55 protein-coding genes and 1 riboswitch (1 of these 56 running past the window's edge) are annotated in these 57671 nt (G+C 47.6%); of the genes, 36 read left to right on the forward strand and 19 right to left on the reverse strand.

The genetic code is table 11. The annotated features are described in order from the left end of the window. Window positions 1-583: 583 nt before the first annotated feature. Complete coding sequence (locus tag L6I86_RS13580) at window positions 584-1765, reverse strand: GGDEF domain-containing protein (RefSeq protein ID WP_236287825.1); 1182 nt, start codon at window positions 1763-1765, stop codon at window positions 584-586. A gap of 219 nt (window positions 1766-1984) precedes the next feature. Between L6I86_RS13580 and L6I86_RS13585 the strand changes: the two genes are divergently transcribed. Beyond that, window positions 1985-2650 carry a GGDEF domain-containing protein gene (locus L6I86_RS13585; protein WP_236287827.1) on the forward strand — a complete coding sequence of 222 codons (666 nt, stop codon included), beginning with the start codon at window positions 1985-1987 and terminating at the stop codon, window positions 2648-2650. A 76-nt stretch (window positions 2651-2726) separates the two neighbouring features. On the opposite strand, the gene L6I86_RS13590 is transcribed toward L6I86_RS13585, so the two are convergent. Then, window positions 2727-3134 carry a DUF6855 family protein gene (locus L6I86_RS13590; RefSeq protein ID WP_236287829.1) on the reverse strand — a complete coding sequence of 136 codons (408 nt, stop codon included), beginning with the start codon at window positions 3132-3134 and terminating at the stop codon, window positions 2727-2729. Between the two features lie 115 nt (window positions 3135-3249). On the opposite strand from L6I86_RS13590, the gene L6I86_RS13595 reads away from it, so the two are divergent. Genes L6I86_RS13595 through L6I86_RS13610 form a run of 4 tightly spaced genes read left to right on the forward strand, consistent with a single transcriptional unit; the run spans window position 3250 to window position 4967 of the window. Then, window positions 3250-3573, forward strand: a complete 324-nt coding sequence (locus L6I86_RS13595; RefSeq protein ID WP_236287831.1) for an ArsR/SmtB family transcription factor — start codon at window positions 3250-3252, stop codon at window positions 3571-3573. Further along, window positions 3557-4015, forward strand: coding sequence for an SRPBCC family protein (locus tag L6I86_RS13600; protein WP_236287833.1), 459 nt, complete (start codon window positions 3557-3559; stop codon window positions 4013-4015). The genes L6I86_RS13595 and L6I86_RS13600 overlap by 17 nt, the downstream gene beginning before the upstream one ends. 57 nt (window positions 4016-4072) lie before the next feature. Next, window positions 4073-4462 (forward strand): SRPBCC family protein, encoded by a 390-nt coding sequence (locus L6I86_RS13605; protein ID WP_236287835.1) that lies wholly within the window; start codon window positions 4073-4075, stop codon window positions 4460-4462. A 4-nt stretch (window positions 4463-4466) separates the two neighbouring features. Beyond that, window positions 4467-4967: an SRPBCC family protein gene (locus L6I86_RS13610; protein ID WP_236287837.1), complete on the forward strand. Its 501-nt coding sequence runs from the start codon at window positions 4467-4469 to the stop codon at window positions 4965-4967. A gap of 76 nt (window positions 4968-5043) precedes the next feature. Here the strand turns inward: L6I86_RS13610 and L6I86_RS13615 are convergent, their stop codons facing one another. Together L6I86_RS13615 and L6I86_RS13620 are read right to left on the reverse strand one after the other, a co-directional pair. Further along, the gene (locus tag L6I86_RS13615) at window positions 5044-5754 is read right to left on the reverse strand and encodes a DsbA family oxidoreductase (RefSeq protein ID WP_276574856.1); all 711 of its coding nucleotides are present in this window, start codon (window positions 5752-5754) and stop codon (window positions 5044-5046) included. Between the two features lie 33 nt (window positions 5755-5787). Further along, window positions 5788-6660: an SDR family oxidoreductase gene (locus tag L6I86_RS13620; RefSeq protein ID WP_236287839.1), complete on the reverse strand. Its 873-nt coding sequence runs from the start codon at window positions 6658-6660 to the stop codon at window positions 5788-5790. 146 nt (window positions 6661-6806) lie between these two features. Between L6I86_RS13620 and L6I86_RS13625 the strand changes: the two genes are divergently transcribed. Next, window positions 6807-7166, forward strand: a complete 360-nt coding sequence (locus L6I86_RS13625; RefSeq protein WP_056611105.1) for a winged helix-turn-helix transcriptional regulator — start codon at window positions 6807-6809, stop codon at window positions 7164-7166. A gap of 286 nt (window positions 7167-7452) precedes the next feature. Here the strand turns inward: L6I86_RS13625 and L6I86_RS13630 are convergent, their stop codons facing one another. After that, window positions 7453-7665 carry a hypothetical protein gene (locus L6I86_RS13630; RefSeq protein WP_236287841.1) on the reverse strand — a complete coding sequence of 71 codons (213 nt, stop codon included), beginning with the start codon at window positions 7663-7665 and terminating at the stop codon, window positions 7453-7455. Between the two features lie 328 nt (window positions 7666-7993). Between L6I86_RS13630 and L6I86_RS13635 the strand changes: the two genes are divergently transcribed. Together L6I86_RS13635 and L6I86_RS13640 are read left to right on the forward strand one after the other, a co-directional pair. Then, the gene (locus tag L6I86_RS13635; protein ID WP_236287843.1) at window positions 7994-9913 is read left to right on the forward strand and encodes a DUF2334 domain-containing protein; all 1920 of its coding nucleotides are present in this window, start codon (window positions 7994-7996) and stop codon (window positions 9911-9913) included. 140 nt (window positions 9914-10053) lie between these two features. Beyond that, a complete protein-coding gene (locus L6I86_RS13640; RefSeq protein ID WP_236287845.1) occupies window positions 10054-10887 on the forward strand; it encodes a thermonuclease family protein in 834 nt (277 codons plus the stop codon). A 237-nt stretch (window positions 10888-11124) separates the two neighbouring features. On the opposite strand, the gene L6I86_RS13645 is transcribed toward L6I86_RS13640, so the two are convergent. Both L6I86_RS13645 and L6I86_RS13650 read right to left on the reverse strand, forming a co-directional pair. Continuing rightward, window positions 11125-12396 carry an MDR family MFS transporter gene (locus L6I86_RS13645; RefSeq protein WP_236287847.1) on the reverse strand — a complete coding sequence of 424 codons (1272 nt, stop codon included), beginning with the start codon at window positions 12394-12396 and terminating at the stop codon, window positions 11125-11127. Between the two features lie 159 nt (window positions 12397-12555). Next, window positions 12556-13383, reverse strand: coding sequence for a hypothetical protein (locus tag L6I86_RS13650; RefSeq protein ID WP_236287849.1), 828 nt, complete (start codon window positions 13381-13383; stop codon window positions 12556-12558). A gap of 140 nt (window positions 13384-13523) precedes the next feature. Between L6I86_RS13650 and L6I86_RS13655 the strand changes: the two genes are divergently transcribed. From L6I86_RS13655 to L6I86_RS13685, 7 genes are all read left to right on the forward strand, one after another. Beyond that, complete coding sequence (locus L6I86_RS13655) at window positions 13524-14198, forward strand: response regulator transcription factor (protein WP_236287850.1); 675 nt, start codon at window positions 13524-13526, stop codon at window positions 14196-14198. Beyond that, window positions 14188-15573 carry a sensor histidine kinase gene (locus tag L6I86_RS13660; protein WP_236287852.1) on the forward strand — a complete coding sequence of 462 codons (1386 nt, stop codon included), beginning with the start codon at window positions 14188-14190 and terminating at the stop codon, window positions 15571-15573. The genes L6I86_RS13655 and L6I86_RS13660 overlap by 11 nt, the downstream gene beginning before the upstream one ends. Before the next feature lie 220 nt (window positions 15574-15793). Next, window positions 15794-16846 carry an NAD(P)/FAD-dependent oxidoreductase gene (locus L6I86_RS13665; RefSeq protein ID WP_236287854.1) on the forward strand — a complete coding sequence of 351 codons (1053 nt, stop codon included), beginning with the start codon at window positions 15794-15796 and terminating at the stop codon, window positions 16844-16846. Window positions 16847-17016: 170 nt separating this feature from the next. Beyond that, complete coding sequence (locus L6I86_RS13670) at window positions 17017-17508, forward strand: CcdC protein domain-containing protein (RefSeq protein ID WP_236287856.1); 492 nt, start codon at window positions 17017-17019, stop codon at window positions 17506-17508. Between the two features lie 399 nt (window positions 17509-17907). Next, window positions 17908-18879 carry an ornithine cyclodeaminase family protein gene (locus tag L6I86_RS13675; RefSeq protein WP_236287858.1) on the forward strand — a complete coding sequence of 324 codons (972 nt, stop codon included), beginning with the start codon at window positions 17908-17910 and terminating at the stop codon, window positions 18877-18879. Between the two features lie 12 nt (window positions 18880-18891). Further along, entirely contained in the window at window positions 18892-20052 is a 1161-nt protein-coding gene (locus L6I86_RS13680) for a dipeptidase (RefSeq protein WP_236287860.1), read from the forward strand. A 99-nt stretch (window positions 20053-20151) separates the two neighbouring features. After that, the gene (locus L6I86_RS13685) at window positions 20152-22188 is read left to right on the forward strand and encodes a CocE/NonD family hydrolase (protein ID WP_236287863.1); all 2037 of its coding nucleotides are present in this window, start codon (window positions 20152-20154) and stop codon (window positions 22186-22188) included. A gap of 49 nt (window positions 22189-22237) precedes the next feature. Here the strand turns inward: L6I86_RS13685 and L6I86_RS13690 are convergent, their stop codons facing one another. Beyond that, the gene (locus L6I86_RS13690; protein WP_236287865.1) at window positions 22238-22897 is read right to left on the reverse strand and encodes a transmembrane-type terpene cyclase; all 660 of its coding nucleotides are present in this window, start codon (window positions 22895-22897) and stop codon (window positions 22238-22240) included. Between the two features lie 715 nt (window positions 22898-23612). On the opposite strand from L6I86_RS13690, the gene L6I86_RS13695 reads away from it, so the two are divergent. From L6I86_RS13695 to L6I86_RS13715, 5 genes are all read left to right on the forward strand, one after another. Then, window positions 23613-25352 (forward strand): methyl-accepting chemotaxis protein, encoded by a 1740-nt coding sequence (locus tag L6I86_RS13695; RefSeq protein ID WP_236287867.1) that lies wholly within the window; start codon window positions 23613-23615, stop codon window positions 25350-25352. 135 nt (window positions 25353-25487) lie between these two features. Beyond that, the gene (locus L6I86_RS13700; protein ID WP_056611354.1) at window positions 25488-26246 is read left to right on the forward strand and encodes a GTP pyrophosphokinase; all 759 of its coding nucleotides are present in this window, start codon (window positions 25488-25490) and stop codon (window positions 26244-26246) included. A 79-nt stretch (window positions 26247-26325) separates the two neighbouring features. Further along, entirely contained in the window at window positions 26326-26550 is a 225-nt protein-coding gene (locus L6I86_RS13705; RefSeq protein WP_056611059.1) for a hypothetical protein, read from the forward strand. Between the two features lie 4 nt (window positions 26551-26554). After that, window positions 26555-26989, forward strand: a complete 435-nt coding sequence (locus L6I86_RS13710; RefSeq protein ID WP_236287869.1) for a DUF6526 family protein — start codon at window positions 26555-26557, stop codon at window positions 26987-26989. A gap of 154 nt (window positions 26990-27143) precedes the next feature. Then, window positions 27144-30824, forward strand: coding sequence for an Npt1/Npt2 family nucleotide transporter (locus L6I86_RS13715; protein WP_236287871.1), 3681 nt, complete (start codon window positions 27144-27146; stop codon window positions 30822-30824). 510 nt (window positions 30825-31334) lie between these two features. Here the strand turns inward: L6I86_RS13715 and L6I86_RS13720 are convergent. The 5 genes from L6I86_RS13720 to L6I86_RS13740 all read right to left on the reverse strand — a co-directional run bounded on the left by L6I86_RS13720 (window position 31335) and on the right by L6I86_RS13740 (window position 35626). Next, window positions 31335-32273: a FecCD family ABC transporter permease gene (locus L6I86_RS13720; protein ID WP_420851891.1), complete on the reverse strand. Its 939-nt coding sequence runs from the start codon at window positions 32271-32273 to the stop codon at window positions 31335-31337. 56 nt (window positions 32274-32329) lie between these two features. Continuing rightward, window positions 32330-33349, reverse strand: a complete 1020-nt coding sequence (locus L6I86_RS13725; RefSeq protein WP_236287874.1) for a FecCD family ABC transporter permease — start codon at window positions 33347-33349, stop codon at window positions 32330-32332. A gap of 4 nt (window positions 33350-33353) precedes the next feature. After that, complete coding sequence (locus L6I86_RS13730) at window positions 33354-34310, reverse strand: ABC transporter substrate-binding protein (protein ID WP_236287876.1); 957 nt, start codon at window positions 34308-34310, stop codon at window positions 33354-33356. 102 nt (window positions 34311-34412) lie between these two features. Continuing rightward, a complete protein-coding gene (locus L6I86_RS13735; RefSeq protein ID WP_236287878.1) occupies window positions 34413-35216 on the reverse strand; it encodes an AraC family transcriptional regulator in 804 nt (267 codons plus the stop codon). A gap of 116 nt (window positions 35217-35332) precedes the next feature. Beyond that, complete coding sequence (locus tag L6I86_RS13740) at window positions 35333-35626, reverse strand: hypothetical protein (RefSeq protein ID WP_056611039.1); 294 nt, start codon at window positions 35624-35626, stop codon at window positions 35333-35335. 246 nt (window positions 35627-35872) lie between these two features. Here L6I86_RS13740 and L6I86_RS13745 point away from each other — a divergent pair, with 246 nt between their 5' ends. From L6I86_RS13745 to lepB, 4 genes are all read left to right on the forward strand, one after another. Then, window positions 35873-36331 (forward strand): hypothetical protein, encoded by a 459-nt coding sequence (locus tag L6I86_RS13745; RefSeq protein WP_236287880.1) that lies wholly within the window; start codon window positions 35873-35875, stop codon window positions 36329-36331. Window positions 36332-36412: 81 nt separating this feature from the next. Next, a complete protein-coding gene (locus L6I86_RS13750; RefSeq protein WP_236287882.1) occupies window positions 36413-37180 on the forward strand; it encodes a hypothetical protein in 768 nt (255 codons plus the stop codon). 67 nt (window positions 37181-37247) lie between these two features. Further along, the gene (locus L6I86_RS13755) at window positions 37248-37832 is read left to right on the forward strand and encodes a hypothetical protein (protein WP_236287884.1); all 585 of its coding nucleotides are present in this window, start codon (window positions 37248-37250) and stop codon (window positions 37830-37832) included. A 36-nt stretch (window positions 37833-37868) separates the two neighbouring features. Next, window positions 37869-38426 (forward strand): signal peptidase I, encoded by a 558-nt coding sequence (gene lepB / locus L6I86_RS13760; RefSeq protein WP_236287886.1) that lies wholly within the window; start codon window positions 37869-37871, stop codon window positions 38424-38426. A 42-nt stretch (window positions 38427-38468) separates the two neighbouring features. Here lepB and L6I86_RS13765 read toward each other — a convergent pair whose 3' ends face one another. After that, window positions 38469-39113: a response regulator gene (locus L6I86_RS13765; RefSeq protein WP_236287888.1), complete on the reverse strand. Its 645-nt coding sequence runs from the start codon at window positions 39111-39113 to the stop codon at window positions 38469-38471. A gap of 146 nt (window positions 39114-39259) precedes the next feature. On the opposite strand from L6I86_RS13765, the gene L6I86_RS13770 reads away from it, so the two are divergent. The 4 genes from L6I86_RS13770 (at window position 39260) to pdaA (ending at window position 43218) form a co-directional block, all read left to right on the forward strand. Beyond that, window positions 39260-40807: a sensor histidine kinase gene (locus L6I86_RS13770; protein ID WP_236287890.1), complete on the forward strand. Its 1548-nt coding sequence runs from the start codon at window positions 39260-39262 to the stop codon at window positions 40805-40807. Beyond that, entirely contained in the window at window positions 40800-41222 is a 423-nt protein-coding gene (locus L6I86_RS13775) for a response regulator (protein WP_236287892.1), read from the forward strand. Before L6I86_RS13770 ends, L6I86_RS13775 begins: the two co-directional genes overlap by 8 nt. Next, window positions 41219-42340: an HD-GYP domain-containing protein gene (locus L6I86_RS13780; protein ID WP_236287894.1), complete on the forward strand. Its 1122-nt coding sequence runs from the start codon at window positions 41219-41221 to the stop codon at window positions 42338-42340. Before L6I86_RS13775 ends, L6I86_RS13780 begins: the two co-directional genes overlap by 4 nt. A gap of 107 nt (window positions 42341-42447) precedes the next feature. Further along, window positions 42448-43218: a delta-lactam-biosynthetic de-N-acetylase gene (pdaA, locus tag L6I86_RS13785; RefSeq protein WP_236287896.1), complete on the forward strand. Its 771-nt coding sequence runs from the start codon at window positions 42448-42450 to the stop codon at window positions 43216-43218. A gap of 118 nt (window positions 43219-43336) precedes the next feature. Here pdaA and L6I86_RS13790 read toward each other — a convergent pair whose 3' ends face one another. Continuing rightward, window positions 43337-44248: a peptidyl-prolyl cis-trans isomerase gene (locus tag L6I86_RS13790; RefSeq protein ID WP_236287898.1), complete on the reverse strand. Its 912-nt coding sequence runs from the start codon at window positions 44246-44248 to the stop codon at window positions 43337-43339. A gap of 266 nt (window positions 44249-44514) precedes the next feature. Between L6I86_RS13790 and trxB the strand changes: the two genes are divergently transcribed. The 3 genes from trxB to tpx all read left to right on the forward strand — a co-directional run bounded on the left by trxB (window position 44515) and on the right by tpx (window position 46419). Next, window positions 44515-45507: a thioredoxin-disulfide reductase gene (trxB, locus tag L6I86_RS13795; RefSeq protein WP_236287900.1), complete on the forward strand. Its 993-nt coding sequence runs from the start codon at window positions 44515-44517 to the stop codon at window positions 45505-45507. Continuing rightward, window positions 45497-45808, forward strand: coding sequence for a thioredoxin (gene trxA / locus L6I86_RS13800; RefSeq protein ID WP_236287902.1), 312 nt, complete (start codon window positions 45497-45499; stop codon window positions 45806-45808). Before trxB ends, trxA begins: the two co-directional genes overlap by 11 nt. An 80-nt stretch (window positions 45809-45888) precedes the next feature. After that, window positions 45889-46419: a thiol peroxidase gene (gene tpx, locus L6I86_RS13805; RefSeq protein ID WP_236287904.1), complete on the forward strand. Its 531-nt coding sequence runs from the start codon at window positions 45889-45891 to the stop codon at window positions 46417-46419. A gap of 296 nt (window positions 46420-46715) precedes the next feature. On the opposite strand, the gene L6I86_RS13810 is transcribed toward tpx, so the two are convergent. Next, on the reverse strand, window positions 46716-49097 hold the full coding sequence (locus tag L6I86_RS13810) for a UvrD-helicase domain-containing protein (protein WP_236287906.1): 2382 nt from the start codon (window positions 49095-49097) through the stop codon (window positions 46716-46718). Between the two features lie 89 nt (window positions 49098-49186). Between L6I86_RS13810 and L6I86_RS13815 the strand changes: the two genes are divergently transcribed. Continuing rightward, the gene (locus L6I86_RS13815; protein ID WP_056611019.1) at window positions 49187-50041 is read left to right on the forward strand and encodes a YihY/virulence factor BrkB family protein; all 855 of its coding nucleotides are present in this window, start codon (window positions 49187-49189) and stop codon (window positions 50039-50041) included. A gap of 53 nt (window positions 50042-50094) precedes the next feature. Here the strand turns inward: L6I86_RS13815 and uvsE are convergent, their stop codons facing one another. Both uvsE and pyk read right to left on the reverse strand, forming a co-directional pair. Continuing rightward, window positions 50095-51042 (reverse strand): UV DNA damage repair endonuclease UvsE, encoded by a 948-nt coding sequence (gene uvsE, locus L6I86_RS13820; protein ID WP_236287908.1) that lies wholly within the window; start codon window positions 51040-51042, stop codon window positions 50095-50097. A gap of 636 nt (window positions 51043-51678) precedes the next feature. Continuing rightward, window positions 51679-53091, reverse strand: coding sequence for a pyruvate kinase (gene pyk / locus L6I86_RS13825; protein ID WP_236287909.1), 1413 nt, complete (start codon window positions 53089-53091; stop codon window positions 51679-51681). Between the two features lie 125 nt (window positions 53092-53216). Between pyk and L6I86_RS13830 the strand changes: the two genes are divergently transcribed. Next, the gene (locus L6I86_RS13830; protein WP_236287911.1) at window positions 53217-53999 is read left to right on the forward strand and encodes a helix-turn-helix transcriptional regulator; all 783 of its coding nucleotides are present in this window, start codon (window positions 53217-53219) and stop codon (window positions 53997-53999) included. Window positions 54000-54010: 11 nt separating this feature from the next. Here the strand turns inward: L6I86_RS13830 and L6I86_RS13835 are convergent, their stop codons facing one another. Beyond that, complete coding sequence (locus L6I86_RS13835) at window positions 54011-54727, reverse strand: DUF3105 domain-containing protein (RefSeq protein ID WP_056611008.1); 717 nt, start codon at window positions 54725-54727, stop codon at window positions 54011-54013. 200 nt (window positions 54728-54927) lie between these two features. On the opposite strand from L6I86_RS13835, the gene L6I86_RS13840 reads away from it, so the two are divergent. The 3 genes from L6I86_RS13840 to L6I86_RS13850 form a co-directional block, all read left to right on the forward strand. Continuing rightward, a complete protein-coding gene (locus tag L6I86_RS13840; protein WP_236287912.1) occupies window positions 54928-56373 on the forward strand; it encodes a methyl-accepting chemotaxis protein in 1446 nt (481 codons plus the stop codon). 72 nt (window positions 56374-56445) lie between these two features. Then, a riboswitch (TPP riboswitch) is annotated at window positions 56446-56555 on the forward strand. Between the two features lie 140 nt (window positions 56556-56695). Further along, the gene (locus L6I86_RS13845) at window positions 56696-57292 is read left to right on the forward strand and encodes an ECF transporter S component (protein ID WP_236287913.1); all 597 of its coding nucleotides are present in this window, start codon (window positions 56696-56698) and stop codon (window positions 57290-57292) included. A gap of 4 nt (window positions 57293-57296) precedes the next feature. After that, window positions 57297-57671: the 5' end (the start) of an ABC transporter ATP-binding protein gene (locus tag L6I86_RS13850; RefSeq protein ID WP_236287916.1), read on the forward strand. The gene runs 1125 nt beyond the window's last position; the window shows 375 of its 1500 coding nt (coding positions 1-375); the start codon lies at window positions 57297-57299; its stop codon lies off the right edge, out of view.

The following is a 57671-nucleotide window of genomic DNA, read 5'->3' on the forward strand; positions in this document are numbered from 1 at the left end:
ATTGTACCTTTGCCGTTGTTCACCCATTGTGAACACCTCCTCGTTGTATCTATTATCTTAAATCTGTTAACGAGGTGTCCACTTTTTATTCTAGTTGCAGTTTTCCAGTTAATACACCAACGCCGTCTGAAATCTCGTTCGATAGAAAGTGCATAACTCTTACCCGTGGCGTCTTTCCCTACCTTCACAAACAGAAACTCAACACGACCGTAATATCTTTCTCCGTTAGATCGATATGTCCATGTTCGTTTCGGTTTAATTGATACCCGTTCTCTTCGATCCCCTTACATATACGAAATAGCCGATGTTCATCCATCTGGATTAACTTTGCGAAATGTGCTAGATACATGGGCTTATCATTTAGAGAAATCATTCTACCTACCTACTCTCTGTGAGGTTTTTTTGCGACTTAGCATTAAATTAACAAGAATAGGTTGAAAAGTATCAGGAAAATTGTCGTCGATACGTTTGAAATAGGGATTGTTTGGTAGTTTGTCACAATCCGTGTTCAGATAGTCAGAGGTGAACGAGAAAATACAAAAGGCCGCCGCATCATAGCGACAGCCTACTTACATGAAAATTGCTAAGCATGTACCAATTGTTTATCTACAGCCCCACGGTATACACCGTTTCGACCGTTCCTTTTGGCCTGGTATAGGGCCTTGTCACACGTGGAGTAAAGCTCCTCAAGATGTGTCCGTTCATCCGGTATGACCGTGAGAACTCCTAAACTAATGGTATAGGAAAGCTGTAATCCAGGAACTAGCGCACCTTCTGCAGCCTGTCTAAGCTTCTCAGAATAAAGCGAGGAATCTCGCTCATCCATGCCAGGTACGATGATGGCAAATTCGTCACCGCCGTATCTGGCGAAAAGATCATCAGCGCCGAGCTGCTCCTTCATTCGTGTCGTGAGGTCGACGAGCACTTGATCGCCCGTATCATGACCGAATGTATCATTGATGGACTTGAAATTATCAATATCAAATAGCAGCAAGGTGATTGGTTTCTGCATTTTCGCGTAAGAAGTAATGTATTGATTGGTACGTGTGATGAACGTCCTGCGGTTCAGCGTACCAGTCAAATCGTCATAATTGGCCAGCCGAATAAGTGCTTGGTCGGTTTGTTCTTTCATCAAGAGAATGAATCCCGTATTTCCCGCAATCATGACGAAATATTGGCCGAGTAGGACCATGGTCTGATTACCGTTCATATGATAAAAGCTGATCAACGTTTCGAAGAATACGGCACTAACGGTTCGAATCAGAAGAAATACCAAGACTGTAAGGTATAGATAGCCTAGCACATGGGTCACCATGGAAGCAGCTCGTTTTTGAATCATTTTGTATGCGGGTATGAGAAGGCCCGTAGCTATACCCATAGAAACAAAGGAAATTCTGAGCTTCTCTACGTTGTCGAAAAGAAGGATGGAATGGAAGCCCACAATGTTGAAAATTGTCAAAGCAATATACAGGTTACGCGTCAACTTGCTCAGGATATTCTGAATTTTCAGCACGGAAATGGTTTCAAAGGCATAACCGATAAAAAGTGAGGAGTTCACAAGAGAGATTGTAAGTGGATCCGATAGACCGTCACGGACAATTAAGATCACCCACGCAGTGGCTTGTAAGCATTTTGCATAGAAAAAGTATCTGATTGTACTTTCGTTCTTATGCTGACGCCAGTAGGCGATTATGAACACGGCTGTAAATAGGTGGCCGATGACCAGTGTCAACAGGATGGTTTTCATATCTAGAAGTAGATCCATTTTGAACCTCATCTGACTGTTAGAAGTTTTTGGATGTTCTCAAAAAAATTGTCGAATACCACTACTTTACCATAAAATTGAAGTGGTTTGCTTCGAATTTTTGCTAACGATCATTTTCGAGTCGATTCGACTGCACAAACCAAATATTCCTTGAAATGTATGGAACAAGTGTGTCACTATAGACCTAGATAGACATAAATTAAATGATGGTGATTTGGGATGAATTATTCGGGACGAATCGTTATAATTTCGGTCGTTTTAGTCACGATTGTAGCCTTAAGAACCTACGGTACGATGTATTATAATTTTCCTTCTCTTCAGTTCCCTGTCGCTGGCATATTGATTTTATTGGCAAGCTGGGTGCTAGGCACGCAGTATGATCGATTGAAGTTCCTCTCAGAGAAAGATAACCTTACAACACTGTATAACAGAAGATTCATCCTCGAAGCCTTTCCTAAGCTCACTACTTCGGTGGAGCGCAGACAAGGGCAGTTGATTTTATATTTTATCGATGTCGATAACTTCAAATTAATTAACGATTCTCGCGGTCACAAGATCGGTGATCAAGTTCTGCAGCGTATCGCGAATGTCTTACTGCTCAATTTACAGAAAAAAGATTTAGCCGCACGGTGGGCGGGGGATGAATTTCTGATCCTATCGACGTCTACGGATGCGTCCAAGAAAGAAGTACTGATCAGTCATATTCAGAATGAATTAAAGCTAGCTTCGCGAGAGTTCAATTTGGAAATATCCGTATCGATCGGGACGGCTGTGTATCCTGACGATGCGCGAACGTTGGATGATTTACTACATGCAGCGGATCTCGATATGTACTCTTTGAAGTTAGATAGGAAAAATACGAACATTATGGTTGAAAGCCACTAAACGATCAGAAAGAGCCTGTCACTTGTAAGTAAAGTGACAGGCTCTTTTCTTCATGACGGAGTGGTTACTGCATATTTTATAACGCCCGCATCCGATTATTTCTTGGATTGTGTTCGACTTCTGCAAGACCAAGTGCCTCCATTAATGGGGGGACATACATGCCGAATCTGCCGCGGAAACCTTTCTTCAACCCATACCAACCTCCAATGGGGTTTTCAGGAGAACGCCCCCAAGCTTCAACCGTGCCTTCTTTGGCGGGCTTCTGCTCATCAGCGCTGCCTAGCTCGATCCAATCTCCATGCTGTTTGAGCATCTCTTGTAAGTCATTAATGCAACGGTAGTCGTAATGCAAAACGGTTTTGCCTACTGTGCAAACAAGGATAGCCTTGCCATCTTTTTCGTCTTTATACATCTCATATTCGGAGGTTTGTGGGGGCGTTTTTAATGGCCATGGATTTTCTTTCGTACCGATCACTGTCGACATTGGTATGACTCCTCGATTTCGTATTTGAACTTATGTACAGAATATATCAAATGAGGAAACACTACAACCACTTAATTAAGTTGACACTTAATTAAGTGTGTGCTAAATTAATGTCATGATAGATAAAGCCATTCAAGCGATAACGGAGCCTAGGCGCAGAGATATTTTACATCTTGTCCGTGATGGAGAGCTGACCTCCAGCGCGATTGCGTCACATTTTGACGTATCAGCACCAGCCATATCACAGCACCTGAAGGTGCTCGAAGAAGCAGGACTCGTTGTAGTGAGACGAGACGGTACCAAACGATTTTATGGAATAAGGAGGGAAGGGTTTGCGGAGCTTATGCAGTATATCGAGAGCTTCTGGGATGACAGCTTAATGCGATTGAAAGAAGCAGCAGAAGAGGAGGAAAGGAGAAAACATGACGCTAATGAGTAGCAGTGACACGATTAAGAAAGAAATTTATATTGAATGCCGACCGGAGACATTGTTTTCTTTTTTTACGGATCCTGAGAAATTAGTTCGTTGGATGGGACGCCACGTACTGCTTGATCCGAGTATCGGGGGCAAGTATCGTATTGATGTGAATGGCAGCGACATTGCGATGGGGGAATATAAGGAATTGATTCCGAACGAGAAAATCGTGATGACGTGGGGCTGGGAAAAATCGAAGGTGGTTCCGCCGGGGGCCAGTACGGTTGAATTTAAACTGACGCCGAAAGATAACGGGACGCTTTTGGAATTGACGCATTATGATTTGCCAGCAACCGAAGTTGCTTCACATGTACAAGGATGGACACATTATTTGCCTCGTATTCAAGCTATTGCACAAGGCCAAGATCCGGGTATCGATCCGTGGTCAGAGCAAGCAATGCATTAAACATTGGAATACCATATAAATGACTACACTAATTTGAAATTGTGGAGGTACGTAATGATGAGTGGAACGATTCGTCAAGAAGTAACATTTACAGCTGGCCCTGCACGTATTTATGAAATCCTTACGAGTAGCGAGCAATTCAGCAAAGCTAGCGGCGGTGCTCCCACGGAGATTAGCACAGAAGAAGGCGGGACTTTCTCCTGCTTCGGCGGCATGATTCTCGGCCGTAACATTGAGCTTGTACCGAACAAACGTGTTGTACAAGCTTGGCGTGTGGCGAATTGGCCGGAAGGTGTCTATTCGCTAGTCAAATTCGAGCTTCAGGAGAAAGGGTCGGAAACGTTGCTAATAATTGACCATTCTGCCTTCCCAGAAGAGCAAGGCGAGCATCTTGCAGCAGGTTGGCAAACGAATTATTGGGAGCCGATAGCGAAATTATTGGCTTAATTGAGTGAAGAAGCGCGCTGATGGTTGGCGTGCTTTTTACATTGAAATGGAGGTGGTCAATTTGGTTGATGTTTTCAGCGAAATATTAATCAATTGTCCTCGTGAGCAAGTATCGGAATATGCGGCTAACCCAGATAGAGCACCGGAATGGTATGTGAATATTAAATCGGCCGAATGGCAAACATCTAAACCTCTCCAGGTAGGGTCGAAAATTGCTTTTAAAGCCAATTTCCTAGGTAGACAACTAGCCTATGTGTATGAAGTCACGGAGTTTAGTCGTGGTCATAAACTTGTGATGCGTACCGCCAACGGACCTTTTCCCATGGAAACAACGTATACGTGGGATTCAGTGGGTAGTAGTCGTACCACGCGGATGACTTTACGCAACAAAGGGAATCCGGCAGGTTTTTTCACGTTATTTTCTCCGTTTATGTCATTGATGATGAAAAGGGCTAACCAAAAGGACTTGAATAAAGTGAAGTTGATTCTGGAAGCGCGCTCGTGAGTACGCGAATGAACATAAAAGTAGAAGAAGCACCCGCGAGGGTGCTTCTTCTTTGTCATGAGTGCAAACGCCGATATTACGATTTGCTTGGGATAACGCATGTACCGTCCAAACAAGCCTCATCGTTGGCTGGCGCTGCAACCTGTTTCGGCTGCTCGGCATCCCAGAGCTGTTGCATAGCATTTAAGTAAACGCCGCTTGCTTGAGCCCCGGATATGGCATGCTTGCCGTTAATGACATAATACGGAACGCCGCGGATTCCCATGCGGCTGCTATTCTCTTCTTCGGTCCGCACCGACTGGGCGAACTGATCACTCGCGAGAACGGACAAAGCTTCTTCCCGGTCGATTCCCACGGCTGCAGCGATGTCCGCAAGGATACTGTGGTCGCTGATGTTTGTGGATTCCGTGAAATAGGCGCGGAATAACAACTCGGATACAGCGGCGCCTTTGCCTTGTGTCTCAGCAAAAAGCCGTAAACGATGAGCATCGAATGTGTTCGTCAGCACGAGGCTGTCGAATTGAAAGTCGAGCCCTTCTACCGCCGCTTGCTGACGCATCTTCTCATTCATAGCAATAGCTTCCTGACGGCTCATGCCGTACCGGGAAGAGAGCATATCATAGACGTCATGCGGGACGCTTTTGGGTGCGTGACGGTCTAGCTCGAAGCTGCGATAGACAACTTCAACCTGATCGCGGTGTGCAAACTCCGCGAGGGCCTGCTCAAAGCGGCGTTTGCCCATGTAACAGAACGGACAAGCAAAGTCCGACCAAATTTCAACTTGCATGAGGTTCACCTCTTTGTTGAGTTAATATAAGGATTATTTATTGAATAATAGCGCAATACTTTCATGAATGGAAGTCGGTTTTTTCCCGATGAGCTTCTCAAGGTCTAGGGATGTGTGTCCTTCTGTTCCTGCGGCCATCTTCCTGTCAATGGCAACTAGGAACTGGGCGAGACCTTCAGGCAGTCCAGCCTGAACCATACCTTGGAAGGAGTCAGCATCAGAGACGGATTGGTGAGTTACTTTTTTGCCGGATATGTGAGATAAAATGTCTGCTAATTGCTCGAAGCTCCATGACTCGGATGACGCTAATTCGTAGACTTGGCCTTGATGTCCTTCTTCGGCAAGAACAGTTGCAGTAGCCAACGCTAAGTCATCACGTGTTACTGTATTAATTTTCCCAGTACCTGCAGAATTTATAATGCTGCCGGTATCGATGTAACCCTGCAAGCTTGGATTAACATAAAGCTCCTGATACCACGTATTGCGCAGGATTGTTGTTGGAATGCCTGATGCCTTCAGCGCGAATTCGGTTGCTAGATGTACGTTAGCCAAAGGGGCGAAAGCATCGACATCCGCAAAGGCGAAACTCGTGTAGACAATGTGGGGAACGCCTGCTTTTTTGGCGGCTTCAATTGCGCTAACATGTTTACGAACACGACTGATCGACTCATCTTGTGGGGAAGAAATCAGCAAAAGCTTAGATGCATCCGCATAAGCTTGCTCCAGTGAGGCTGGATCATCCCAATCACCATATCGAACTTCAATGCCTAGCTCTGCAAATTCAGCGGCTTTTTCTGTGTTACGAACACTAACAGCAATCTCGCTTGCTGGAACTCTTGCTAATAAATGCTTGACGACTAATTTCCCTAATTCACCTGTTGCTGCGGTAACGATGATTTTTGACATCATGGACGTCCTCCTATTTATATAAAATGTTGTTGGATAATTCGGCATAGTCATATATTATTATAGTAGCTCGAAATATGTAAGTAGTAATTAAAAAATGACCTAGTCATAAAAATAGAACCATCAAGGAAGGAGCGGGATTGCATATGTCTCGGACAACATTTCAGGGGGAAATTCCAGAGGAACAAATCGAAGTCTGCCCCGTTACCGCCACCCAAAATGTCATTGCAGGGAAGTGGAAAATCCTTATTCTATGGCATTTAAGGGAAACGAGGAGATTCGGTGAGCTGCAGCGACTGGTGCCAGGGGTATCCAAGGGCATACTGACGTCGCAGTTGAGAGAGTTAGAAAAGGATGATATGGTTCATCGGAAAGTCTATCAGGAAGTTCCTCCGAAGGTTGAATACTCACTGACGGAAGCAGGACGAAGCTTCATACCGATCCTTGAGCGTATGGGGGAGTGGGGGAAGAAGTACGGGATGATGAGTAAAAAGAGTGGTGAGTGAAAGCCGCGAAAAGCACTTAGAAGCAAATAGAGCCTACGGAGGTATAGTAAAAACGACTTGCAGGTAGGATGTAAGAGAGAGAATCTTGAACGAACTTGAACAGCGTCGGGGAGGGGGGAGATCGCGCGGAGAAGCTAGTTCGTCATTTCCTGTTGAAGTATCCGAATAGATCAGCTTTTATAGATGAGCTGGACAAAATTAAGTTCAATTAGTACAACCCCCGACTGCGAGAGTCGGGGGTTTATTTGGGTTAACTAGTCAAGTTAACGTATATGTAGATGTTCACTTACTGTGGATTCGCAATAATCTTCCCGTTTTGCCATTCGAATTCATACTCAAATTGTTCGGTGGAGTCATAAAGGGCTGGTGAGTACGGACCAACAATGTGTTTGTCTGTACGTTGATCCATAAGCTGATCGGGCTGACTCTCTTTGGCAGCAACACCTAAAACCGATAGGGACACTATACAAAAAAATACGAAACCTATTTTGGCTATCATAGTCGGAGGCCTCCGTTACAATAAGATATCTTCATCATACGTTGCGTATGTCATTGCAGTATTAGCTGAAAGTAAAGAGATTGTATTTACTATTATTCTTACCCAACTGCTTAGAAATGAAACAGGTGAGCTATGTTTCGACTGATATCAACGACATAGTCCGATTTCTCCGAAGCGTTTTCACACACTCTAGACATTACTTAAAATACATTTTGACCTCTGTTCAAACTCTTATAGTAAGAAATCATAGATTCATATATAATTTAGGAGAAAAATGTCGAAATCATAGATATAATCTACGTTTTACATAATGGGGGAGCAGGCTAGCGTGAAACGTAAATTGTGGCAGCAAATTGGAATAGGGATCGTCGGTGGTGTTCTTGCAACCATTGGGCTTGCCGCGTATATCCCTTTGAATACAGAGATGAATGACACTCCGAATATAGGGAAGCGTCATGCTATGATACGACTGGAGGATGTCGGACTTGGCGGCGACTACAACACGCTCGAAGGCCTAGGGAAATTGCGGGCCGTCATGACCTATATTGAGTCTGAGCACGTGCCTTTTCATGTTGCTGTGATTCCAAGAAGGATGAGCTTGCAAGATGACGGCGTCTGGAAGGAAAAGGGGATCGACGATCCAAATCCAGACGAAATAGTAAGCGCATTCATTAAGCTTCTCCAACAGGCAGAGCAACAAGGCGGCGTATTGGGTATGCACGGGTACCGGCATCAATATGGCGAGACGTATCGCTCGGATGGCGAGCAAAATTCAGGAATAGGCTCAGAATTTAACATTAAAGATGCACCGGAAACGCAAGAGCTGTCGTATGCGGCGGAACGGATGAAAGAAAGCCTGGCTGCCTTTGCTGGAGCAGGTTTACATCCGGCGTTCTGGGAGTCCCCTCACTATAAAGATACCCATGAACAACAGGCAGTGTTTCGTTCCTTCGTCGGCCTTATGTATCAACCGGATCTCTACGCCAAAAACGCACATGATGATATGAATACCTATGATACGATCAATACGTACGGACAAGATAGTTTGGGTTCCGTCTATGTCCCTGCGCCATATCGCTATATAAGTGATGCTGCATCGGTTGACCGGATGTTGGAGAAGGCAGCGAAGGATGATGGACTAGCCTCCTTTTACTTCCATCCGTTTTTGGAATTCTCGCACCTAGAGCCTGTAATGGCCGCAAATGGGAACCCAGAAGAGAAGGATGGTATTCCCGTCTATCAATATAAAGAGGGAGACACAGGCTCCTACTTGCATAAATTGATTACCGGTTTCAAAAAGCTAGATTATCGCTGGATGTCCCTGCATGATATCGTTCCATTCACACCAGCGCATCGCGTGATGCTGCCACCAAGAACGAAGCTGCAAAATGTCATGCTTGGCGATGTTACAGGCCGTGGACATGCGGATGTCGTTGTACGCCAGCTGCATCGCGTTCTGGTAATTCCGGGGAATTACGATATGCCGAGAAATCGCCAGCAGGAAGCTTCACAAGTATGGTTAAGAGAAACGTTTATGCCCGATGAGTCACTCCTACTCGTCGATGTTAATGGTGATGGGAAGCAAGATCTGCTTGCGTATAACACAGAAACAGGGAATGTGAGGGTGGCTATAGCGGATAAGCGACAGTTCCTTCCAGTCCGCACAATCGGTGCTTTACCAATAGGACTTTCTTCTGTTCGCACGCTCCGATCCAGTCATGGCATGGGCTTAATTGCCAAAGGAGACAAGGGACTTGTGCAAGTTAACCTATTAAATCAGCAGTTGACGTATACAGAGTCAAACACGAAGCTGCCCGAGGATGCAGAAATTTTCACAGCCCAATTGCAGGAAACGGATAAAGATGATGATATCCTGTGCGTCTCGCATAAGGAGAAACGGGTATCCATTATGTATCATCAAGGGCAAGGGGGGTTCGCTGATCCGCAGACGGCAGGCGGAGTTTCCTTTGGAAATAGCGACCAGCTGCTGGTTGGTGATACGAATGGCGACGGGCGAGGTGATTTAATTGCCTATACGGCGGAGACGGGCATTTGGCGGGTATTCCAGAACGAGGGTGAGAACCATTTCCAGCCGTTGGATAACGAATTTGGACCCTGGGCACAAGGGAAGGAACGACGTGCAATGGTCGCTGATTTTGACGGCAATCGGAAGATGGACATCAGTTCTTATAATGAAACGGAGCATGTGTTGGATTTGGCGCTTTCGTTTCGAAGCGGAACGCCTTAGTCACGAGAAAAAGCACCGAAGAGGGTGCTTTTTTCTTTGCGAATTGACCAGAGCGTGTACCATGCAATCTGATATAATAGGTAACATACATACGAGATCGTAGACCACTAGAACAGTCATCATATGGAGGTTACAACGCAATGGTAAACGCAATCCTAAGCTTTTATGTCAAAAAACAAATTGTCCGTGCAGGCATTTTCTTGCTGCTTATCATGGTGGTGTCGGCATGTTCGTCATCACAAGTAGATGTTGGTATTGCAACACCTTCCGCAGCTGCGTCCGCTTCTAACAAGGCAACCGTCAAGGGAACGGATAAATCTACGATAAATAAGCGAATTCCCGCAAAAGTAGTTCGGGTCGTTGATGGCGACACGATGAAGATCTCTTTTACCGACGGCGGCAAAGATAAAGAAGAAACGATCCGTCTACTGCTTGTAGATACGCCAGAAAGTGTGGATCCCGAGAAGCCGGTTCAGCCTTTTGCGTTGGAAGCGTCCAATTATGCCAAAACGATGCTTACAGGCCAAGACGTTCAGCTGGAATTGGATGTGTCGGAGCGGGATAAATATGGGCGATTGCTGTGTTATCTGTATATTGGGGATAAAATGTTCAATGAGCTCCTGCTCGAAAATGGCTATGCCCGAGTTGCGTATATTTACCCGCCGAACGTGAAATATGTCGATCAGTTCCGTGAAATTCAGAAGAAGGCACAGCAGAAAGCTTTGAACATCTGGAGCGTAGAAAATTATGCGCAAGAGGATGGGTATCACGAAGGTGTGGTGAAGGGGGGGGCTGCGGCATCACCGAAGTCAACTACAACTCCGAAACCAGTGACGACCTTGCAGCCGAAAGCGAACACGACTTACAACTCGTGCAAGGAGGCCAACGCAGCTGGAGCTTACAAGATCAAGAAAGGCGAGCCAGGCTACAGCGCGAAGCTGGATGGGGACGGGGACGGCGTAGCATGTGAGTAGTAAGACAGATTTAGATGGATTTCCTACATCTAAATTATCCCATTCCGGCCGAAAAGCGAATTTGTCGCGAAAATACCTGCATGTTTTCCAGTTAAAGTGAATTTAAAGATGAAATCTCCGAAATTAACTACGTATTTTCCAGTTATTTGGTGAGTGGAGGCCTAACGGGGAGTTCTCACCCGCAATCATGCAAAATAATGAGAAAAAGCACCCTTACGGGTGCTTTTTCTCATTAGCCTACTGCAGCGCAGTCTGCTTATCATACTGATTAAACATCATGTTGTAGATCGCAGCGGAGAGAACCGCTAGTGCCGCCAACAAGATGAACGTCCAGGTAAAGCCGATCCAACTGCTGATCGGAATCGATAGTGGGGCTATGGTGCGCCCGAGCGTATAACGCAAGCTAGAGGCAGCAAAATATTGGCCGCGGATATGGTCCGGCGCCAGTCTGGACACGAAGGCTTGCTGTGGTCCTGCGGACATGAGCTCGGCAAGCGTGAAGACGGCTATCGCGATGGTTAATCCCCAGAAGGTAGACATCTGGCAGAACATCACCATGCCTAGCGCGTAGAAAAGAGCACCGCCGATGAACACATAACGATCGCGATATATCAGCATCCATTTGGTCACGATGACCGTGAAAATGGCGACGAATAAACCATTCTCGGAAACAATCAAGCCGAATAGCTGCTTACCCGTAAGCTGGAGATCCCAGTCATGGTAGGAGAAGATTGTCGTGAGCGGCATTGTTTCTTCCAAGAAGACAGGAAAAAGCAAATCCAGCTGCATGAAGGTCTGCGAAAGCAGCACGCCAGCGATAACGAACAGCAGGAATACACGGTCCGTGGCAATGATTTTGTAGTCGCGCAGCTGCACCGCGATGGCATGGTACCAAGGGGTGTCAGCTTGTGCGCGATGGCGATCCGCTAGCTGCTTCGGCAGCGTTTCGTGTAAGCGTCGTGACATCATGAGCGCGAGTAACACGCAAACTACAGCAGCTGCGGCCAGCACAAGATACGGATTGTCTTTATAGAGGAGGGAACCGAGTAAAGGTCCTACAACGACGGCCATGTTCGCGGTTGTATAGAAGATGGCGAACACGCTCGAGCGATGCTCCTCATCCACGACATCCGCCACCATTGCTTGGCTGGCAGGCCAATACAACGAGCCGCAAAAGCTAGCGAAGCTGAAGCCGATGAAGCTCATAACGGGCATGGCCAGCCAAGGAGAAGCGGCCAGTGCGAAGATTCCGTAGCCGACGGCTTGTCCCAAAGCGGCGATCACCATCATTCGTTTGCGTCCGAACCGATCTGCGCTGTAGCCGCCGAGCAAATTGCCGAACACAGAAAGCGCCTGCGATAAGACCAGAAGAATACCCGTCCAACCTTTACCGAACGAATTGGCGAAGTAGATAGATAAGAACGGAAAGAAAGCCCAAAAAATAACGTTAAAAGCGGTTTCTCCGCCGAGGCGGATTTTTAAATTAATGTCCCAATCTTTGATCTTCATTATTTAATTTACCTCTGGTTAATTTAAGTATCTCCCTATCATACTACCAATCTTCGTGCGGAAACAAGGCGGGTGGGAGAATGAATGGTTCCAGTTGCACCAAATATTAACGGGAAAAGGAGCTTGCCACAGATGAACTGTGACAAGCTCCTTCTCATGTTAATCGAGGGTAATCGAGGTGATACTGCCGTTTGTTTTAAAATCTTGCGTAAACGCCACCATGGCTTTGGCCGTTATGGTGCCAGTTGGCCCTGTAATGGTAACTGTTGGCGTGGAGGAATAGCCAGCACCCGGATTTTTGATTGTAATGCCAGTTACCACACCATCAGTGACGATGGCTGTTGCGATAGCGGAGGTCTTTTGCCAAGTTGCCGTTCGATTCCCGTTGTAGCGGTAGAAATTAGATACTTCATCCAGACGTTCGTTAGTGATGCCGTAAGGCCCAAGTACCTTCATTAAAGCGGCTTTGTTTCGTTGTGCGAGCTCATGACTCGGTTGGCTGTCTAACCCAGATGGCGTCACTCCGCTAAAAGCTTCTCGAAACACCTCAGTAGGTACACCAAGAGCGGCGGCAATCAGCACAACGGGCCGTCCTTTGTCCTGAGGATCAGTTGTGAGTCCACCTGAAATTACGACGGAATAGGTAGAAGGATTCGGAATTCCGCTGGCGGGTTCACTGATGGAAGGAGGTGAGCTGGCAGGTGAGCTTGACGGAAGGCCATCTCCTTGACCTTGCCCCGAGCAATCCACACCATCGTGGTTAGGAGGAGGCGGATTCTGACCATTAACGCGAGGGCCACCTGGCTTGCCGGCTTCTCCTTGTCTTGGCTTCGGCTTTGCTGGCTTATCCTGTGGGGCAGATGTTGCCGTTGGCGATGTGTCTGTTGCAGCGAATACTTGGCTGCCTGCGCTTAAAACAATAATTCCACTGCCTGCTAGTACAACAGATAATGCGCTTGCGAGGATGATTTTAGTTTGGAGGTTCATGGGGATCTTCCCTTCGTTTTCGTAGATTTGTTGTTCCATGAGACCTATGTTAACCCCACTTGGTGAAATTACGGTGAAAGCCCGAAGGCGATAGATTATACTTAATTGTAGTAGAGCGAACGAGAGATGGTGGCGGATAGATGAAGCTTTTATTAGCAGAAGATGATGTGAAATTAGGCGAGCTAACGACGTATATGTTGAAAAAAAAGACCGGCTGCAGCGTCGATTGGGTGCAAACGGGGAACGATGCTTTCGACTATGCCGCAGCCTCTAGCTATGACGTGGTCATTCTCGATTGGATGATGCCTGAGGGAGATGGGCGTGACACCTGTGCTAGGCTGCGCCAGGCGGGATATCGAGGAGCTATTCTAATGCTCACGGCCAAAGACGGGCTGCGAGATCGAGTCGAAGGACTGGATGCGGGGGCGGATGATTATCTCGTGAAGCCTTTTGAAATGGACGAGCTGTTGGCCCGCTTGCGGGCGCTGATGCGCAGAAGCTTTGCTCCTTTGCAGGACGACATTGTGCGAATGGGAGAGCTGGAATTGCAGCGGACGAATCAGATGGTTCGGCAGAGCGGTCAAGACATTCAGTTGTCTCCGCGTGAGTTTCAGATTTTGGACCTGCTGCTGCAGAATAAGGGGCGGACGCTTACGCGTGAGGTTATTTTAGATAAAGTATGGGGCTTAGATGCCGATGTGAATTTAAAATCGATCGATGCAATCATCAAATTAATTCGTAAGAAGCTGGAGTCTTCCGATGCACGGGAGCTCATTCAGAGCGTGAGAGGTGTAGGGTATAAAATTGAAGCGTAACAAGAGCTGGCTGAATAAGCGCCTGTCTGAAGGGAATTTATTTGACCAGACGCGCCATAAACTTACGCTGCAATACAGCGGCGTGCTAATGATCTTTCTTGGGCTATTCGTTGTCATTGTGTATACCTTGCTGTACATGTTGATTTGGAGCGACCAACGGTCCCGTCTGACCGAGTTAACGAATAGTGAGCTGCAGGTTTTGCAGAAATGGGTCGATGGGGACACCAATCCGAAGCGCCAGCCACCGCGCTCTGTAGAGGATGCCTTCTCGATCAGTGCGGATCAATCGTTTTATTACCTCATTTCCGATATAGGGAATGTGCAATTAGGTGATGAGACGCAGCCGGAATTACGAGAGCAGATGATGGCATTAATCGCGAAGGGGCAGTTCAAGGGAGCGCGGACCCAGCAAACGACCTTGCAGACGTTCGATCAGCCCTCAGTGGATGTCCAAGGACGACCGCAAAACGGGGAGGATGCCCGGTTTCTCGTGACTAATCGGGAACTGAAGAAGAACGGACAGTTGATCGGTACCTTATATGTAGGGAAGGAAGTCACCTTTCAGCATCAGCTTTTTCGCTTATTGCTCTTCCTGATGGTAGGAATGGCGCTGCTCTTCTTTGTACTCGCGCTGTGGTTCAGTCATCGTATGGCGCGTAGAGCGATCATTCCGATTGCCAAAGCGTATGAGCGGCAACGCGAGTTCGTTGCCGATGCTTCGCATGAGCTGCGTACCCCGCTCAGCGTTGTGCTCACTTCCATCGAGGCGCTGCAACTTGATGCGGATGAAAGTAATCCCTTCACCAATAACGTGCTGAAGGGTATGAAAGACGAGGTCAACGCCATCACGAGGCTGACCAGCGAGCTGTTGCAGCTGGCACGGTCGGATGCTGACGAGTTCGTGCTGGAGCGTTCCAGCTTTCAAGTGAAAGCCGCAGCCGAAAGCGTAATAGCGAAGCTGCTGCCCGCAGCGCAGGCCAAAGGCATGGCACTAAAGCTGCAAGCGCCTGACGAGCTGACCGTGGAGTGGGATCGGGGCAAATTGACGCAATTGTTGGTGATTCTCATCGATAACGCGATTAAATATACGCTGGATGGTGGAGACGTGCACGTCATTCTTGCGGATAAGGTGGAAAAAGGAGCACGCTTTCTCACGCTCGACGTGAGGGATAATGGGATGGGGATCGCACCGGAGGCCCTGCCGCGTGTTTTTGACCGGTTTTACCGGCAGGATAAGGCTCGAACTCGGCAGGATGGCGGTCATGGTCTTGGACTTGCCATCGCGAAGAACCTTGTGGATGCCGCACATGGGACGATCCAGGTGGAGAGTCAGCAGGGGGTAGGCAGCACGTTTCGCGTGCGGATTTCTGTGTAGGCCAAACCGACTAATTCCGGTGAAACGGAGCTAAAGTCTCAGAGTTAGTCTATCAAACCGACTACTCTGTAGAAACGGAGCCAATAGCCCAGATTCCCCAGTCGTCCATGGCATCGTAATGCGTTCAGCATTTTTTCAGTTGATAAAATCACCAAAACGCAGTATCATTCATTAATAATGATTCTCAATCGCAATTGGTGACTGAAGGAGTGAAATGAGCATGGAAGAGAACGAATTGTTTGATGTAACGGTTATTGGCGGGGGACCAGCGGGTCTGTACTCGGCTTTCTATAGTGGACTTCGTGAAATGAAGACCAAAATCATTGAATTTCAACCGCATCTCGGCGGCAAAATACATGTGTACCCCGAAAAAATGATTTGGGACGTAGGCGGTGTTACGCCGACTCCAGGAGCGAAGCTGATCAATCAGCTTGTTGAGCAAGGGCTTACGTTCAGCCCGGAGGTTGTACTGAATGAGAAAGTGGAAGCTATAGCTAAAAATGAAGAGGATATCTTCGTCCTGCGCACCACATCAGGTCAATTGCACTACTCCAAAACCGTGATCGTCGCTGTCGGTTCAGGAATCCTTAACCCGAAAAAGCTGGAGATCGAAGGCGCAGAGCGCTACGAAGTTTCAAATTTAAACTACACGGTGAAGTCGCTAGGGCGCTTCAAGAACAAGACTGTTGTTATTTCAGGTGGCGGCAACTCGGCTGTCGATTGGGCGAATGAATTGGAGCCTGTCGCCAAGCAGGTCATTCTCAGCTATCGCAAAGAGCAGCTAACCGGACACGAGGCCCAAGTGAAGCAGTTACAGAACAGCTCCGTGATCTGCCACTTAAATACCTCAATTTCGAAGTTATTTGCTGCTGGTGAGGACGCATCTATTGAACGCGTTGAGCTGACGAATCATGAAACGGGAGAAGTTTCATCGGTGTTGGTGGATGAAGTGATTATCAACCATGGCTATGATCGTGATACGACCTTGCTAGAGAATAGTGAAATCGAGATCGCAAGAGCGGAGAATTACTATATCGCGGGTAATGCGAACAGTGAATCCTCTGTGCCTGGACTATATGCAGCTGGGGACATTCTTAATCATCCAGGCAAAGTGCATTTGATCGCGGGAGCCTTCCAAGACGCGGCGAATGCGGTGAATAAAGCGAAACAGTACATTCAGCCTACAGCAGAGAAGTTCGGGATGGTCTCTTCGCATAATCAAGCCTTTAAGAAGCGGAACAAAGAGTTAGTGAAGCAAATGTTTCAATCGTAATCTGGAAAAGCTACATACAGCTACTCAATCAGGCACCCTGCGGGGTGCTTTTCCCTTTATTTTCCCTTTTTTCATCTAATTTCGTTGTGTCGGTCTCTAGACGGAGGTAAATTCGGAGGAGAGCCCTTATAATTTCTGTAGAACTTGTCATCGAAAGGAGCACTACAATTATGAACGCTGAAACACTCATCGGTTATGGAATCGGTGCTGTCGTTATTATTTTAGTTATTTGGTTAAGAACGCGAGGGAGAGCAAAGCCAATTCGGAATAAAGGAAGAGGCATGCTGATTCCCGTTTTCTTGCTGCTCATTGTGTTTGGGCTTAGTATTAACTCACTGACACATATACCGGATCATCCTTTTCATACTCCAGCTATTTGGGAGTTGCTGTGTGCAGGCGTGCTCGGCGTAGCGCTTGGCAGTATTATGCTGTACCACACAGGGTATGAGAAGCGGGAGGATGGTTTGGTCTATTCGAAGCCTAACCCTAATTTCAAATATGTGATCATTGCCGTTATCGCGGTCCGATTGATATTATCCCAGTATTTCAAAGGCTTGGATCCATCAGAATTTGCTGTGTTAACGATGGTTATGGCGTATTTGTACATTTGCGTGTGGCGTATCGGTAGCTTTCTCAAATACAGGAGGGTTAGTGCTAGCTAAAAATACAAGCGTTTAGGAGCACCCCTAGGGTGCTCTTTTTTGTATCTCAATCTCGCTTGTGCTGCTCCCCGTCCCGATGTTGTATTTCTTACAACAAGAAGGATGATTTCGATCGGAAATCGCGGTGAAGTTGTATTTTATACAGCAAAAAGTGGCTAAGAACCGAAAAACCGACCTAAACAGCTCAGAATGTTGCACTAAATACAATAGTGAGCTAGTCATGTGCCTATTAGAAGTAATAATGTTGTAAGATTTACAACAAGAGTGGAAGGTTAGCCAGATAGGCTTACGTTAGTTTGAGACGTTCCTAGATCCAATTGGCGGGGAACGGTCGCCTTCGAAGCTCGGACTTTGCTATAATGTTAAGAACTACATATAAGCAGGTGATGTCCCATACTAGTGATCAATTCAACCGAAGTGCAAGAGCTGCTTGCGATGCCAGCCTGTATTGAAATCATGGAAACGGTCCTCTCCGATTTGGTGAAAGGACAAGCCGTGCAATCGTTACGATCTGTTGTCCCGCTGGAAGGCGGCAATGTGATGGGGTTGATGCCGACATATTTAAAAAGAAATGAGAAGGTTGGCGCCAAAGTGATTACCGTTTTTCCGGGGAATCATGGAAAGGGCTTATCTTCGCATCAAGGCTTTGTCTCACTGTTCAATTCGACCAACGGTCAATTGGAGGCGATTGTGGATGGCACCCGAATCACCGCCATCCGAACTGCAGCGGTCAGCGCAGCAGCAACGAAGTTGCTGGCTAAGCCCGAGGCCGCGACCCTTGCCGTGATCGGCACGGGCGAGCAAGCCCGCACGCACATCGAGGCGATGCTGCTCGTGCGTCCGATCACGAAGATCCAGGTATGGGGGCCGAACGCGGCCCATGCCGAGCGATTAAGAGCCGAGACGGTAAGCCGCTACCCGGCTGTCCTCGTCTCGTGTGCATCCTCCGCACAGGAGGCCGTGGCGGATGCGGATATCGTCTGCACGGTGACGGCGTCTACGACGCCGATCGTGCAGGGCGCGTGGATCAAGGAAGGCGCGCATGTGAATGCCATCGGCGCCTGCCGAGCCAAAGACCGCGAGCTGGATACCGAGCTGGTACGCCAGGCGGAGCTCTTCGTGGACCGGACAGAGTCTGCTGTGAACGAAGCGGGCGACTACCTGATTCCTCTGCAGGAGGGAGCCATTGGAGAGGGCCACATTTTAGCTGAAATGGGTGAGCTGTTGGTGGGTGCGAAAGAAGGAAGACGCTCTGCCACGTCCATCACGCTGTTCAAATCATTAGGACTTGCCTGCGAGGACCTCGCAGCAGCGCACTACATCTACAAAGAAGCGATTCGCACGAACAAAGGAACCCACATTGACTTCTAGGAGTGAGCATCGATGAATTCGACAGAAGGACTATATCCATTCAATCTTACACCAGAGCAAGAGGAACGCGCACGGGAGCTGCATGAGAGCTCGATTATTATCGATCTTTTGTTCCAGGGACCGCTGTCACCGAAGGCAATTCCAGAAGCTATTTCCGAGAGTATTCGGGAGGTGTGTGAGCCGTATAAAGAGGATTCATGGACATACAGCGCGATGCCGAGCAAAATCATTCACGACATGGCGGCTCGCGGAGAGATCTCCGAGTTTAAGGAAGAGTGGTACCGTTCGGGTATCACGGCAGGGAATCGTCAGCTAGATGTATCTAGTGTGGACAAGATCCTGATCAGTATGGGCGACATTCAGCGACAATTTGATGCGAACGACTGGCTTGTAAAAGCTGTGACGGCGGAGCAGATTCGCGCAGCGAAGCGGAACAACCTGAAAGCAGGGATCGTAACCGCTCAGGAAACAGACGGCTTAGGCAAAAATCTGGAACTGCTCGAGGCGATGTACAATTTTGGGCTGAGAGTGCTGCAGCTTACCTATAACAATCAGAATTATATTGCGTCAGGATGTATGGAAGAGGCGAACGGCGGCGTGAGCAAGTTCGGTATGCGTTTTATTAGCAAAATGAATGAGCTAGGCATCATCGTTGACACGAGTCATTGCGGCAAACAAACGACACTAGACGCGTGCCGACTTTCAACAGCGCCAGTGATTGCTTCGCACACAGGGGTGGAGAACATCTACCCGCATAAGCGCTGCAAAAGCGATGAAGAATTCCAGGCCATTGCCGCAACGGGCGGCGTCATTGGCGTGTTCGCGATGCCGTGGTTTGTCCACGGGGATCCGAATGATACGACGATTGAGCATGTGCTCGATCATATGGATTATCTCGTCCGACTGGTCGGTGTGGACCATGTCGGGATCGGTACAGACTGGCCGATGAGCGATGTGGCGTGGTCGTTGGTGTATTTTAAAGAGCATATCGCGCCTCGCATTGGGTTCGCCAAAGGGGATGGGCCTTCGACGGAAACGGTGAAGGGGCTTGAGACATATAGCTATTTTATTAATTTTACCCGTGGCTTGGTGGCCAGAGGTTACTCGGATGAGGATGTTCGGAAAATGATGGGCGGAAATTGGCTGCGCGTGTTTGAAGCGGTGTGCGGATAGGGGATGGCGGAGATGACGAGAGAGCGATGGACGAGCAACTATAAGCTGTACGCGGCAGGCGTATATGAGGGGACGATTCGGTTTACGGAGAGTGCCATTATGCATGCCAAAGTGGATCCGCGTCGGCAAACGCAGATGCAGGAAAATGTGCTTGCGGAGACAGCGGGCTACATCCTTCCTTTGCACAAAATTAGTGTGAATCAGTCCCATTATGCGGGTGCGGAGTGGCAGGGTGATTCTGTTACGCTGGGGAATGGTGAGCTGTATCAGAAGCATATCCAGTATAAGGGTGAAGTAGCAGGCAGAGAGGTCGTTGCGCAGGTCTGGGCTTTGCGTAAGGATACCGCGCTTGATATCGTGACTGTGGACGGCTGTGTTGCTGCTTTTGTGGCACCAAACCGTTATGGCATGGAAGTGCTGGTCGTCGATGGTTATGAAGCTGTGACACCACTTGTGGAGTATGAAGATCCGCTGCTGTCCAAACCGAAGTTTGGCGTGGATGACCTTGGAACTGATCTGGTCCCAATGCGCGATGGCGTGCGTTTGGCAACGGATGTGTATCTGCCGGAGGGCGTGGTACCAGGAACCAAGCTGCCGACGATTCTGATCCGCACGTGTTATGACCGCAATATGCGGAAGACGTTTTTTAAAAGATGGGCGAACAAAGGCTACGCCGTCGTCAATCAGGACGTTCGCGGGCGCTCCGATTCCGAAGGCGAACTCGTGCCGTTCTTCTATGAGCGCGACGATAGCGCGGATACGATCGATTGGATCGTGGCGCAGGACTGGTCCGACGGCAACGTGGGCATGTGGGGCGCTTCGTATTTGGGGTATGTGGTCACCGCTGCTGCGACGAGCGGGCATCCGAACTTGAAGGCCGTCGTGAACGAAGTGAACGTCGGTTCGCCGTTCGTCGATACGGTGCGCAAGGGCGGGACCGTGTGTTCGTGGCCTTTGCTGTGCTGGACGTTGGCGCAGTCGGTGGGGACGCGGACGGATTTTGATATTTTCGGGGGGCGGACGGTCAGCCCTGAGAAGGCTGTTGATGCGAGGCCGATTCGCGAGATTCCGCAGCAGATGATCGGTAAGGCTTCAGGTCCGTGGGATATTTGGAGCGAGCATCCGGACTATGATGATTTCTGGCGCAATTGTACATATAGCGAGCGCGGAGAGCACGTGAAGGCCCCGATGTTCGTCATCTCGGGTTGGTACGATGGCGATAGTGCGGGCGTGTCGGAGACATGGCGGATGCTCACCAAGCACGATGTGCCGAACCGCAAAATCTGGCTCGGACCCTGGGAGCACGGCCCGAATCGTGCCCGTGACCTGTTGGACACCAGCTTCAGCAATGATGCTGTTGTGTACAACTACGATGTGAACGTGCTGCGCTGGTTTGATCGGTTTTTGAAGGGCATTGCCAATGGCATCGAGGAGGAGCCGCGCGCTAGTTATTATGTGGTCGGCACCAACGAGTGGCGGACCTCCGATGATTGGACGCCGAACGAGGCGACGGCGACGAAGTGGTATCTGGGCAGCGGCGGACGAGCCAACTCGAGCCTTGGTGATGGCGTGCTGACGCTGGGTGCGCAGGCGCAGCAGGCTGAGTCGGACACGTTCGTGTACAATCCAGAGGAGCCCGTGGCGGATAGCGGTGAGCGTGAGCCGGAGAACATGCGAAAGCATGAGCTGCGCAGTGACATCCTCGTGTACACGAGCGAGGTGTTGGCGGAGGCCGTGACCGTAGCGGGCGAGCTGTCTTGCGTGCTATACGCGTCGAGCAGCGGTGTGGACACGGATTGGGTTGTGACCTTGAGCGATGTGGACCCGAAGGGGAACTCCATCAAGCTGTCCAACTACATCGTGCGTGCGAAGTACCGTAACGGCCTGGACGCACCGGAGCTGCTTACGTCGGGGCAGATCGAGAAGTATGCGATTTTCATGCAAAATATCGCACATACCTTCCCGGTCGGGCATCGCTTACGCTTTACGGTGACTTCGTCTAGTAAAATGATCGCGTTCCCGAACACGAATACCGGCTTGAATCCGTATGAGGATCCGCAGCCGGTTGTGGTGACGCAGAAGATTTATCACTCGGAGTCGTATCCGAGCCATGTGAATCTGCCGATTTTGGGGTAGGAAAAGAATAAGGAAGAGAAAAAGACACCTTGTCGAGGTGTCTTTTTTGCTAGGCGCGGAGGGTAGGTACCAGCTGGGCATTCGATCCTTTCGTCATGTGCAAAGCTCTATGAATCAACACGATGTATACAATGTCCGCTATCGTGGTCAGTAGACACAATAGCAATAGTAAGAATGAATCCGGGTACAACGAGTAGCAGAGCACGGATGCGCACAAGGTGCCGATCATTTTGTAATAGGCGATGTAGATTGTCTGGCCTTTGAGTCCTTGTTTAAAAGGCAGCTGGATAAACAGGATCGACATCATCAAATTGATGCCAAAGGCAGTATATTTTCCCTCTTGATCATGAAATTCAACGATCATGCCGACATGGAGCAGCAAGGCTATGACAAGTAAGGAAAAGATAGCAGGCAAGAGTAAACGTGGTGGATATTTGGGTTTGGCAAAGTAGACAGCTTGGAACAAGATGACACAGTCCAGAAGAAGCCAGACGAGCGAAACAATCATCTGCAGCGGGTGGAAAGGCATTACGAAGGCGAAGAGAAACTCCCACGTAATGTTAGCGCAAATAGCTGGCAGCGGCATGCCGCAGGCACGATCCTTGAACCCTTGGATAATGATGAGGATATAGGTGATCGTCCAGAAAATAGCTAGTCCATATTGCAGAAATAGCTCCATTTGATTAGATAGCAAGTGCTGCATCTCCATAGTGGGACGCACATCCTTTCGAGGGTGTCTCTCTCCATTTCTATGTACAACCCTTGGGAAAAAGAAGGGGTCTATGTGGACAACTTGAATGGTTTATAGTTGCGGATCTCTACCATCATCTGCATACCGCCACGAACAAACTATCTTACGCTGATACCACTTACGACTTTATCCACCATATGCTTCTATAAAAAGTACAAATCTGCGCTCTTATGAGCCCCTTGAAGGATTAGATGGAAAATATCCATTTAATTTCCCGCCAAAACACTGATTTTCTGATTTAGCTGGAAAACATGTAGTTAATTTCACTGATATAGGCGGATCGCCGAGCAAGGGCAGTAATTAACTGGAGGAAATCCAGTTATTCTCTCAAATCGGCTAGTTTCTATGAAATTAACTGTAGTTTTTACAGTTAATCGTCCGGGTCGCCCGCGGTTACCCCCGGTCTTTCCACATGTTCCTCCGACCGAACCCACGCGCACCCCGCCTTCGCCCTCGGCACGTTCCTCGCGTTCCGCTCCAGCCCCGCATCCCGCTTGCCCTACTCTCTGCCCCCCCACTTCTATGACCGTTCTGTGACTAAAAATGGAAAAATGTTAGCTAAACTCATACTGAGTTAATAGTTTCTATTGAATTCTCCTTACATCTTTCCGATAAGATAGGCTTGGGATATAGAGAGAGAATGCTCATAAAATTGAAATATCGGAGGATTTAGATGCAAGCGACAGCTAGATTAGAAGAGTGGATGAGACGTACACAGGTAAAAATGAATTTGAAGCAAAAACTTATTGGTTCCTTTGCAGTTGTTCTACTGTTTATGGGTATTTTGGGTCTTACCGATATGGTAAGGATGAAAAATATGAAGCAGGATATGACGGAGATTGCTCAGAATTGGATGGTCGGAACTCAGCTAATTCAGGAATTCAGTTATTTGACGGAGCATTTTGCGAAGGATTTAGTAGGTGTTAATAATCAGAAGGATGCCTCAGTGAAGCTAGAGTTAACGCGTGACATTCAAGCGACGATTATTAAAGGTGACAAGGCGATAAACAGCTACGGCAACTCGCTAGCTGATGAAGAAGATGAGAAAAATTACAACATGATTCTAGAACAATGGGGCAATCTAAAAAGCAATTACCTCAAGTACAGTAAGGCAACAGACGAGATCGAACTAATTAGGCTCTATGACGAGCTAACACAAAGCTATAATTTTGTACAAACGATAAGTCGCAAAATGGTTGCCTTCAACCAACAAGGCGCAGATGAAAGTGTGGAAAAGAATGCAGCGGCGTATCGCAGCAGCATCATAAGCGGTATTAGTCTATTGATCGTCGCCGTATTGTTATCCGTTGCGATTACATGGGTGATTGTCCGTAACATTACAAGACCGGTTATTGCCGCATCTCATGTGCTGGATCGAATGGCAGAAGGGGATCTGACGGCTTCGGAGCTGCATTTTAGTAATAAAGACGAAATTGGCATCCTCGTTCAGGCGGTAAATGGGATGATACGTCAAATGCGCGAAGTCATGGTTCGTATGCAGGAATCGTCCAGTGCCGTGGCCTCCTCTTCCGAGCAGTTGTATGCGAGTTCGGAGCAGAACAGCGAAGCCTCCCAGCATGTCGCTGTGGATATTCAGACCATTGCCACAGAAGCAGAAACACAGCGCATCAACGCGCTGGAATGTGCCCGTGCAATGGACGAAATCACGATTGGCGTACAGCGCATCGCGGAAACGACGTCAGACGTTTCCGATCTGTCGGTTCACGCATCTGAGCAAGCGCGTAACGGTCAAGCGGATGTTCAACATGTAACGATGAGTATGAACGCTTTAAGCAGTGCGGTTATACAGGCGAACCAGACGATTCTCCAGTTGGCCGAGCACTCTCAGAACATCGGTAAAGTATCGCAAATGATCGGCGAAATTGCGACCCAGACGAACCTCCTTGCCTTGAATGCAGCCATTGAAGCGGCTCGTGCTGGTGAAGCTGGTAAAGGCTTCGCGGTTGTTGCTGAAGAGGTTCGCAAGCTAGCTACGCAAACAGGGGAGTCGGTTGGTGCGATCAGAGGTGTGGTTACCAACATTCAAAAGGATACACAAGAAGCAGTTAAAGCGATGGATGCTGGACTGGTTGAGGTGCAGAAAGGACTTCAATCCGTCGATCGCACGGAACTGAGCTTCCAAGCCATTGTTCGCTCCGCAGACGAAGTGGCTTCCAAGATTCAGGAAACAGCAGCGGCTGCCCAGCAAATGGCGGCAAGCTCGCAGCAAGTCGCTGCAACGGTCACCAACATGGAGCACGTAGCGAAGATCACCTCGGAGTTGTCGCAGAGTGTAGCTGGGGCGACGGAAGAGCAGATGGCTTCCTCACAGGAGGTTACGTCATCTTCCCAGATGCTCGCAAGCATTGCCCAAGATCTACAAGACGTGATTAATACCTATAAAATGCACTAATTCATACAACGGACACGAAAGACACCCTAGCGGTGTCTTTTCTCATCGCTGCATTTGCGTAGAGCGATCTCCATGATTTAAACTAGCAAGGAATGGGAAAATAACCATGACCAAAGGATGGAATTCTGTATGAATATGATTACGAATCAGTTTTCGATGAATGATTTGAAAAAGTTTAAGCACGAAATTACGCGCTTTATGATGACCTATAAGTTTGCGCTGGATGAAATGGAGACGAGAATTGATATCCTCGTTCAAGAATTCGAGATGCTGCATGAATATAACCCGATTGAACACACGAAGTCTCGGTTGAAATCGCCTGAAGGCATTTTTCAAAAGCTGATGAGAAAAGGCGGAGAGCTCTCTTTCGAAGGCATTAAGGGCAGTGTGAAGGATATTGCCGGCCTGCGAATTACGTGCTCGTTCGTGTCCGATATCTATGTCATTTCCAAGATGTTGAGAAATCAGAATGATCTTCATATTTTGAGCGAAAAAGACTATATCAAAAATCCGAAGCCAAATGGCTACCAAAGCTTACATTTACTCATTGAGGTGCCTGTACATATGTCGGACCGCGAAGAGCGCGTCTGTATGGAAGTGCAAATTCGTACGATTGCTATGGACTGTTGGGCAAGCCTGGAGCATAAAATATTTTATAAGTTTAATGAAGGCAACCAAGCTGTACCCGCTCGTCTCTTAGAAGAGTTAAAGCAAGCAGCAGCCTCAGCGGCGGCACTTGATTCACAGATGGAACGGCTGCATGCAGAGATCAGTGTGATTAAGGAAGAGCAGGCGGATATCGCCGAAGAAGCCTTGAATCAAATCATGATAAGCAATCAGAAATTTGCGTTGCCGAAAGCACTGCTAGCGCTCATGAGTGAAGAGGAGTCCTAGATGGCAGATGAAGGTAATTGGGTGAAGTGGGTGTTTTCGTGCTATAATAGAAGGATCGGATTGAGAAGGGTGCGAAAACATGCAATCATTTGAAGACTGGAATCAAAAGGTGAAGACAACCTTCAACGCGACTAGCAATGAAGCGGTGCTCACGGTAATGGAAGCGGGTAAGATCTTAGGTCTGTCCAAAGATCAGATGAAGCAGTATGTAGACAAAAACAATTTGACGAAAGTGCCGATCATGCGTAGTGTGCACCGTTATCTATTATTAGAGAGTGAGATTACTCAGATTGTGGGGAAATAAGTAGATGAAGGTTCAGAATTATGTCAATCATCGACGTATGCATCCGTTGTTTCACTATGTGTTTTCGTTGTTGGCATTAGGTTTAGTGGTTCTATCCATTATGCAGCTCATTAGCGCTTTACGGGCCAACGATCAGGTGCTGCCAGCAGTCATTTTTGTCCTCATTGCTGTTATTGTGGTTGTGATCTTTGTGCTTATCCGTTCCTACCCGATCAAGGCGCAGGATCGAGCGATTCGGGCAGAAGAGAACCTTCGGCACTTCGTGCTGACACAGAAGCTGTTAGATAAGAAATTAACGATGGGACAAATTACGGCTTTGCGTTTTGCATCGGATGAAGAGTTTCCTGCACTTTGTAAGAAGGCAGCAGCGGAGCGGATGACCCCGGATGCGATTAAGAAAGCAATTCGCAGCTGGAGAGGCGACAATTTTAGAATTTAATAGAATGTTTGCTAGGAAGACACATCTACGGATGATGTCTTTTTTTGTATGTTCTTACGTCATTTTGTTGAAAATGTAGTTATTTTTTCCTAGGACTTCTGGTACAATTTTAGGAAAGAGTTATGATCGTTTAATTTTTAGAATGAGGTGTCGTGTGAGTAACAGTATTAGTAAAACGTATCGTTCCTTTCTAAATAAAATGACAGAGGATAAGAAGGAATACAGAAAAGTATTTCTGTTATTTGCCTATTTGTTTTTCGTGGTATCGGCATCGACAATCGGACGAACGGCGGCGGATACACTCTTCCTAAGTCGATTCGACAATTCGTATTTGTCCTTGATGTACTTGCCACAGGCACTCGTCATGATTACGGCAGGCATCGTGTTCCAACGATTCTCTCCCAGGGTACGCTTAGAAACCCTTCTCAAGCTGATGATTCCGCTGATCTCGGCTTTCGTGCTGATCTCTAGATTCGGTGTAGGACTCGAGCTGCGATGGGTGTTTCCTGTCATTTATATCGGATACGATGTGTTCAATTTTCTGATGATCGTATGCTTCTGGCAGTTCGCAACTTCGGTAATGGATGGGCGGAAAGCGAAGCAAATGATCGGGCTCGTAGGTAGTGGGGGGATTATGGGTGGGATTTTGAGCGGTTTCGGCCTCAAGGTTCTTGTTCCACTCGTCGGAACGGCGAATTTAATCTATGTGTATGCCGGACTACAATTACTTGGTCTTGTGGTGGTATTTGTCATCTTGGGCATGACCAAAGATCAGGGTGATTCGAAGCCAGCGCAGGTACGCAAAGCCTCGTCTAAGTCGTCATCTGTCCAGCAAAAAGGCGGCCTATTCGCTAGTGTGCCGCATCTCAAATATGTCGCAATCTTGGCTGCCGCGCTCGTCGTATCGCTAACCCTCATTGATTATCAGTTCAAGGTCATTCTGCGTGGCACCTTACAAAATGAAGCATTAGCCGGATTTATGGGAAGCTTCTACGGCTTCTCAGGGTTGATTGCCCTTTGTGTGCAATTGTTCGTGTCAGGCCGTGTGATTACGCGATTCGGTGTGATGACGGCGCTATTAATTTTCCCGATTGCTCTCTTCGCGGGTAGTCTCGGGATTCTGGTATTGCCGGTCCTTGCTATGGCGGTTGTTGTCAAAGGAAGCGATAAAGTCGTTGGTGACACGATCTACTCCTCCGTGAGCCAATTAGTGATGTTCCCCGTTCCTCCGGAATGGCGGAATAAAGCGAAGGGCTTCTTGGACGGGATTGTCCGTAACGGTGCCAAAGGCCTTGCAGCCATCTGCCTTCTCCTCGTTACACGATTCGTAGCCCCTGAGAAGTTGAGTTATATCGTGTTAGTTTTGCTCGTTGTGGGGATTATTGCGGGCATTAAGGTAAAGAAAGCCTACTTAACAACACTCTTGTCCAATCTCAAAACAGGCGGCGACGACCTGCAAAAGGTCGAGCTTAACCTCATGGATTCCGTGACTCGGCAAATCTTGATCGATGCATTGAATGGTTCGGACAAGCAGCAAGCGCTATACGCGTTCGGTCTTTTGAAGGAGACAAGCTCATTTGATCTAACCCCTCATTTGAACGGTTTACTGCGTCATGCCATACCCGAAATTCGCTTAGAGGCCTTGGCGTATGTGGAGATGAAGGTACCCGAAGGTTTTGAGCCTGTTTTGCAGGAACTGATCGCATCTGAACATGTACAAGTCAGAGCCAAGGCGATTATCGCTCTCTCCGCTTATGCGGAAGAAAATTATGTCGATGAGATTACTGTGCATTTGGAAGATTCTTCAGTCGAGGTTCAAGCAGCAACGATTGCTGGCTTAGTCAAATACTACGGCATTGAAGGCATGTTCCGCGCGGTTGGGAAGCTGAAAGACATGATGGAGAGCGGACACGAAGAGGAACGGATCGCGATGGCCGCGTTATTCGGACAAATCCGTGTGAAAAACTTCTACAAGCCGCTTATCTCCCTTTTAAAGGATAACAGTCCCTTGGTTCGAATTCGCGCTTTGGAGTCTGCTGCTATCCTTCACGTGCCTCCGTTACTAGTACCCATTATAGGTATGTTAAAAGATAGCAAAACCCGGCGCTACGCCATCGATGCGCTCGCCGCATACGACGAAGATGATGTGCTGCCACAGCTTGCGCCTTATTTGGAGCAACAGGAAATTAGTTTGTATTTGCCTGCGGTGTTTGAACGCATCGGTACACAACAATCGCTGGACATGTTGTTTGCTTGTTATGAGAAAGCGCCATACGCCTTGCGTGACCGTATCTTAGAGTCATTGCTACGCATGAGTAAGCATTGGCCTCAGCTGGATAGCCGCAAGGTGGAGGCGTATATTTTTCAAGAGCTTACACTGTATGCCCAGTTCGCTGAGCATGGTGCATGCGTTGTTGGTGTAGATGACTATGCGGAAATAGAGAAGATGATCGGCGAAATTCGTACGGCCATTACTCGTCGTGTGTTTTTATTGTTGGCGCTTCTGAAAGATGGGCAAACCATGCAGGCCGTGTATCTGGACTGGTCGGAAGGAGATTCGCGTCAGCAGGCTAATGCCGAAGAGGTCATTGATCAGACGCTTCAAGGGACTTTGCGTATAGAGATGGCCAAATTCATGGCAGGCTCTCGCAAGCTGTCCAAGGTAACCGCAAGCAAGGTTGAGCTGAATCTGCATTTGAGCTGGCTAGCTGAGCAAGGTGATGAATGGCTGACTCAAACAATCCATTACCATACACTTCGGAAGTCGGAGACAGTGGTGAACGTAGAGCTTGCAGATCTCATGCATCGCGTGCAGTTGCTACGTCGTGTTTCGTTATTCCAGGGACTCACGAGCAGAGACTTATCTGTTATCGCCAAGCGACTGCATAAATTGGCCGTCAAACAAGGCAATACGATCATTAAAGAGGGCGATCCAGGCGATTCCCTTATGTTAGTAGATGAGGGCAGAGCTAGCGTTTATCGCAATAATAAGCTCCTCGGAGAGCTCAATCTCGGTGATTGCTTCGGTGAGATGGCAATTCTGACGAACAGTGCGCGTACAGCAACGATTAAAGCAGAAGACAACATGGTGCTGTGGCGACTGGACTCATCTGTGTTCTACGATATGATGTTCGATCAGACGAGCATTGCTGTTGAAATGATGAAGCTGCTTTCGCGAAGACTGCGCTCCGAGTTGGAACGTGGGCAGGAGAAAGCGCAGGCTTCTGCGGTGGAGCAAGGGGAAGAGTTGGCGGACGATCAGGGGCAAGCTCTGGCGGAAGGTCAAGGAGAAGATCAAGGAGAAGATCAAAAGCTAGGACGAGATGGAATTGAAGAGGCTGCGCAGTCAGTGCTTGTTCTTGCTCAGTCGGAGGCTGCCGCAGCGACATTGCAGGAGGCACAGGCTGCGACAGATTTGACGAGGGATGAAGTGATTTTACGCCGGATCCTCGTCTTGCAAAAGATCGACCTCTTCGCCCATCTGGGCCCGAACGACTTCATGTGGTTGGCTCAAATGGTCGAGGAAGTTGCCTATGAGCCTGGTGAAGCGATCTGCCGCGCAGGTGACTTCGGAGATACGATGTATGGCATCATCGAGGGAAGCATCCGCGTCCACCGCGGCAGCGAGGAGTTCGCGCTGTTGGGCGAAGGCGCATTCTTCGGCGAAATGGCTATCATCGACAGCGGCCCTCGATCAGCAGATTGCACAGCGAAGGACCCCGCCGTGCTGCTCCAGCTGCACCGTGATCTCGTGCTGAGCTTCTGCTTCCAGAACATCGACGTACTGCGCAGCATGATGCGCGTCATTGCGGATCGCCTGCGTGGCATGATCTAGCATAGTAAACAGAGAAGGAGTCCAACCCTGGTAAGGGGTTGGACTCCTTTTTGGTAGGAAATCGGGGGAGTGAAGTGACTACTTAGTTTATGTCCGGTACTGAGTTCCCCCTACTCCCCGATTACCCATCCAATCAGCGGGTTGAAACACGAATAACTGGATTTACTCCAGCTAATTGAGCTCTGTTTCACTCGTTCGGATGATTAGATGCATTTTCTACAGCTAATTTTCGGGTTTTAGTACGATTTATCGAAATCTCAACGAATTAGCTGCATGGTTTCCAGTTATTCGTTAGAAACAAGCGAATTCGCGAAAATTAACTGTAGTTAATACAGTTAAAGCGGAGAGCAGGTACGTAGGCGCTCGCACTCTAAATGCCCCGAGTCCACCTCAACCACAGAGGCCTTCCACGTGATCGTCTCTTCAATATTAGCTAGTTGGAAACAATAGGAGCTTGAGAAACGCAAATAGATCCAAGGTAGCAATGGGAGTTAGTTAAGGAGTTGGCTCCTACCGCCGGCGCCTCTCGCAGCGCAGCAAATAAATAAAGTACGGCGTCCCGATGACCGCCGTCATAATCCCCACGGGGACCTCCCGTGGGAGAATAATGACGCGGCCGACTAAGTCGCCGAGCAGCATGAGATCCGCGCCGATCAAGGCGGCGAGCGGGATTAACCACTGGTGCCGGCCGCCGACGAGGCTCCGCGCAATATGGGGCGCGATCAGGCCGATGAAGCCGATCGCCCCGACAGCCGACACGGAGATGCCAGCTAAGCTAACAGCGAGCAGCAGCAGCCAGAAGCGCTGCCGCCCAATCCGTACGCCGAGCGCGGTGGTCATCTCATCGCCAAGCTGAAACACGTTCAGCTTGGCGAAGTTAGCCCATACGATGGGCAACAGCACGGCAATCCACGGCAGCAGGCTGTACACGTTGTTCCAGCTGCGGTTCCACAGACTGCCGGACAGCCACAGCAGCGCCGCGTTGATGTCACTGGGATGGCGAACAATCAGATACTGGATGCCAGCCTGAAAAATGGCCCCGATCGCAATGCCCACTAGGGCAAGATGGGAGGGACGCAGGGTTAACCGACGACTTAACAAGAGCAGCAAGAGGAAGGCAGCGAGTGCCCCAATGAAAGCGGCAATCGGTAAGTAATAGCTTGGCAGCTTAGGAAACAAGAAAATGACCCCAGCAGCCATAAAGCCAGCCCCTTTGGTAATCCCGATAACATCGGGGCTCGCCAAGGGGTTTCGAATGACGCTTTGGAGAATGACACCGCCAACTGCCAGTCCAAAGCCAGCTAATATAGCAACCAAAATACGGGGCAAGCGCAATTGGTGCACGATAAAATACGAAGGATGATTCGCATCCGTCAGTGCTGCCCATACGTCACGATAAGGTATACGAACCGCCCCAACATGCGCATAGATGATGGCTAATACGATCATCAGGACGAAAGCAATGATCAGCGAAATAACGCGGATCCGCAATGATTTTAAGGTCATTATCGTGCCCTCCGTTGCTTGAGCGCTAGGTAGATGAAAAACGGAGCGCCAATCAATGAAGTGACGATCCCAACGGGCGACTCGAACGGAAAAGCAATAAAACGGCTAAGAAAATCAGCATACAGAAGCAGAATACCACCGAGTAAAGCTGTTAACGGTCCGACTACGACCAAATTAGTACCCACCAATGCCCGCGCAATATGCGGCACAATCAGGCAGACGAAGCCAATGGGACCACATAAGGCTACTGCGGAGCCAGCGAGTACAATGACGAGCAGCACACTGATACCGCGCACGAACGTAATGCGTTGGCCAAGCCCCGCCGCAATCTCATCATCGACAAGCAGCAGTTTGAACGAGGGAAGCATGAACGCAAACAGTAGCATGCCCCCGATAAAAAACGGAAGAATCACGCGGACTTCAGTCCAAGCGGCTTGACTAAGAGAGCCTACCAGCCAGAAAATCATGCTGTCTGTCGCATGCTGATTAAGAATAATGACTCCTTCCGTCAATGAGGACAGGAGGAAGTGGATTGTGATGCCAGCTAGCGCAATGTAGACGTATTGTTTGCTGCCCGTTCCAGCGAGCGACCAGACCAATAAAGCACCTAGCGCAGCGCCGACAAAGGCAAAAGCAATTAACCCCATGTTGCCGAAATGTGGCAGGAACACAAGCCCAACTACAACCGCTAAAGCACCTCCCGCATTGATGCCAAAAATATGTGGGGAGGCCAGCGGGTTTTTGGTCGTGAGCTGGGTGAGCAGCCCTCCCAACCCAAGCTGCATTCCGACGATGCAAGCCATGATGGCGCGTGGTAACCGCAGCGTTTGGATATACAGATGTGCCTTATCACTGCCTTGAAAGGTCACAGCTTCGTACAACGTATGCCATGATACGGGGGATTGGCCCCATTTTAAGCTAGATATAATCCCAATTAGTATCGCTATTAGACTCGCAGAAAATAGGAAGAGCAGAGGCCATTTACGGCTCTGCTTCTCAAGGTTAATGGGTTGGTTCATCGAACTATTGCCCCAGATTCTTCACGATATCGTCGAGGATTTTCTCCGACCCGATCATGCCACGGGATAAGGACCAGTCGCGTCGCTCAACAGTGAATACTTTTTTGTTTGCTACAGCATCAATTTTCTGCCACAGCGGATTCTTTTCCCATTCTTGCACGATGGTTACTTTCTCAGTCGGCATCACGAATAGGACTTTCGGATTCGCCTCAACCAATTGTTCCAGGGTAATCTGTGGATAAGCTGTCGCATTTTTAACCGGATCATTGTAGCCAAGCATAGAGAGGAAGGACCCACTGTACGCATGATCGGAGTGTGCGAAGAAGCCTTTTGGATTCACAACCGCAGGGAGAACGCTAATGTTCGATGCGGCAAGTTTCTTTTTCATCGCTTCAACTTTCGTTTGGTGCTCAGCTAGGCGTTTTTTGCCTTCTTCAACTTTACCAACGGCTTGTGCGATAATGCCTACGTTCTTCAGCATCTGATTGTAGTCCGCTTGGAAGTCATCCAACACAAGGACAGGTGCAATACCTTTGAGCTGTGGAATCGCAGCTTTATGCTTATTAATATCAACGATAATCAAATCCGGTTTAAGGGATGAAATAAGTTCAATGTTAGGCTCGTAGCGTGAACCGACGGATGTGTAAGTTTTCAGCAAAGCTTTTACGGAGTCCATCAAAAGGTCTGGGGAGCTATCGTCCGCAACCCCGATCGGCTGTACGCCAAGAGAGACAAGGATGTCTGTGAAGCCGAATTCCATGGCCACGATACGTTCAGGCTTCTTAGGCAATTCAACCGTGCCTACCGCATCTTGAACGGTTATCTTTTCATCTGCTTTGGCAGCAGGAGATGGGCTAGCGGCAGCTGATTCGGTATTCGTCGTTTTGCCACAAGCAGCAAGGCTTAGTGCAAAAACGCTGATCAGTGCAATAAGGCTAATACGAGTAAAAAGGGATTTCATTCTGTATTCCTCCGTGACAATGATTATTATTCTCAATGAGTATGATACCGAATAATGGAGGGATAGAACATGTCCAATATGCAGATTAGACATGTCTCAATATTAGATTTTAGTGTGACCAGTCATATATTCGGAGGGCGTATAGCCCGTCTTTTTCTTAAATACCTTGCTAAAATGGAAGTAATCGATGAATCCAACGCGGCTTGCAATCTCTTTGGCCAGCAGATCTGTCTGCAGAAACATGATCTTGGCTTTCTCAATACGCAAGGCATACAAGTAGCTCATCAGCGTTGTTCCCGTCATCTTTTTAAATAAAACCGTAAAATGACCCACGCTCATTCCCGCACGACGGGCTAGCATAGGCAAAGTAAGCTCGAGCATGTAATGCTCGTTGATATAAGAAATCGTACCCTCGATTGATTCGGAAGCGGACTTTTTCTCATGGGTCAAATCGGATTCGTGCAGATAGATAAATAGGATGCGCTCTAGCATCATTCTCATTCGCATGATATGTGTCGTGTCTTCCCAGACAGTCAAAGGATCATGGTCCTGCGTTCTCCGGATAATTTCATCGAGCATATAGTGGATTTTGATTTCGCTTAAGGTGGTGAGGTGCCCCTGCAAAGTCCAATGGTGATCCTCAGGAAGCATCGTATAGGTGATGATGACGTAATCGACGATCTTCGTTCTAGGTACTTGAATCGTGTAGTCACCTTGGTCGGGATGACAGGCGTACGCTTGCGAGCAAATGATGGGTTCATGGCCAGCGAAGTGTAGCGTGAGATGACCTTGGCGGACGATAACAAGTTGATATTTGCAAGGTGAACTTGTAACGGCTAAGGCGGAAGAAGCCACCTGAATATGATCAATTAGTGGAATAAGCGAGATCATTTGATGGAAATTCACAGCACATGAACTCCTTTCTAAGCAGCGTAGGTCGTAGTCTCATAGTGACATAAAAGCAGGACAGCAACAAGCCTTCGCTGACAAAAAAAGCACCCCAACTGGGGTGCTGCGCGCGATTACATCGCATACACACTCTTACTAATGATTTCCGGTAACTCAGCACGCTGGGCTAGATATTGCTCAGGTGTGATGCTGCCATTAAACAGTCGCAATTGCAGCTGCTCCGTTAGCTCGGCTAACTGGAGTTCAATGACCTTCTGAACATCCACCTGGTTAGCTTTCGCGATATCGGCTAATGAAAATCCGTTAACCTGTGCTGTATAAATGTCTTCCTCGGACGATAGCTTTAGGACATGCAGCAAATCTTCTTTGATTGGTTTAGGATCTCGTCTACGAATATGAATCTCCACCCCTACAGATCATGTACTCTATTGTATTCAGATGAAAGCCAAGTGGAATGGGGGGATATCACAGAATTCGGATATGACGAAATATAATGTTGGGATTCAATGACTATGGCACGAAAGTATACCATCGGCTCCCACAAAGGTAGCAGTAATAAACTACTCTTTAGAGCGAGGTCACATTTCGGATAAGAAGATACAATATGTATGTAAGCAAGTAAACGCAGCGACGAAGGAGGTCAGGTAGTATCAATGAAACTATTGAAATGTAAAGTGATAATCGTCTCATTGAGCCTATCGACTTCCCTAGTTATGGGAACGGCCTATGCGTATTCAGAGGCTAGTGCACCACTGCAGATGTGGTTTAAGTCGCAGTTAAGTATCAATCAACAAGCGATTGATCGTCAACTTCAACAAGATATGGTCACGGCTAGTCAAGCATTGGATGAATCCAATGAGAAGTCAGTTGCAAGTGTTCGTGTTCATTTGGAGAAGGTGACAGAAGATGCAAGTTACACACTTGCACGCAGCATGGATGCTATACAGCAATCCTATTCAGATCAATTAGATCGCTCAGCGGCATCGCTTAGCAAGTCTAGTATGGCTGAATTCGATACCTATATCGATGCTTCAACCAAGCAAATGAGCAGTGATATCGAGCAATGGGCGGATGAAACGATTCAAGGATTAACAGCGGAACTAGGTGACTAGTCAGTCAGAGTGAGTAAATGGGTTCACTTTCAGGTGAGCGCAATGAACAAATATACTAATTCAAAGGGAGATTGATGAGAAATGAAAGCATTGAAAAGTAAATTAGCGATTGGTGTTATTGCAACAGGTTTAGTAGCGGGTATGGGAACAGCATTTGCAGCAACGGATGCAGGCGCACAGCTTCAAGGTTGGTACAATTCGGCTACTACAGCAGCTAAATTAGCAATTGCTGGCGATTTCGGATCGTATTACGCTACGAAAGCAAAAGCGCTAGATGATAATGTTGATAGCGGGTTAAATGCAGCGCGTGTGAACATTAAAACAACAGGTGAAGCAGAATTAGCTGGCGTTAACAGTGCGATCAATACACAAAATTCGGCATATTTGAACCAAATTTCAGATAAAAAAGCAAGCATTACCGGCAGTATTGGCGCTGAGTACGATGCTCTAGTAAATACAACTAACGCAGTAACGAATGGCAGCCTAGTAGCAATAGGGATCGCAGACACAATCGAAATTACGAATGGTGTAAAAAACCATGAAGGTGTCTACACAAATAGATTAAATGATGGCGCTAAAACGACGAGCGATGCAGCAGTTGCAGCATTGACTGGGAAAATTCTTGAAACAAAAGCAGCCTTGGAAGCGCTATTGGCTACAGAAAAAGCTACCGCTACTACAGAAGTAAAAGCGAATCTTGATACGAAAATTGGTGCACTTCAAACTAAGCTTACAGAGCTGACAACTCAGCTTCAAACAGCAGCTCAAGGAAGAATTGCAGACCGTGCGGATGTGCTTGAAACAAAAGCTTTAAGTGACTTGGAAAACATTGTGAAAAGCATTAACTAGTCAAATAGCTGGGGGTTCACCTTTGTGGATCTCCGGCTTCTCTTAATGAATCAGAAGGAGCTGCAATATGAAGCACAATAACGAGCAAAAACAGATAAGATCGAAGCGAAAAGTCGTTGCTGGAATTGTTTCTTTAACGGTTATCATTACGGCCTCAGCCGGGATTTCCTACGCCGATACGGATCTTGCTGGCTCTATGACTTCGTGGTTTGCGAAGAAAACAGGGCAAGTTATGCAAAGCTTGGATGTTTCCATACAATCCGAGACGGAAAAGCAAAAGGAATTGTTGAAGAAAGAATTGCAGCTTCGACTCGAAACGTCGGCTAAAAGTTTAGATGCTTTTACGGAGGAACAGAAGCGGTTGCGCTTGGAAACGCTAGGCCGGTATGCCCAAAGCTTGCTAGCCAAAGTGGATTTCCAATCGGTGCAGGACCGAGAGCAAATTTTAAGCAAGCTTCAAGCAATTGTAGATAGCGCACAGGTAGGAATGGATGAGTTAGTTGGTAGTTATGTACCGCCAACACTTACCTTTGTACCCACAGCGCCTATTGTGCAAACTGTGCCGCCACAACAACCGTCTACAGTTACTGGAGATGTGTATGGACAACAGCCAACACCTACTACTGTGACTGAAGTTACCTACAACAATTAACGACAACAGAATTTAGTCATAGAGGTGAATAGAAGTATGGAAGAAGTCGTGTCAGCTATACCGGCAACTAGTAAGAAGAAAAGTGAAGTGTGGGGATGGATCCGATTTGTCTTACTCCTAGGACTTGCCTTTATTCTAATAAATAATATGATCGGGCTTACTAAGGTTTCAGGAAATTCAATGAATCCTTCCTTACAGAATGGTAACATCTTGCTCATGAATAAAATTCCGCTTTTCTTTTCATTACCCGAATACGGAGATGTAGTGGTTATTAAGGATCAGCGGCTAGGATTTTCCATTATTAAACGCGTAATCGGCGTTCCAGGCGACCATGTACTTATTGCTAATGGCATCATATATGTTAATGGCAGTCCACTGCCTGAGTTGTATACGGTAGGGAAGTCGGAAGATATGGGAGAGATAATTGTGGAAAATGGGCATTTGTTTGTTGTTGGAGACAATCGGAATTTGGGAGAGAGTAAGGATAGTCGAGATCCTTCCTTAGGTCAGGTTCAATTGAAAGATGTGAAAGGCTATGCGGCCATTTCCTTATTGCCTATGCATCGTATTTCTAAGCCACTTAACTTGAAGTGACAAGAAAGATCCGGCGGGGTATCCCGACGGATCTTTCTTGTGTTAACGCTGAAGTTCAAACTGAACTAATCCCTTGGAGAGAGCGTATAAGGCAGCTTGTGTACGATCCGATAAATCAAGCTTAGCCAAGACTTGACTCACATGTTTCTTAACCGTGAATTCTGTGATAAATAGCGCGGTGGCGATTTCTTTATTCGAATATCCTTTGCCTAGGGCAAGCAGAACCTCCAGTTCTTTGGGAGTCAGCTCGGAAAGTATGTTTTCTTGATCCGCTGAAGTATCCTCCAACAGAGAGCTCATTAAATCAGGATCGTAGTATTTACGTCCACGAGAAACGACCTCGATTGCGTATAAGAGATCTTCCGGAAAAGCCTCTTTTAAGCAGATCCCCTCGATTTGTTGGGATTGGGCTAGCTGTAGTTCACTTCGTGTGATGGATGAGGTTAGTATCATGAATTTGCAGGTATGTCCCGCACGGCGGACTGCTTGAATCGCGTCCAAACCATTGTCGCTCCCTAAATTCAAATCAACAAGGATGATATCCGGGGTAAATTGTTCTAACAGAAGTAGTGCTTCTCTGGTGCTGGCGGCTTCTCCTAGAACATGTATGAGTGGGCTGGATGACACGATTGTACGAATACCTTGGCGAACAAGTGGATGATCATCGAGGATGATGATGTTAGTCAAGCGGTTAACCTCCTATATAAAGCGAATTTATGTTATAGTTGTATAGTTCTAAACTACTAGGACTTTAAGACTAAATAATTCATTATTATATAACACATTCTTCCAAATTACCATTAAGATTACATTAAGCTTAGGAGAAGTTAGACATGTTTTTGCAAAGAAAAACGGGCTTATATGTATTCCTTGCCTTCAGATGGGCGTTGCTGCTGATCGGGCTCTTCATGTATGCCAAACATAATCCAGTTACACCGGAGTTAGTGTTGACGGCTGTACTTTTCCAAACCATATATAGTTTTGCTCAAATTAGAAACTCTAAAAAGATAAGACTGCTAACAGCAATAATAGATGTATGTTTTAGTATGTATTTAATTAGCCAAACGGGGGGGCTTTCGAGCCCGATTCTGATTTACAGCTTCGTTGGTTTGATTACATTCAAAAGGTTTGTAACGTGGAACGCATATTATTCCATCATACTATTGTATTCGCTGCTTGTTCCCCTGCTGTTTTCCAGTGCAGTTTCATTGTCCAGGTATGGGTATATGATTAAGCATTTTAATTATTTTATTGTCGTACTCATCTTCTTACTTAGTATGGGCCTGACCCATTACGGAATTAAGGTAATTCGCCAAGAATACAGGAAGCTCATGATGGTCTATGCATCTAGTTCTTATACCGCTTCAGCTAAGATGCAGGGCATCATCCCTTATTCGGAAGGTGTGCTGAAGAAGGTGTTGGATGATCGCGAAGTCATTCTGTGCTTGGCTAGTGTAAGTGATTCAGAAAAGCCTCAAAGCTGGAGACAGACGTACTATACGAATTATTTGATACAAAATAGACCGTATTCTTTCAAGGTGTATGCGGACGTGCCTTCGCCGACAGGTGAGGTTTTGAAATTTTATATTGAAACGCTGAAGGATCGTCAGGGAACTATCTACGGCTGGTTACTTGTGCAAGCGGATAAGGACGAATTGACTGTTCTACATAAACTGTATATTCACTTTATTCTTATCCGATTGGAAGCGGATCAATTTGTCAAAGGGGAATTGGCGCACGCAGCAGAGACAGCCGTTGCGAAAGAACGGGATAGCATCGCGCAAAATATTCATGATGGTATCGCACAGGAGCTATTCTTTATCTCTATCCAGCTGTTTCAATTGAAACAATCCCTCCCGGCAGATACACGTGAGCAAACACTTCCTTTTGTTATAGAGGTTGAGAAGAAAGTCAAAGAAAGTCACCGCGATATCAGGCAGTTCATTATCGAGCTGAAGGATGAGAAAAGGAAAATTAATCTTCATCATGCGATAGAGAAGCTGCTGCAACGAGTGACAGAACGCACCGAAGTAAAACCGACTTTTGAGAAGATAGGTTGGATAGCACATGAGCAGCTGCAAATCGAGGAAGCGATTTATCATTTGGTTGAAGAAGCGGCGAATAACGTCATCAAGCATGCGCAAGCCAAGCATATTTATGTGCAGATTGAGGTTACAAGTGTACAGTGGGCAGTCACAATTAGGGATGATGGGATAGGAATGACGTTATCTAAAGGGAATCCAGGGGGGCGTTACGGATTGGGAGGCATGGAAAGTCGTATCAAATCCTTGAATGGCGCGATATCCTTCCACTCGGAACCTGGTAAAGGTACTACGATTACGGCTTATATTCCACGTGAGAGGAGTATGGCATATGTATAAAGTTGTCATAGCCGATGATCGGCAATTGATTAGGGCAGGACTGCACATGTTACTTGACAGTTGTGGCTTGTACATCGTAGCGGGAGAGGCATCCGACGGCAATGAAGCCGTATCACAATCGCTGGCCCTTGTGCCCGATTTACTTCTTACAGATCTCAAAATGCCGGGGCAATGCATCATCGAGGGTGTCCGAATATTAAAGGAGAGATTACCGAATATAAAAATTATTATTTTAACCGCATTCGACGAAAGTGAAGATATTTATCGTGCATGTAAAGCGGGAGTGGATGGATATTTGATGAAAGATACAAGTCCGGAGACCATTCTTTCTACAATTCAAGAAGTGATGAAGGGGACTTCCATGTTTCAACCTAAGGAGAATAAGCTCTACTGGACGAGGGAGAATTTGCTATGAACATGATGCAGCGATTAAGTAAGCAACCCATTCATCAGCTATGCATGTTTATCATTGGCAGCATGGCTACATTATGCACATTGAGCGGTTTAGGCTATTGGTTGATTAGTCGAAATACAGAGTCTCACTTGTATATGATGGGATCGGCAACAGCCGCCGTATTTGGATGGGCGATGTATGGCTTGCAGCACCTGATGCCCGAACACAACCGGTACTCGAAGATGATTGCTCCCGCTTTAATATTTCTGGTTATCGTTATAACCACTTTATATAATCCGTTAGCGTTGCAACAAATGTGGGTGGCGCTTATTTTTTTTCCAGTTATGCTCAGTTTGTTGGTTGAATTCAGGATTTACATGTATGGCACGCTCTTATTCTTGGTTTACTTTATTAGTTTTCAAATATTGGGCCCAAGCTTTACGTCATATGGCGATACTTCATCTATTATCATGGCGACAACGAAAGGTGTTTATGCGCTTGGTTGTATCATTCTAGGTGTTATTATTCAAACCACCATGTTTCAATATAAACGCGATGCAGAAGCCTCCGCTTTTCAGAAACAGAAGCAGCAGGTGATTAATATGCTCCAATCCTTTATCTCGGTAGGAGAACGGAAAACGCAGACCTCACGCAAAGAAATTGGTGAAATGAGTACGTTGCTGAAGAAACTGGTTCATGCCTATGGCGGTCTAAGTGTACAGGAGTGGGAGATTGATTTACTTTCACTCATGCATTTTGTGAGCAGGGTGAAATTGCCGGATTATATGTTTGAAAAAGAAGGTAAATTATCGGAATTTGAGTACGAAGTTGTACAGGAGCATTGCTATATGGCGAGGGAACTGTGCGAAGGTATTCCGGATTTCCAGGGAGTAGAGAGGGTATTCTTGTATCATCATGAAAAAATAGATGGCACCGGTTATCCATTTCGCCTAGAAGGAGCTCAAATTCCAATCCTTTCGCAGATGCTTGGTATTGTAGAAATGTATCTCGCAATGACAGCACCTCGTTCCTATAGGCAGGAAACCTCGAAACAGGAGGCATATGCTGAGATTCAAAAGCTTACTAATTTTTCTTTTAGAGCAGACATCGTCGAAGCGTTCGGGAAAGTAATTGATTAAGGATTTACACATAATCTCCTGCCGTGGTGTGGCATATTAGTAACAGTTCCTGTTGGCAGTATCTCGCCACAACTCATCACACAAGGCAAGGAGTGCATGACATCCATATGAAAATCTTGCGCATTCTCCTATTTTCCCTAGCTATTATGGCGGGGCAGATGACCATGGTCTCAGCGGATGGAACCTATCATTTTGGTTTCAAAAAGAGTGTCAACGGCCAACCGCCATCGATTGATGAAGAGGGATTCAAGAGCCTCTTGAAGCAGCGCGGCGCTGTTTTTACAGGCGATCAATCACAAAAGGAATTGTACTTAACCTTCGATAATGGGTATGAACAAGGCTACACAGGTCGAATTCTGGATGTGCTTAAAGAGAAACAAGTGCCGGCTATATTTTTCGTGACTGGCCACTATATTCGGACAGAACCAGAGCTGTTGAAGCGCATGGCAGCCGAGGGGCATCTGATCGGCAACCATTCATGGAGCCATCCCGATATGAGCCAGATTCCAGCGGAGCGCATTCAGAAAGAGCTGAACCAAGTGAAAGAAGAAGTCGCAGCGGTGACGGGGCAAAAGGAAATGCACTATCTACGCGCGCCGCGGGGCATTTTCAATGACCGCTCACTGGCTGTTAGCCAAGAGCTGAACTACACGAATGTGTTCTGGTCCGTTGCGTATCGTGACTGGGAACCCAAGCATCAGAAGGGCTGGGAGTATGCCTACAAAAATGTGATGGCCCAGCTGCATCCAGGTGCTGTGATTCTGTTGCATTCGGTATCCAGCGACAATACGGAAGCGCTGGGAAAAATTATTGATGCTGCGCGGGCGCAGGGCTACCAGTTCAAAAGCTTAGACGAGATGAAGCTTCACACCCCGTAAAAGGATAGGAAAACCCCCTTAGCTGCTGTAGCTAAGGGGGTTTTGGTTTAGGTCAGTCCGACGCCATCAGTCCCGTCGGATACTGGCCCGAATTTACATACGTCTCACTAAGCTAGAACTAGGTTGTCTTAGTCAAATTGGCAAGATTATTTTCAATTTTTGCTTCGGATTTCTTTTGTTCCAACCAGGTTTGGGAAAGCGTTGAGATCTTTTGATCGACTAACGACTGTTTAATTGTAGCGGTTTTGTCTGCAAGCGTTGGTGTTGAAGCAGCTTTATGATCCGTTACTTTAATAACATCGTAACCTGTTGCTGTTTGTACCGCAGCGCTAAGACCGCCTGTTTCCAAAGCAAATGCCGCGGCTTCAAACGCTGGATCTCCTTGTCCTGCAGAGATATAGCCTAGATCTCCGCCTTTATCCTTGGTAGCTGCATCCGTGGAACTTTCCTTCGCAAGTGTGGCGAAATCCCCGCCGCTTTTCAACTTCGCTATAATGGCATTGGCCTCAGCTTCCGTCGCTACAGAGATATGAGAAGCTTTCACTTGTGCAGGTACTTTTAAGGATTCTAAATTTTCATCATAATATTTTTTGATTTCATCGTCAGTGACTGTAACTTGTGGCTCCAAAATCTTTTTCAACGTTACTTGCGATTGCATGTTTTTCTTCAAATCATCTAGAGTCATGCCGTAGTTGGCAAGCGCTTGGTTGAATTCATCTTCAGAGCCATACGTAGCTTTAATCGTTTGAATCTCGTTCGTCACATCGGCATCCGTGATCTGGATTCCCGCTTTCTTACTCTCTTGGCTAATAAGCTCTTCCGTGATCATCGAGTCTAACGTTTGTGCTCCGCCACTGGCTACCAACGCGTTATACAGCTTCGTCGTACTGATTTCAACTCCATTGACCTTGGCAACAGCTTTCTCATCATTATTTTTAGAAACGGGTGGGAAAACCGAAGCATAAGCGATCAAGATGACCAAAAGGGCGGATGATGTCCATATCCAAGTGCGATTATTTTTTGAATTCATGTATATACTTCCTCTCGTGATGTGACTGTTGGTGTCGTTCTCGTTCTGAAACCCATTATGCCTGACCAAGCTGAAGGAAGTATGAGTGGAAGCTGAATGCGAGCTTAATACATAATTGGACTGCCATATTTAATTGTGTGCAATTTAATTGTTGACAAAGTTGATGGTGATTGATATGATTCTCTCATAAGGTTTGTTACAAATTAAATTGTGCGCAACGTTAATTCGTGGCATCAGCACTACGGTAATAAAAAGGAGGAATTCCTATGCATCACAAAGCGATCATTATCGGTACAGGACCTGCGGGACTAACCGCAGCCATTTACTTAGCACGAGCGAACATCTCACCACTCGTTATTGAGGGTATACAGCCAGGTGGTCAACTGACCACAACAACAGAAGTCGACAATTTTCCAGGTTTCCCAGATGGGATCACAGGACCTGAGTTAATGGATAATATGCGGAAACAAGCGCTTCGCTTCGGGGCTACGATTCAATCGGGACGCGTAACGGAGGTTGATTTCTCTAAACGTCCATTTACCGTATTTCTCGAGGATGGCGGGCGATTGACTGCGGACTCGCTGATTATTTCAACAGGTGCAACAGCTAAGAAATTAGGGATACCTGGCGAAGCTGAAAATATTGGCAAAGGGGTAAGTACCTGTGCAACGTGTGACGGGTTTTTCTTCCGGAACAAAAAAATCATCGTCATCGGCGGCGGTGACACAGCAATGGAGGAAGCACAGTTCTTAACTCGATTCGCCTCCGAAGTGCGTGTGGTGCATCGTAGAGATGATCTCAAAGCTTCGAAAATCATGCAGGATCACGCTCGCGCCAACAACAAAGTAGCTTGGAGCTTAAATCGTACACCACTTGAAGTGGTGGCAGGGCCGATGGGTGTGACAGGACTGAAAGTCCACAATAACGCTACAGGTGAAGAAGAGTTATTGGAGGCGGATGGGATTTTTCTAGCGATCGGACATACGCCGAATACCGGTTTCTTAGGTGGGCAGCTGCCAACCGATGAACTAGGTTACTTGCAAGTGATTCCAGGTACGTCCCAAACGTCGATCCCAGGGGTGTTCGCTTGCGGCGATGTACAAGATCGCATCTATCGCCAAGCAATTACTTCAGCAGGCAGCGGTTGTATGGCCGCGCTTGATGCTGAACGGTTTATTTCGGAGCATGCTTCACAAGAACAAGAACAAGAACAAGAACAAGAACTAGAACTTCAAGGAGGAATGAGCTATGTCCGTTAATCATATATCTGATGCTACTTTTCACAATGAAACAGGTACCGGTACCGTCCTCGTCGATTTCTGGGCGCCATGGTGCGGACCTTGTAAAATGATCGCTCCGATCCTAGATGAACTCTCGGCTGAACTCGGTGACGCTGCGAAAATCGTTAAAATTAACGTCGATGATAACCCAGAGTCCGCTGCAAAATACAATGTGATGAGTATCCCAACCTTACTTGTTTTTAAAGATGGGCAAGTGGTCGATCAGTTGGTTGGGTTGCAGAGCAAAGAGAAGTTGAAAGCTGTTATTGCAGCGGTTTAAGTTAAGCCGTATTTCATAAATCGTAGTAAAACCATTCACGATGAATATATCATTCACATAACCCTTAGGAGGATTACGATATGACACAGACACATCTACAAGAACGCACAGGCATCGCTACCCTTGGCGGCAATCCAATCACTTTACTGGGACCAGAAATCAAAGTCGGGGATCAAGCGCCGGATTTTAAAGTGAATAAGGATCTAATGACCGAAGTCAGGCTGGCGGATTATGCGGGCAAAGTGAAGCTCATTTCCGTTGTGCCCTCCGTCGATACAGGGACTTGTGACGCCCAGACGCGCCGCTTCAATGTGGAAGCCGACAAACTTGGCGACGACGTCGTTATTCTGACGATTTCGGTGGATCTGCCTTTTGCACAAAGCCGTTTCTGCGGGGCCGCCGGTATTGATAAAGTCGTCACCCTATCTGACTACAAAAACCGTTCATTCGGTCAAGCATACGGGGTGCTTATTAAAGAGATCCAGTTAGATCAGCGTGCGATCTTCATCGTGGATGCGAATGATACGGTTCGCTATGTGGAGTATTTGACTGAAATGAGTCACCATCCGGATTATGAGGCAGCTTTGGAGGCGTTGAGAGCGTTAGTGTAAATGCGTTTGTGTAAAATGTCGAGATGAAAGAAAAGAGCAGTCATCCCTTGTGGGATGGCTGCTCTTGGTATGAAGAGAGAATGTTGCAGGTTGTACAACAATTTATAGGTTGAAGGTTCATGTAGCAGGGTAATGTTGTATGCCTTACAACATTAATGCTTGAATTTGCCGGAAATGGCACAAATCCAAGAACTATGTTGTATGCGATACAACATTTAGCCGGAAATGACACAAATCCAAGCATAACGTTGTAGTTTCTACAACATCCGAGTCTAAAGAGGAAGATGATAAGAGAGCTACCGCCGCGCCAGCGCGATCTCGCGGCTGCCCTTGACCATGCCCGCGCCGCAGAGCGGGCACGCCTTCGCCGCCAGTCGTGCCTCCTGCGGCGAAGAAATCCGTGACCAGGCTTTGCAGCCGGCCGCGCTGCACAACCACGCCGCGACCCGCTCGGTCGCGGTCGCAGCAGCCCCAGCCACGGCTCCGCTGGTGGCTGAACGCCCGCCAGTCGCGGCTCCGCCAGCGACTGCGGAACGACCGGCCGCGGCTCCGCTAGTGGCCGTAAACCCGCCAGCCGGCTTGCTGCGGCTGGTCACAACGCCTGCGTCCGCGCCAGGGAACGCGGACAGCAAGAAGCGGGAAGGCTCCGCCTTCTTCCCGCGGTAGAACGCCGGCGAGCTGATCAGCAGCTCGCCCTTCGCCCTTGTCACGGCGACATAAGCCAGTCGCCGTTCTTCCTCGAGCGCGGCGGTTCCCTTGTCGCGCCCCGCAACGCCTGCCATTTTGACATCGTCCAAATGGCTTGCATCGAGTGCCGAGGAATGCGGCATATTGCCTTCAATTGCACAGAGCAGGTACACAATCGGGAACTCGAGTCCCTTCGATTTATGAATCGTCATCAGCGAGATTTTATCCGCGAATTGTTCTTTGCTTTGCATCCGCATTTCCGTGCGTTTTTCCGCCACTTCATGGATAAAATAAAGGAACTGCTCGACCGTGTTGAACCTCTTGGCGGAGGATTCGAGCTCATCCAGCGTTTCCTTCAGCATTTCACGATGTTGTGTAAGCTTGCTGCGCTTATTCGTCTCCAGGAACGTATCGTAGAAATCTTTGCGAATCGCCTGAATGGCTGCGAGTGGCGTCATCTCTACGAGAGATTTGATCAAACGAATGCGGGCTTTCAGCTTTTCTTTCTGAAATTCCTTTAACTGTGGGAGCCCTAGCAGATGGATTAAAGGCCACTTTTTAGCCTGAATCGCTTCTTGATCTTGAATAATACGCATGCCTTGGTCTCGTCCAATATATAATGAGGGGAGGACCCCTTCGATGGCTTCGAAATTCCGACGCTCATGGGCAATCCGTAAATGGTCAATAATCGGCTTCACCATCCACTGCTCGTAGAACGAATCATTGGTGCCATAATCCACGAAAGGGAGGTTATGCAGAATGAGTTGCTCAATAATAGCCCGACTGTTGCTCGCTGTTCGATACAAAATCGCGAAATCCCCATACTGGCTACCACCCTCAGCGACTTTAAGCCGAATATCGTCGATTAACCAATCCGCCTCGTCATCACTATTCGCTGGTTTCACATAATGCGGTTTTTGGGTACTTTCTTTAGTAGCTAGGAGTGTTTTGGATTTACGCTGCACATTATGCTTTATGATCGCATTGCCTAAGCCAACAATACTTGATGTAGACCGATAGTTGATATCTAGCGTTACGGTTGTTGCTGTAGGGTACTGCTCATGGAATTGCAAAATAAATTCATTTCTCGCCCCATTAAACGAATAAATCGTTTGGTCATCGTCACCAACGACCATCAGATTCTGATGAGCTGCCGCAATCATTTTAATAATTTCATACTGAACCGTATTCGTATCTTGGAATTCATCGACGCTGATGTATGTGAATTTCCGCTGCATAGAGCGCAAAATTTCAGCATTGAGGAGGAGCAGTTGGTACGCTTTGATCAAAATATCATCGAAATCGATTTTCTGTTGCTCCATTTTCCATTGTTCATACTGTAAGAAAATCTTCTTAACTTCCTGTTCTTCTTCCGTGCCTTCGGGGAGATCCTCAACCTCCATGAGCTGCATCTTGTAGGAGGAAAGCAGGGAAATAAGCACCTCAGGCTGATACGTATCCTGCAAGCCCATACTAAGCATGATCCGCTTGAATACAATTTGCTGAAAGCGGCCATCACTCAGAATTTCTTGCTGCAGCCCGTTCATTCGTAGAAGTCGCAGGCAAAAGGCATGAAACGTCCGTACCTGCATCACATTAGCCATACTCGCATGCAAACCTGGCAGCGTCGTGAGACGTTCGCGCATTTCTTCGGCAGCTTTCTTAGAAAACGTAATAAGCAGCAGATTCGCAGGTTGTACCTGATGAACGCGGAGCAAGTAGGCAACACGGCATACCAACACCGTCGTCTTTCCGGAACCTGCGCCAGCTAGCGTGAGTAGTGGGCCTTTGAAGTGTCGGACTGCCTTGATTTGAGCTTCATTGAGCAGAATACCGTGCTCCTCCAAATCGCGGAAGAAATAACTATCCGAATCACTATCGGGTACGAGCTTTGTGCTATTGGTAAGAAGCGCCATTTGGGCATGCGGAATCGGTCGCTCTGTAGTTGGTTTATAGCCTAACGGCGTTGTATACATAGGAATGGAATTCATGTGACCACCTGTTTCATAACATTGTTTCTTGCAAGACTGAACCACCTATTCTACCATAAAAATGGCCGTAAGAAAGGAAAAATAGACGTATGGTTAAATCTTACGCGAAATTGTTGTGGGGGCAGTTCAATGAACATGATGCTACCGGGTTAGCCGCGCAGTGCGCTTACTATTTTCTGCTCTCCCTTTTTCCATTACTGCTATTCGTGATGAGTTTGCTCGGCTACTTGCCGTTCTCCTCCGACGATGTCATCGGTTTGATTCGGGAGTACATTCCGGGTGCTGTGGCGGGGTGGCTCGAGGAAACGCTCAGTAATCTACTCAATGTCAAAAGAGGCGGCACACTCTCCTTCGGATTAATTTTGGCCTTAGTGAGTGCCAGCGCGGCGATGAACGCCATTGTCCGAGCAGTCAACAAAGCGTACGGATTGCCCGCGCGTAAGAGCTTCATTCACTCTCGCTTTTTAGCTATCATGCTCACGTTAGGTATGTTAATCGTGATCATTTCGGCGCTGCTGCTCAGCGTGTTCGGTCACTGGATTGGAGATTGGTTGGCGGAGCACGTTCACGTGGCGTCTGCCCATATTGAGCTGTGGAATCATCTTCGCTGGATTATTAACTTTGTCATCATTTTTGCCGTATTCATCGGCATTTACTATATCGCACCCAACACCTGTTTAACGTGTAAAAGCGTGCTGCCAGGCGCCTTATTCGCCGCCATCGGTTGGCAAGGAACGTCGTTGGCATTCTCCTTTTATGTCAACAGCTTCACCAACTACAGCGCGACGTATGGCAGTATTGGCGGGATCATCGTGCTGATGACCTGGTTCTACATCTCAGCGCTCATTATTATTATTGGCGGCGAAATTAATGCTTTGCGCCATGTGAAAAATATACACAAGGCCAATGCGGCCCTTGATACGACGGAAAAGAACCGTTTCTGAGAACATCAGAATCGGTTCTTTTTGTGTAATCCTATTTAGGTCGGTCTGCGAACTCACCAGCTCAGCACCCCACCCTCCAACCGCTTAACGCCGCGGATTTTGCCAAGCTGTTCCGCAAGTCGGAACAGAGCCAAATCCTTCACCTTCGCTTCAATCATGACGTCGATGCGGGGGAGATCGATCTCTTTGCAGCTTTTGAGAAAAGCCGTAAGCATCTCTGGCTCGATGTAATCCGCGTGGGAACGAAATTCCTTCTCGCTCTTGGGCGAGGAAATGTGGATCTTCATCGGCAATTCTCCCCATGTCTGGGCAATCTGGGGGAGTAGCTCGATGGGGGAAACTGCTGACGGATTGCACCAATCGTGGTGCAAATCCAGCATGCACGGGCGCTGCAGCTTCTGGCTAACGGCAAGCGTTTCCTCCAATGTGTACGTTTTATCGTCGTTCTCGAACGTCAGCCGTCGCATCGCAGACTCGGGCACCTTCGGCGCATTGTCGAAAAGCTTCTGCGTCGCGGACTCCTTATCGCCATACACCCCGCCAACATGGATGTTAATGATGGCAGCCTCGTCTAGCCCCATACCATCCAGAATGGCCGTATGATAATTCAAGTCCTCGATCGCCGCAGCAACGACCTTATCGCTTCCGTTGAGCAGCGTGAATTGATTGGGATGCATGCTGAGGCGAATATCGTGTGCCTTCGCGAAGTCACCGAGCTTGCGAAGCTCCTCCGCGTACTCCGCGGCAATATCAATCCGCACATCGGGATGTGTAGCCAGGGGGATTAGTGCGGACGATAATCGAAACAAACGAATGCCGTGAGCGGCATTGTAAAAGAGAATTCGTTGCGTCGCTTGGAGGTTTTTGCGGCCAATTTCAATGGCTCTCTGCATGGCCTCTTCGCGCGGCCGTTCGGAGAATAGCTTGTACGTGAATGTCGAGCTAGGTGTGTTGTTGAAAATCGCCATTGCAGTAGAAACGAATCCAAGTCGAATAATCACATGCGTCCTCCGTTGCTCGAAAGTTAATGTTACTCTAGTGTACCCCTTTTTCTAGCTAGCTTTCTAACAAATTTCATCTTGGCCAGTAGGACGCGAAAACCTCCCACTCCACAGGACAAAAGTGGAGGGGAGGCTTAAATGTCTGCGGTACGCAGGTAGTTTAACTATAGTAACCATTCAATAAGTCTGAAATAACGAAACTCCTGCATGAGTCGTTCGTTATTGCAGTCTCAGCAGCGCATCAGCACCAAACTCACTCCGAGCCGTCGAAAGTAGCCTTCTCAGCAATCCAACTAGTGTGAAATAACGAAACTCCCGCATGAGCCGTAGATTATTGCAGTCTCAGCAGCGTCTGAACACCAAACTCGCTCCGAGCCGTCGAAAGTAGGCTTCTCAGCAATCCAACTAGTGTGAAATAACGAAACTCCCACATGAGCCGTTCATTATTGCAGTCTCAACATCGCATGAGCACCAAACTCGCTCCGAGCCGTCGAAAGTAGCCTTCTCAGCAATCCAACTAGTGTGAAATAACGAAACTCCCACATGAGCCATCGATTATTGCAGTCTCAGCAATGCATGAGCACCCAAATCACTCCGAGCCGTCGAAAGTAGGCTTCTCAGCACCAACTACTGCCCCTAAACCCGCTCAACCTTCAACAGGTTGGTCGTACCGGACTTCCCAACTGGAATACCTGCGGAGACGACGGTGAGGTCGCCTTTTTTCACATAACCAAGCGTCTCAGCTTGGCTGATCGCGGAGCGAATCATCGCATCCGTGGATTCGCAGAACTCACCAAGAACAGGGATGACACCCTGCACCATGCTCAATTGGCTGATCGCGTGCTGGCTGTTCGTAACCGCGATGATAGGTGCTTCTGGGCGGTATTTTGCAATCATCCGCGCCGTGAAGCCTGTCTCTGTCGGTGTTAGAATCGCCGCAGCATGCAGCTTGTTCGCGGAGGATACAACCGCTTGGCACAACACTTCGGTAATCTCGTTGTTGGATTGCAGCTGAGCGTCAACCAAGGAGCTGCGCACCATAGTTTGCTCGACGCGCTCAGCGATGGTCGCCATCATCGTCACGGACTCGATCGGATATTTACCAGCGGCTGTCTCGCCGGAAAGCATCACAACGTCACTGCCATCAAGCACGGCATTGGCCACGTCACTCACTTCAGCGCGAGTCGGACGCGGGTTGCGCTGCATGGAATCCAGCATTTGCGTAGCTGTGATAACTGGTTTACCAGCGAGGTTACAAGCGCGAATCATATCTTTTTGTGCAATTGGAACTTCCTCAGTCGGAATTTCAACCCCAAGGTCACCACGGGCAACCATGATGCCATCGGACGCTTCCAAGATGGAAGCGAAGTTCGTCATGCCTTCTTCGTTCTCGATTTTGGAGATGATCGGTGTTAAGCCAGCGCCGTGCTGCTCAAGAAGCGCGCGAACCTCACGAACATCGTTTCCATTACGAACGAAGGACATCGCGACGATCGAAATATTTTCCTCAACACCGAATTTGATGTGCATGACATCGCGCTCTGTCACACCTGGCAACGATGTGCGTACACCTGGTAAGTTAACACCTTTGCGCTGCTTCAACTGAGCAGGGTTCAAGACGCTGCAAGTCACTTCTGTGCCGTCGATCATTTCAACACGCAATTCAATGGAGCCATCGTCGATCAATACAAGATTACCGGGCTTTACATCCTGCGGCAAGCCTGGGTAGTTCACGGATACGCGGCTAGAGTCGCCGATAATTTGTTCAGTTGTTAAGACGATGCGATCGCCCGTTTGCAAGTCATAGGAAGCATCTTTCAATTGACCGATGCGGATTTCTGGACCCTTGATATCCATAAGAATCGGGATAATAACGCCCATTTCTTGTGCAGCTTGACGTACACGCTGAATACGACCGCGGTGCTCATCCAAATCGCCATGTGCCATATTTAAACGCGCAACACTCATGCCGGCGCCAATTAATTCTTTTAGAGTTGCGACGGAGTCACAAGCAGGACCCATCGTACAAATGATTTTCGTTTTACGCATTGTGAAGGACTTCCTTTCGAATGTAAGAGATTAGTTGGCTTCATTATATGCCTTATCCATGCGATTTTCTATGAACTATAGTATGATATATGTAATATAGTATGATAAAAAGAGGCGGTGATTCTATGCAGCTAACTGGCTTTCACTATGACAAAAGCAGTACATGGAACGAGGAACAGCCCAATAAGCATCCGGATTGGACGCTTATATTCGTGATCTACGGCCGCTGTGTGTACTGGATCAATGAGAAGAAACAAGTGCTAGAGAAAGGGCAATGGCTGCTTATCCCGAGCGAAACTCCCTTCTATGACCGAAGTGTGCCAACGAAAATCCATGAGAAATTCGTGCTGCAATTTGATGCACAAGCAGCACAGGACATCTTTCCACTGCTCCAACAGCCATCCCACACGACACGTCTAACCGGCAAATTCGACATTATCGCGGATCGGCTGCGTTTGATTTATCGCGGCTGGCAAGACAAACAGCCCTATTACATGGCGCTATGTGACGCGCACCTGCAAGAGCTGTTTGTGTATCTCCAGCGGGAGTGGGATCAGGCTGCCACAACCTCGGCAACCGCACTTCTCGTGGAGCAAATGAAAGGGTATATCCAGAATCATTATCGTGAGCATGTCACCAAGGACGAGTTAGGCACCTGTATCTCCCGCTCGCCGAATTATGCAGCTTCGCTTTTTCGTCAAGTCACGGGTCAAACGATCAGCGAATTCGTTCACGTCACCAGGATCAAAACCGCCGTCTACATGCTGCGCCATTCCGCCCTGACCGTCACCGAAATCGCCGAGTTTATTGGCTATAATGATCCCTCTTATTTCTATCGCGTATTCCGAAGAATGACAGGTTTAGTGCCAACCGAACTCGTTTCAGATCGTGAAACGATTCGTAAATAATTCGTAAATAATTACATCGTTCCGCCGCCAAGTCGTATGTTAGCAGGAATTTGTTCAGGACCTTTGTTGATATAGTCGTGAATGAATGTGCCGACACTAGCTTCATCGAATTTGGCGAGTGACATTGTTTTCGTCCAAGCCGTAACCACGACCTCTTGATCAGCAGGAACATCCACATTCGGAACTGCGAGAACACCAGCACCAGCCGTCTTGAAGTGGGTCAAGTAGTCAAGTCGATCTTTCAGCTCCTTCGGTGCATCGGGATGGTAATGGATGATGATATCGCCGTGCTCCAAGTTGTGGACAAGCATCTCGTACCCAGGTCTCTCCTTATAGAAACCGAATTTCAAATCATGAGGGCTGTGCGTACCTGAAGTAGGGATTTTCATCTCATACATCAGGGTGCCATCTTTGTGATCGCGTCCGTAATCCTTATCTGTTGTGACCTGAATGTTGGCATGGAAATTAAGCTTATCTAGGCTGTATTTGCCTGCGGAGCTTTGAATGAGTGAAGTACCAACACTGCCGAGAGCGATAATGAGCAGGGCATGTGAGAGAAGGAGCCATGTTTTATGTTTCTTTTTCAGGGCTTGCTTTTCAGCCTTTTTCAACCGTGAGGTGTTGTCTTTGTTTATTCTTGCTGCGAGTACATAACCAATGATAGCTGCAATGAATAGAGCTAGTCCGATATAGAGCAATATGGTCATCATTTCAATCCCTTTCTGCATCGTGGAATCATCCACCCTGAATAAGTTCCTTTGTTGAAAAATAATGAGGACACTACAAATTGTAGTTTTTCTAAGGGGTGGAAGTCAACTTCTAATGTTATCCTGATTTTGGCATGGAAAATAGAGGGTTTGGCGCGCTACTTGTTGAATGCTGTAAAGAAATGTCTGATTATGTAGAAAGTTATTTAGGGGGAGTCACGATGACGGATCAACTGCTCGAATTAAACAGAAGGAATAGCTTAATGGTTAAGCTTTTATGGGCGTGTCTTGCACTTGGAGTCGCGGCTGCGTATACATCTGCATCTATGATGATAACCCTTTCTTCGGTCGGCGTACCGATTGCCATTGTATGCACGATTTTAACTTGGAAGAAGATTGCTATTCCGTATACGAAGTATGTAATTGCGGTTGGGCTTAGTGCGATTTCTTATTTTTTCATGTCACATAGTGCCTCTTTGTTTGGTTTATTTATTTTGTACTTAAGCTTAGCGCTCATTTCTTTATACATGGACTACAAGCCGCTCGTGCTCAATGGTGTGCTAGGGCTGATTAATATGAATGTTTACATAACGACGCTAACGCCACATGTGGATCCGATTGGGGTTAATGCTTTTTATCTGCTTACGATCATGACACTCATCGGTCAAAGTCAGATTGGTAGGAGAATGTTAACGAATGTTGCCAGAAGTGCGAAGCAATCGGAGATCGCAAAGATCAAAACGGATGAAGTGCTGTTAGGTATTCGTAATACGACAGAGGTACTGGGTACATCTAGTGGAAATCTGCAAGAGAATGCTGCAGTAACAGGTAGAATTACGGAGGAAGTCGTTGCTGCTTTTCAGGAGATTACGATTGGTATTGAATCACAAGCGTCCAGCATTAACGATATTACATCCGCTATTCAGAATGTGAATGAGACTGTGGAGCAGACCACTGCGGCATCGAATACGATGAGCAGCAGATCACGGGATACAGCGAGAATGACGAACGAAGGCAAGACCCAGATGGAAGATTTGTCGCTCAAAATCAATGATATCACCGTCATCGTCACTGAGACCTCCGACATCATGAATGAAGTGAATGAAGAAAACGTGAAGATCGGGAATATCGTTTCCACGATCGCAGATATTGCGAACCAGACGAATCTATTGTCGCTGAATGCTTCGATCGAGGCTGCTCGTGCAGGTGAGCACGGGAAAGGCTTCTCCGTTGTAGCAAACGAAATTCGGAAGTTGGCGCAGAATGCACACATCGCATCGACGGATATTTCGGAAATTCTCGGTTCCATTCAGGCCAAAGTTGTGACGGCCGTAGAGAAGGTTGCCATTGGCATTACTGCCGTAGAATCCGGTAAGAAATCGACAGATAGCGTGAATCAATTGTTCGAGGTTATCAACACGAATACAGCGGAAGTGATGGAGCAGGCGTCGCACTTGCAACGCATGAATCAACAATTGCAGATCTCATCGCAGCGGGTAGCGGAAGAGATGACTTCCGTTGCAGCGATTACCGAGGAGTCTGCAGCATCCGTTCAAGAAGTGCTGGCTAGCGCGGAAGTGCAGCAGCATCGGGTGCAGAATATCGTAGACAGCATCCGTCAATTAAACGGATTGACACAGGATCTGAAGCATCTGATCGAGAAATAAACGTCCAACGCAGACTTTTTGGGAAAAAAAGGATTGCCAAAGAGCGGCTAATCCGCTACAGTTAAGCCAAATGAATAGCAACACGGGTGCTTGATGAAGTCAGGCTGAGATAGTGGCCCTATGCCACTGACCGTTAATCTGATCTGGATAATGCCAGCGTAGAGACCTGATGTGCTTTTTTTATGCACAAATGTTCAAGCCTGCCGGTATTCTGGTAGGCTTTTTTTGTTCTTAAGGGGCAAAAGAGACCATGTATCCAAGGTTGGCGTGTTCGCCTATCTCATTGACAAATATGAATTAGGAAAAAGGAGTCGAGAAGAAGATGGCGCAAAAGGAAGCAAGCAAAAAAGGGTTGAAGCTGACAGATATTTTGATCACCATTGTCATTTCAGCCGTGTTTGGTGTGATTTATCGGATTTGGGGACCGATTTATGATCTCATGAAGCCGCTAGGCTTACATGCCGAGCAGCTGAGTTATGGTATGTGGTTCATGGCGGCAACTTTCGCGTTTCTTGTGATCCGCAAACCAGGTGTTGCCCTGTTAGCTGAGGTCGCGGCTGCAACGATTGAGGCCTTGTATGGCGGCCATTGGGGCGTATCGACGCTCGTCTTTGGATTATTGCAAGGGCTTGGTGCTGAGCTGGTGTTCGCGGCTTTCCGCTATCGTCGCACCAATGTGGGAGTAACAATACTTGCTGCCTTCGCTTCCGCCATCATGTCCATCTTTGTGGATACGTACTATGGCTATATCGATCAGCTGGCATTCTGGAATTATCTATTATTCATTGGTTTAAGATTACTGGGCAGTGCTTTGATTGCGGGTGTGTTCGCCTATTATTTGACAGGTGCCTTATCCCGCACGGGTGTACTGAATCTGATTCGTCCTGTTTCCGAAAAAGATTACGACGTATTGGGGTAACGAGATGAGCGAAGGAATGAGCGTTACAAATCTGCGGTTAAAATATCCCGGCGATGACGCCCCCCTGATTTTTCAGGGGGTTTCCTTTTCCATCGAGCGGGGTGAGAAGGTACTGCTGTTGGGACCTAGCGGCTGTGGCAAATCGACCCTGCTTCAGGTACTGAGTGGAATTGTCCCGGATATGATTGAGCTTCCGCTCAAAGCAGATGAGATTCGAAGGCCTAGCCGGTGGGGGTATGTGTTTCAAGATCCGGATACACAATTCTGTATGCCTTATATCGACGAAGAGATCGCGTTCGTGTTGGAAAATCAGGAAGTGCCGCGGGAAGATATGCCTGCGCGCATACTGTATTACTTGGAATTGGTCGGGTTACATGTG

This window comes from Paenibacillus allorhizoplanae, from assembly GCF_927798215.1.
Classification (GTDB): Bacteria; Bacillota; Bacilli; order Paenibacillales; family NBRC-103111; genus Paenibacillus_E; species Paenibacillus_E allorhizoplanae.

What these genes read in the sequence shown, in the direction of transcription:
- L6I86_RS13645 (WP_236287847.1), bottom strand. Translation starts at nt 12,396, where the DNA reads ATGAAGATCAAAGATTGGGACATTAATTTAAAAATCCGCCTCGGCGGA.
- lepB (WP_236287886.1), top strand. Translation starts at nt 37,869, where the DNA reads ATGGAAGAAGTCGTGTCAGCTATACCGGCAACTAGTAAGAAGAAAAGT.
- L6I86_RS13790 (WP_236287898.1), bottom strand. Translation starts at nt 44,248, where the DNA reads ATGAATTCAAAAAATAATCGCACTTGGATATGGACATCATCCGCCCTT.
- L6I86_RS13655 (WP_236287850.1), top strand. Translation starts at nt 13,524, where the DNA reads ATGAAGCTTTTATTAGCAGAAGATGATGTGAAATTAGGCGAGCTAACG.
- L6I86_RS13770 (WP_236287890.1), top strand. Translation starts at nt 39,260, where the DNA reads ATGTTTTTGCAAAGAAAAACGGGCTTATATGTATTCCTTGCCTTCAGA.
- L6I86_RS13640 (WP_236287845.1), top strand. Translation starts at nt 10,054, where the DNA reads ATGGTAAACGCAATCCTAAGCTTTTATGTCAAAAAACAAATTGTCCGT.
- L6I86_RS13750 (WP_236287882.1), top strand. Translation starts at nt 36,413, where the DNA reads ATGAAAGCATTGAAAAGTAAATTAGCGATTGGTGTTATTGCAACAGGT.
- L6I86_RS13720 (WP_420851891.1), bottom strand. Translation starts at nt 32,273, where the DNA reads ATGATCGTATTAGCCATCATCTATGCGCATGTTGGGGCGGTTCGTATA.
- L6I86_RS13670 (WP_236287856.1), top strand. Translation starts at nt 17,017, where the DNA reads ATGAACGCTGAAACACTCATCGGTTATGGAATCGGTGCTGTCGTTATT.
- L6I86_RS13680 (WP_236287860.1), top strand. Translation starts at nt 18,892, where the DNA reads ATGAATTCGACAGAAGGACTATATCCATTCAATCTTACACCAGAGCAA.
- L6I86_RS13650 (WP_236287849.1), bottom strand. Translation starts at nt 13,383, where the DNA reads ATGAACCTCCAAACTAAAATCATCCTCGCAAGCGCATTATCTGTTGTA.
- L6I86_RS13585 (WP_236287827.1), top strand. Translation starts at nt 1,985, where the DNA reads ATGAATTATTCGGGACGAATCGTTATAATTTCGGTCGTTTTAGTCACG.
- L6I86_RS13845 (WP_236287913.1), top strand. Translation starts at nt 56,696, where the DNA reads ATGGCGCAAAAGGAAGCAAGCAAAAAAGGGTTGAAGCTGACAGATATT.
- pyk (WP_236287909.1), bottom strand. Translation starts at nt 53,091, where the DNA reads ATGCGTAAAACGAAAATCATTTGTACGATGGGTCCTGCTTGTGACTCC.
- L6I86_RS13695 (WP_236287867.1), top strand. Translation starts at nt 23,613, where the DNA reads ATGCAAGCGACAGCTAGATTAGAAGAGTGGATGAGACGTACACAGGTA.
- trxB (WP_236287900.1), top strand. Translation starts at nt 44,515, where the DNA reads ATGCATCACAAAGCGATCATTATCGGTACAGGACCTGCGGGACTAACC.
- trxA (WP_236287902.1), top strand. Translation starts at nt 45,497, where the DNA reads ATGTCCGTTAATCATATATCTGATGCTACTTTTCACAATGAAACAGGT.
- L6I86_RS13840 (WP_236287912.1), top strand. Translation starts at nt 54,928, where the DNA reads ATGACGGATCAACTGCTCGAATTAAACAGAAGGAATAGCTTAATGGTT.
- L6I86_RS13745 (WP_236287880.1), top strand. Translation starts at nt 35,873, where the DNA reads ATGAAACTATTGAAATGTAAAGTGATAATCGTCTCATTGAGCCTATCG.
- L6I86_RS13615 (WP_276574856.1), bottom strand. Translation starts at nt 5,754, where the DNA reads ATGCAAGTTGAAATTTGGTCGGACTTTGCTTGTCCGTTCTGTTACATG.
- L6I86_RS13630 (WP_236287841.1), bottom strand. Translation starts at nt 7,665, where the DNA reads ATGATAGCCAAAATAGGTTTCGTATTTTTTTGTATAGTGTCCCTATCG.
- tpx (WP_236287904.1), top strand. Translation starts at nt 45,889, where the DNA reads ATGACACAGACACATCTACAAGAACGCACAGGCATCGCTACCCTTGGC.
- L6I86_RS13690 (WP_236287865.1), bottom strand. Translation starts at nt 22,897, where the DNA reads ATGGAGATGCAGCACTTGCTATCTAATCAAATGGAGCTATTTCTGCAA.
- L6I86_RS13835 (WP_056611008.1), bottom strand. Translation starts at nt 54,727, where the DNA reads ATGCAGAAAGGGATTGAAATGATGACCATATTGCTCTATATCGGACTA.
- L6I86_RS13600 (WP_236287833.1), top strand. Translation starts at nt 3,557, where the DNA reads ATGACGCTAATGAGTAGCAGTGACACGATTAAGAAAGAAATTTATATT.
- L6I86_RS13810 (WP_236287906.1), bottom strand. Translation starts at nt 49,097, where the DNA reads ATGAATTCCATTCCTATGTATACAACGCCGTTAGGCTATAAACCAACT.
- L6I86_RS13595 (WP_236287831.1), top strand. Translation starts at nt 3,250, where the DNA reads ATGATAGATAAAGCCATTCAAGCGATAACGGAGCCTAGGCGCAGAGAT.
- L6I86_RS13725 (WP_236287874.1), bottom strand. Translation starts at nt 33,349, where the DNA reads ATGAACCAACCCATTAACCTTGAGAAGCAGAGCCGTAAATGGCCTCTG.
- L6I86_RS13730 (WP_236287876.1), bottom strand. Translation starts at nt 34,310, where the DNA reads ATGAAATCCCTTTTTACTCGTATTAGCCTTATTGCACTGATCAGCGTT.
- L6I86_RS13685 (WP_236287863.1), top strand. Translation starts at nt 20,152, where the DNA reads ATGCATGCCAAAGTGGATCCGCGTCGGCAAACGCAGATGCAGGAAAAT.
- L6I86_RS13755 (WP_236287884.1), top strand. Translation starts at nt 37,248, where the DNA reads ATGAAGCACAATAACGAGCAAAAACAGATAAGATCGAAGCGAAAAGTC.
- L6I86_RS13775 (WP_236287892.1), top strand. Translation starts at nt 40,800, where the DNA reads ATGTATAAAGTTGTCATAGCCGATGATCGGCAATTGATTAGGGCAGGA.
- pdaA (WP_236287896.1), top strand. Translation starts at nt 42,448, where the DNA reads ATGAAAATCTTGCGCATTCTCCTATTTTCCCTAGCTATTATGGCGGGG.
- L6I86_RS13665 (WP_236287854.1), top strand. Translation starts at nt 15,794, where the DNA reads ATGGAAGAGAACGAATTGTTTGATGTAACGGTTATTGGCGGGGGACCA.
- L6I86_RS13815 (WP_056611019.1), top strand. Translation starts at nt 49,187, where the DNA reads ATGGTTAAATCTTACGCGAAATTGTTGTGGGGGCAGTTCAATGAACAT.
- L6I86_RS13700 (WP_056611354.1), top strand. Translation starts at nt 25,488, where the DNA reads ATGATTACGAATCAGTTTTCGATGAATGATTTGAAAAAGTTTAAGCAC.
- L6I86_RS13605 (WP_236287835.1), top strand. Translation starts at nt 4,073, where the DNA reads ATGAGTGGAACGATTCGTCAAGAAGTAACATTTACAGCTGGCCCTGCA.
- L6I86_RS13580 (WP_236287825.1), bottom strand. Translation starts at nt 1,765, where the DNA reads ATGGATCTACTTCTAGATATGAAAACCATCCTGTTGACACTGGTCATC.
- L6I86_RS13705 (WP_056611059.1), top strand. Translation starts at nt 26,326, where the DNA reads ATGCAATCATTTGAAGACTGGAATCAAAAGGTGAAGACAACCTTCAAC.
- L6I86_RS13780 (WP_236287894.1), top strand. Translation starts at nt 41,219, where the DNA reads ATGAACATGATGCAGCGATTAAGTAAGCAACCCATTCATCAGCTATGC.
- L6I86_RS13710 (WP_236287869.1), top strand. Translation starts at nt 26,555, where the DNA reads ATGAAGGTTCAGAATTATGTCAATCATCGACGTATGCATCCGTTGTTT.
- L6I86_RS13830 (WP_236287911.1), top strand. Translation starts at nt 53,217, where the DNA reads ATGCAGCTAACTGGCTTTCACTATGACAAAAGCAGTACATGGAACGAG.
- L6I86_RS13625 (WP_056611105.1), top strand. Translation starts at nt 6,807, where the DNA reads ATGTCTCGGACAACATTTCAGGGGGAAATTCCAGAGGAACAAATCGAA.
- L6I86_RS13590 (WP_236287829.1), bottom strand. Translation starts at nt 3,134, where the DNA reads ATGTCGACAGTGATCGGTACGAAAGAAAATCCATGGCCATTAAAAACG.
- L6I86_RS13620 (WP_236287839.1), bottom strand. Translation starts at nt 6,660, where the DNA reads ATGTCAAAAATCATCGTTACCGCAGCAACAGGTGAATTAGGGAAATTA.